Here is a 43,839-nt window from a genome sequence, read left to right as displayed (position 1 = left end):
GCGTTGATCGCTTGGCCGCCGTACACCTTGACGCCGAGGCGCTTCGACTCGGAGTCGCGGCCGTTGCGGGAAGACCCGCCTGCTTTTTTGTGTGCCATCTGATTGCTCCTTAACCGGTGCGCTTACGCGTTGATCGCGTCGATGCGCAGTTCGGTATAGTTCTGGCGGTGACCTTGATGCTTCTGGTAGTGCTTCCGGCGACGCATCTTGAAGATCGTCACTTTGGCGTGCCGCCCATGCGATACGACGGTAGCCTTGACGGAAGCCCCACCCACCAGCGGCGTACCGAACTTAATCGATTCGCCTTCGCCTACCGCGAGAACCTGGTCGAGCGTGATTTCAGCGTCAATGTCTGCCGGTATCTGTTCTACTTTCAATTTTTCGCCGACAGCAACCTTATACTGCTTGCCGCCGGTTTTTATGACCGCGTACATTGAGAACCTCACTCTGTGTGCGCCGCACGCACCTTGCGTGGACGCTTTTTCAAACGCTTTTGTTCAGCCTGCCTGCTGCTGTCCTGCTACTTCTTCTTCCACACAACGCATGCAGCGTGCGTGAAAACGCGTGATTATACATGGAGTTAGCGGAGCGGTCAAAGTCGACCGACGCCCGCCGTGCGGCCCATGCGCTCGCGGGGCCGTGGCTCCGGACGCGGCGGCCGCCCTCGGGAAGCCGCATACCCTTTATAATCCGCGGCACCACACCATTTTTTGATCATGTCGTCGACCGCCACCTCCTCCCCCAGCGCCGCCAACTTGCTCGCCCCGATTTCGGGGGACATGGAGCAAGTCAATCGTGTCATTCGGCAACGTTTGGCTTCCGAGGTGATGCTCATCAACCAGATCTCGGAATACATCATCGGTGCCGGCGGCAAGCGGCTGCGCCCGGCGCTGCTGCTGCTCGTCGCCGGTGCGCTCGGCGACACGACGGGCCACCGGCACGAACTCGCCGCGATCGTCGAATTTATCCATACGGCCACGCTGCTTCATGACGACGTTGTCGACGAATCCGACTTGCGGCGCGGACGCCAAACGGCGAATGCGCTGTTCGGCAACGCCGCGAGCGTGCTGGTGGGCGATTTCCTCTACTCGCGCTCGTTTCAGATGATGGTCGGCATCGGCAAGATGCGCGTCATGGAAATTCTTGCCGAGGCGACGAACATCATCTCCGAAGGCGAAGTGTTGCAGTTGCTGAACATGCACGACGCGGACGTGGACGAGGCGCGCTACATGCAGGTGATCCGCTACAAGACGGCGAAGCTGTTCGAGGCCGCTGCGCAGCTCGGCGCCGTCATTTCGGGCGCCGACGCACGGATCGAAGCCGCCGCGGCGGAATTCGGCCGGCGCATCGGCACGGCGTTCCAGATCATGGACGATTGGCTCGACTACACGGGCACGGCCGAATCGATGGGCAAGAACGCCGGCGACGATCTGCGCGAAGGCAAGCCCACGTTGCCGCTCATCTATCTGATCGAGCGCGGTACGCCCGAACAATCGGCGCTCGCGCGCGAGGCGATCGAGCAAGGCGGCACGGATCGCTTCGACACGATCTTCGAGGCCATCACCCGCTCGGGCGCGCTCGATCACACGCTCGAGTGCGCGAAGCGCGAGGCCCAGGCCGCGGCCGAAGCAATTTCTTCGTTCCCGGATTCCATTTACAAAGAAAGCCTGCTAGAATTATGTTTTTACTCGACGGCGCGCCAGTCTTGAACGAGACTGATTAGCCGAAAGAGTCCAAGCAGGATCAAATTCGGGGTGTAGCTTAGCCTGGTAGAGCGCTACGTTCGGGACGTAGAGGCCGGAGGTTCGAATCCTCTCACCCCGACCAGAATTTTCTTGAGTACCTCAAGGCAAAAGCCGTTCAGTCCACGCTGAACGGCTTTTTTGTCTTTCAGCGGCTCGCTCCCCCGGGGGGACCGCCTTGGCTGAAAACCACTCGACGTGAAACACGTGCCCGTGGACTCCGTTGAGGATCGCGTTGCAGGCCTGCGTAGCACGGCGGACAGCTGCACGGCCAAACCATCCGCCGCCGGTGCGCCGCCCCGAAAAGAACAGAGCACCAGCCCCGCTATTCGGCCAACACCGGGTGTTGCGGGTCCGCGGCAAGGCTCATGTGCTCCAACCTCCAACGCTTCAGTTGCTTGAACTCAAGATAGGTCAGCACCGATTCAGACATAGGCTCGCAGGAGCGAAGCTCGATTTGCCGCCACTGCTTCGAAGGCTCAAACAGCTTTGCTTTGAATGCCTCGCGGATCGCATCGGCGACCGCAGTTGCAGCTTTTTCTGCGGCTAAGAAATCGGGCTCCGCAGTGTGGAGGATCGTGATATCGAGCGTGTAGGTGTCGTCCGAGCCTTCGCGGGCAACCTCTACGCCACCATCGACGTCGAAGAAAACGCCGGCGATCAGTTCGCCGTGTGGCTTGACCGCCTTCGCGATCTTCTCGGCCAACTTCGTTTCCTTTGTCAATCGGCGCTCGAACTCGTCTGCGAACGCGGAACGCCGATAGCGACTGGCCAACCAAATCTGGAAAACGGCATGGTCATCGGGGTTAAGTCGAACGTCGGACCGAGGCGAGTATCGATTTAACTTGGACTTAGCGACTGCAACCTTTGCAGTAGCCTCGAACTCTGCCCAGAAAGACAGATCGCCCACGAATTCAATGTGCAGCTTACGTGCGTTTTTGGCGTGAGTGCAATTGCCATCCTTGACCGCAAAACATCCCACGACAACCTCGACGATCGACTCGAATTGCGGGTCCTGCGCGAGGTCGCAGTCATGGGTCGCAACGACCACTATGGTCTGGTCTGAGCCAGCCGCATGACAGAGCCCCAATGCATCGACAGCATCCTTGTCAAGCAGAAGACCTTGCCGCCATGGTGTATCACGATTCCATTCCGCCACTTCGCACCTTTACGCCGGGTCGTCAGCCGAAGGGAGGTCGAAGTCGGCTGTAGCTGGCGTCTTCGCGCGGTTGCCGAATCGAACGTTCATACGCTCGCGTTGAGCGGACTCGCGCCTGTAAATTTGGACCAGGACAAGTGCTGCGTCGCGCGCCGACTCGCCAGCCTGCGCGACTTGCATGAGCGTTCGCCCATTGGCGAACTTTCGCTTGAGCAATGCGGCGTTCACTGCGATGCCTTCGTGGGCCAGTACGTCGGCCGCTTGAGCGAGGTCCTGCAACCTGGCGGCATTTTCATCTGCGACCTGCTCGCCGTTGAGCCAGTTGTAGACGGACTGACGCGACACACCGAGAGTTGTTGCAAGGTCCGACACGGCAGGACGCAGAACTTCACGAATCCGTGCCAAGTCTTCAGCCGGCGCACGGACATCGTCGACAACCGCCATTTCGGCGGCCGGAGTCGTATAGAGAGCCTGCTGACCGCCTCGCTGGATGTGTTCGATCGACAAACGACCACCGGTCCCAATGGTCGACAGCGCTGCCCCAGCAGCCACGATCCACCCCACCAGTCGAACAACGTTCGAGGTATCGCCAGTTGCGGCCGGGCGTTCCGTCACCCATCCGCCGTACGACGTTGCGCTGCCCATGTTTCCTCCCTCAGGCCCAAGCGGCCAACGCGTGCTCTGTCACAATGGCCCTGAAGCACTTGTCAATTTCGTCGTGAAGCGCCGTCAACTGCGTCTCCACGCTCGTCAAATCGAACGCTTCTCGCTGAGTCGTAGAGGCATCCGTGTCGATTATCGCGTGCAAGCCGTCACGTTGCGTAAATCGCGGGGCAATTTTCGGTGCAAGCGCCATCAATTCAAGCGGCAGACCGACTTGCCCATGACGAATGAGCACGCGCGAGACAAGCTGGCCAGCCGGTGTCGCCACGACCGTTTCGCTTACTGAGTGCTGGAGCTGAACGTCGCCTCGCAGCGACAGACCAAGAACCTCCTGCACCAAGAAATCGCGAAGCGACTCCTTTTCTCCTGACGGCTGAACGGCATCCAGATAGCGGAGTCCGATTCGCTCGATAAAGTCGAGGTGAAGCGCATCGTGCGCGACGCCCAGACCCGTCAGCAGCATTTCGGAGAAAGTCTCGAACGTCTCGTAATCTGTTGTCTGAAACGACAACGCGTTCGTCTCCAACACGAACCGGCTGGTACCCGAAATGTCGCCGAACTGGTACCGCGACTGAGGTGTGACGGTCGGCGCCACGAGCTGTCCAGGCTCGGCCGTGCCAAATATCAGCCGCTGTACGACGTCCTGCTTGAAGTCCGGAAAGTGCCGCTCCCGCATCTTGGCTTGAATGGCGGGGATGTATGCGTCCAGATTCAGGATGGGGTTGAACTGGACTTGGGCCACTGTGTAGTAGGCCGGCGCGTTGTTCAGCTTCTTCCCCATGGTTTCCTCGAATTTTGACTTGACAGGCGGGTTGACACTTTACACTCTAGTTGACAGATTAACCATCGGAAAGTGCGCCACTCCACCTCTTTGGACGCGTCCAGCTTCATTGGCGAGCTTCGCGCAGTAACCGTCTCAATAACTGGTGTCTTGACCCGCCGCATCACGTTTGTGATGTAGGCGCCAGAGGTTCGAATCCTCTCACCCGACCTGAAATTCTGAAAAACCTGGGCGCTGACACGCTCCGAGGCTTTTTTGCGTCGCGCCCGCAAGCCCTTCGCCTTTGCGCCACCTCCAAGCCCGCCGCATGCGATCGATTGACGCGACCCGCGCCAGACGGAAGGGACGGCCCATTCCAGAGCCGGCGGACCGCCGCCCGGGCCGCCCCACCCGCTCTGCTATATTCTTGCCATCCCTTTCATCGGCACTTCGGCACGACGCGTGGACCAAATTCCCTTGTGGGCGCAAATCGGCGCCGTTTTCATCCTCCTCTTATGCTCGGGCTTTTTCTCGATTTCCGAGACGGCGATGATGGCGCTCAACCGCCACCGGCTGAAATACCTTGTCGGCAAGGGCGCATTCGGCGCGAAGAGGACCCAAGGCTTGCTGGCCCGCACCGATCAGTTACTCGGTGTCGTGCTCATCGGCAACAACTTGCTGAACACGATCATCCCGGTGCTGACGACATCCATCGCGCTGCGTACGTTCGGACGGGACAACCTCGTGCTGTCGGTCGCCACCGGCATCGTGGCGTTTCTCATCATCGTCTTTGCGGAAATCACGCCGAAGATCGTCGGCGCAACGTACCCCGAAAAAATCGCGCTGCCCGCGAGCCTCGTCATCGCGCCCCTCATGCGCGTGCTCAAGCCCGTGGTGTGGTTCGTCAATCTGTTTTCGAACGCCATTTTGCTCGTTCTGCACATCAACACCAAAGGCGGGCGGGAGCAGCGGCTCACCACCGAAGAGTTGCGCGCGATCGTGCTCGAATCGGGCAGCTTCATGCCGACCAAGCACCGCAGCATCTTGCTCAATTTATTCGACCTCGAGAACATCTCGGTCGAAGACGTCATGATTCCGCGCCGCCGGATCGAAGCGCTCGATCTCGACGCGCCGTTCGAAGACATCCTGCATCAGCTCGAAACCTGCTATCACAACAAGCTGATCGTCTATCAAGGCGACATCGACCGCGTAGTAGGCGTGCTGCACGTGCGCAAGACGCTCGCCGCGTTGCATAAGCAAGAACTCACGCTGGAGACGCTGCGCGAACTGCTGACCGATCCGTACTTTGTGCCCTCGGGCACGCCGGTGTCTCAGCAATTGCAGTACTTCCAGGAAACGCGCCACCGCGCCGCGCTCGTCGTCAACGAATATGGCGAACTCGAAGGCCTCGTCACGCCCGAGGACATCATCGAGGAATTGATCGGCGAGTTCACCACGTCGATCCCGCGTAGCGCCGGCACTCGCACGGGCTGGACGGAGAACGGCGAATGCATCGTCGCCGGCAGCATGCCCCTGCGCGAACTGAACCGCTGGCTGCAACTGACGCTACCGACCGACGGCCCGAAAACGCTGAACGGGCTCATCCTCGAGACACTGGAAGAAATCCCCGAAGGCGACGTTTGCTTGAAGATCGGCGAAGTGCAACTCGAAGTGTTGCAAAGCGACGATCAAGCGGTGCGCACGGTCAAAGTGTTCAAGCCGCGCGCACGCACGGCGTCGCAACCTTCGCGGGCGTAGCGTTCGTAGCGGTCTCAGCCGCCGAAGGCCGATCGCCGCAGGGTCGTTGGCCGACCGGCCGAATGGCATCAAGAGCGAGCGCGGGCGATGATCGTCCGATCGCATTTCACGGCGGCGCACCGCCGCAGCTCCGATGCCAGCTCCTTCCTTACTTTCTTCACGGGCCGCGGCCGGTCTGCCCGACGACGGCCCGGCGGCGCGGCTTTTCGCCGACACGCTCGATCAAGCAGCACGGCGCGGCGCGTCCGACATCCATATCGAGCCTAGCGAACACGGCTGGCGCATCCGCCTGCGCGTGGACGGCGTCCTGCACGAGCTGCCCCACCCGCCTTCGCATTTGCGCGACGCTTTCGTCACGCGGATCAAAGTGCTCGCGCGTCTGGATATCGCCGAGCGGCGCGTCCCGCAGGACGGGCGGCTTCGGCTCGCGGTGGCACCGGGCGAAGTCGAAGACTATCGCGTCAGCGCGTTGCCGACGGTGCACGGCGAGAAGCTCGCACTGCGCCGTCTCGCCGCGCTACCCGCCGATTTGTCGCTCGCCTCGCTGGGCTTCGACGAATGGCAAAGGCCGCAAATCGAAGCCGCCATCGGCGCGCCGCACGGGCTCATTCTCGTCACGGGACCGACGGGCAGCGGCAAGACGCTTTCGCTGTATGCCTTCTTGCACCTGCTCAACGCTGCGTCGCGCAACATCTGCACGGTCGAGGATCCGGCGGAAATCCAGCTTGCCGGAGTCAATCAAGTCAGCGTCCGCGAGAAAACCGGGCTGACGTTCGCCACCGCATTGCGCGCGCTGCTTCGGCAAGACCCAGACGTCATCATGATCGGCGAGATTCGCGATGCGGAAACGGCCGATGTCGCGCTGAAGGCCGCCCAAACCGGGCATCTCGTGCTGGCGACGCTGCATACCAACGACGCGCCCAGCGCAATCGGGCGCTTGCGCGATATCGGCGCGGCTTCGTACAACCTCTCGGCCGCGCTCCGGCTCGTCACCGCTCAGCGGCTCGTGCGGCGCTTGTGCCCGCATTGCAAGGTGCCGGCGCCGATATCAACGTCCGCCCTGCTCGCCGCGGGATTCGCCAACGCAACGGCATCCGGTTGGACGCCCTTTGCCGCAGGCGGATGTCCCGCGTGCCACGGTGCCGGCTATCGCGGCCGTGTAGGCGTTCATCAAGTGATGACGCTATCGCCGGCCATGCGCGAACTCGTGAACACCGGCGCAAGCGGGCAGGCCATCGCCGAACAAGCGAGGACAGAGGGCACCGGCGCGTTGCGCGCAGCGGCGCTCGCACTTGTGCGCGATGGAACGACGAGTTTGGCCGAAGCCATCGCCGCCACGGATGCGGCATGAGCGACGGCGGCGAGGTAAAGCCCCCTAAAACGACCGCGCGCGAGGTGACGGCATTCACGCGGCAATTGACGAGCCTCCTGAACGCGGGGCTCGCGCTCGTCCAAGCGCTCGATCTCATCGCCCACACGGCACCGCGCGACGCGATGGCGCACGTGGCGCGCGCTTTGGCGCGGCGTATCGCAAGCGGCGAGCGGTTCGCGCAAGCGCTCGCCGCCTATCCCGCGCAATTCGATCGGCTCTATCGCGAGTTGTGCGCGATCGGCGAGGCCACCGGCACGCTCGCGCTCGTGCTGGCTCGCATCGTCGAGCACCGCGAAAGCGCGGCCGCTCAGCGCGGCAAGCTGCGCACGGCGCTCGCCTATCCGTGCGCCGTCGCGCTGCTCGCGGCCGCCGTCACGGCAGCGCTGCTCGCGTTCGTCGTACCGACCTTCCAGCACGTCTTCGATAGCTTCGGCGCTGCACTGCCCGGGCCCACGCGCGCGGTGATCGCGGCATCGAGCCTGACGCTGCGCTATGGCCCGCCCTCGTTAGCTGCAGCGGGCGTAGCGATACTGCTCGCCCCGCGCCTAGTACGGCGCTCGCCGTCGGCGCGCGCCGTACTCGACCGATCGTTGCTTGCGCTGCCTGCCCTCGGTCCGCTCGTGCGTGCCACCGCTGCCGCGCGTTGGTCGCGCGCCCTGGGCACGCTGCTCGCGGCCGGGATACCGCTCGCGGACGCCTTGCGTTCGCTCTCGCACATCACGGGCAACGCGGCGTTCGATGCGGCGAACACGCAAATCGAAATGCGCTTGCGTCGCGGCGAACGGCTCGCTCATGCCATGCGCGCCGTCGGCTGCTTTCCTTCGACGCTCGTCGAACCGATCGCCGTCGCCGAGGAATCGGGCGCGCTCGATACCATGTTGCTCGATTGCGCCACCCTCGCCGAACGAGAAGTCGACGAAAAGCTCGCGCTAGCCTGCGCCTGTGCCGAACCGCTCATTGTCATCGTGCTCGGGCTCGCCGTCGGCGCACTCGTCGTCGCGCTGTACTTGCCCGTCATCGAACTGGGCAACGTGGTGTAGCATGCCCCCCATTCGCCACTGCGCCATCATCGCGACCTAGCCCGTGTACGCCTCCGTCATCAGCGATCCATTCGCGCACTTCTCGTTCGGCATCGGCGCCGCGTACGGCGCGCTGCCGCCCCTCTGGCAGTTCGCGTTCGCGATCGCGTTCGGGCTCGCGATCGGCAGCTTCGTGGCCATGGTGGCGCACCGGCTGCCCATCATGCTGGAACGGGCATGGCATCTGGAAATCAGCGAGGCGACGGGTCAACCCGCGAAGACCGACGCGCTCCCGGCGCGCTATAACCTTTGCGTGCCACGCAGCGCATGCCCGCACTGCGGCCACGTACTGCGCGCCTACGAGAACATCCCCGTCCTCAGCTACGTCTTGCTGCGCGGCCGGTGCTCGGCCTGCCATGCACCCATCGGCGCGCGCTATCCGCTCATCGAACTCGCGAGCGGCGCGCTGGCAGCGCTCGCGCTCGCTTTTTACGGCCCGACGGGCGCCGGTCTTGCCGCCTTCGGCTTCACCGTCACGCTGCTCGCGATGAGCGCCATCGACGCGCAAACGCGCCTGTTGCCGGATTCGCTCACGCTACCGCTCTTGTGGGCCGGTCTCATCGTCAACTTCGGCGATACGTTCGCCACGTTGCGTGCGGCCGTCGCAGGCGCGATCGCCGGGTACCTTTTCTTGTGGTGCATCTACTGGCTGTTTCGTTTCGCCCGCGGCGTCGAAGGCATGGGCTACGGCGATTTCAAGCTACTCGCGGCGCTGGGGGCATGGCTCGGATGGGCCGCGTTGCCGCAAATCGTGCTGATCGCCGCCGTCACCGGCGCCGCCGTCGGTCTAATTGCAATGGGCTCGGGCCGCCTTCGGTTCGAAGAGCCCTTGCCGTTCGGACCTTTTCTCGCATTGGGCGGCGCGATCACATTGTTTGGCGGCACGCCGTTCTTTCATCTGCTTGGGGCATGAGCGCCATGTTTGCAGTCGGGCTCACAGGCGGTATCGGCAGCGGTAAATCGACGATCGCCGATCTATTCGCCACGCACGGGGTGGTCGTCGTCGACACCGATGCGATCGCGCACCGTATCACCGCCCCCAATGGTTCAGCGATGCCCTCGATCGCGCAGACCTTCGGGGCCGAGTTCGTCGCGCCGGACGGCTCGCTCGATCGCGCGAAAATGCGCGCGCTCGTCTTTTCCGACGATACGGCCAAAGCGCGGCTCGAAGCCATCACGCATCCGCTCATTCGATCCGAAACCGAGCGGGAGCGTGGCGCCGCACGAGGGCCGTACGTCATCGTCGTCGTGCCGCTGCTCGTCGAATCGGGCACCTGGAAAACGCGGGTCGATCGGGTGCTCGCGGTCGATTGCCCCGTCGAAACCCAAATTGCGCGCGTCATGCGCCGCAACGGGTTTTCGCGCGAGCAGGTGCAGGCCATCATCGAGCGTCAAGCCACGCGCGAGGCACGGCTAGCCGCGGCCGACGACGTCATCGTCAACGACGACACCCCGCTCGATCGACTGGCACGGGATGTGCGGCGCCTTCATCGGCAGTATCTGGCGCTGGCGGGCGCGGCGCGGCAATGAACGTTCGCCTCGGTCCCAGCATAGCGAACCTGGCTGCACGCATGCCCGTACACGTTCGCAAAATGTTCAATCCGAGGAAAAGGCAGTAAAAAGTGCCCGATTCCGCGATTGCGGGGGTCCATCCCGCGCATTAGAATGTGCTGCAATCCCACCACCCACGACGTCAGGGGCGAGCGCGCTTGATTCTTTACGAGTATCCGTTCAACGAGCGAATTCGCACGCTGTTGCGCCTCGAAGATTTGTTCGAGCGCTTCACGTTTTTTTTGAGCCAAGACGACGCGCGGGAGCACCACGTTGCGCTAACGACGCTGTTCGAAATCGCGGAAGTCACCGGCCGGGCAGACCTCAAGTCCGATTTGATGAAGGAACTGGAGCGGCAACGCCAAACGCTTGCGCCATTCCGAGGCAATCCGGGCATCGAGCAAAACGCGCTGGAAGCCGTGCTCGGCGAAATCGAACAAACCCTGGCTGGCCTCGCGCAAATGCAGGGCAAGACCGGCCAGCATCTGTCGGACAACGAATGGCTCGCGAGTATCCGCAGCCGCGCGATTATTCCAGGCGGGACCTGCGAGTTCGACTTGCCCTCGTACTATGCGTGGCAGCAATTGCATCCCGACCAGCGCCGGCAAGACATCGCCAAGTGGATCGCCCCCTTGCTGCCTTTGCGCGACGCCGCATCGATCGTGCTGCGGCTCGCTCGCGAATCGGGGCAAGCGTCGAAGGTCATGGCGATGCAGGGAAGCTACCAGCAGATGCTGTCGGGCCGCACCTATCAGTTGATGCAAGTGCGTGTGTCGCCCGAATTGCGCGTGATCCCCGAAGCGAGTGCGAACAAGTACATGCTCTGGGTGCGCTTTACCGTGCAGGATGGGGATTTGCGTCCGCGGTCCGTCGACGTCGACGTGCCGTTCCAGTTGACGCTGTGCAGCCTTTGACGCTGCATGTAGCGGCCTAGCCGCTGGGCGTACCCCACTAGGCGTACCCCACTAGGCGCGCCCCACTGAATTCGCCCTCGTCGTCGGCTTTAGCGGATGGCGACGGTTCAATGACGATTGCCTAACAGTCCGTATGGTTACCGTAGTCAAATGTCCCAGTTGCGGCAAAGACGTCCGCTGGACACCCGAAAACCGTTTTCGCCCGTTCTGCTCGGAGCGATGCAAGCAAATCGATCTCGGCGCCTGGGCCAATGAAAAGTACCGGATCGGCGGCACCGATGAGGATCCGCCGTCGGACGACGACAAGCACGGCGATTTGAACTGACCGGACATCGTTCGTCCGGGGCCTCGCCGCTTGCGGTTTGCCGCTTGCAGCTTACCGCCGCGTCAATCGGCGGCAAGCAATTCCAACACAGGAATAGCCGCGGGCAGCAACGGCGCGACGTCGACGGGCAAGCGCTGCCAGCTGAACGCCTGGCCTTCGCGGCCGTGCGGCTCGCCTGTCCACGCCGTCACCTTGCAGAAGTACAGCCGCACGTAGGCGTGCGGATAGTCGTGTTCGAGCGTATGCCAACGATGGCACGCCGTCGGCGTAATGCCGAGTTCCTCGTGCAGCTCGCGCGTCAACGCCGCTTCCACGGTCTCGCCCGGTTCGAGCTTGCCGCCCGGAAACTCCCAATACCCTTCGTACGGCTTCCCGGCGGGCCGCTGTGCGAGCAAGTAGCGTCCGTCGGCATGGACAAGCACCCCGACCGCCACCTCGGTGACCGGGCGCCCCGTCGGCGAGCGGTCGGCGGCGCCCCGGCCGCTCGGTATCGTCGTCATGCCGGCGTCCTACGGCCCGACCAGTCGCGGGCGAACTGCCACGCGACCCGCCCCGAACGGGAGCCGCGCTCCAGTGCCCAGACGAGCGCGTCCCCGCGAGCGTTCGCGATGTCGTCATCGCCGCAGCCGAAATGACGCAGCCAGTGACCGACGATCGTCAGATAGTCGTCTTGCTTGAACGGATAGAAGCTCACCCACAAGCCGAAACGCTCGGACAACGAAATCTTCTCCTCGACGACTTCGCCGGGATGGATCTCGCCATCGGACGTATGTTTGTACGACTCGTTGTCGCTCATGTACTCGGGCAACAGATGGCGGCGGTTCGACGTCGCATAGATCAGCACGTTATCGGATTGCGCCGAAACGGAGCCGTCGAGCGCGACCTTCAGCGCCTTGTAGCCCGACTCGCCTTCCTCGAACGAAAGGTCGTCGCAGAACACGACGAACCGCTCGGGTCGCGAGGCGATGAGATCGGTGATGTCGCCCAAATCGTGAAGATCGTCCTTGTCGACTTCGATCAGACGAAGGCCATCTTTCGCGTAGGCGTTCAGACAGGCCTTGATCAACGACGATTTGCCCGTACCGCGCGCCCCCGTGAGCAGCACGTTGTTTGCCGGCTGCTTGTTGACGAATTGGCGCGTGTTCTGCTCGATCAAGCCTTTTTGGCGATCGATGTTCTGCAAATCGGCCAGCGTGATCGACGAGATGGCCGGCACCGGTTGCAAGTAGCCGCGGCCTTGGCGCTTGCGCCAACGAAAGGCGACGGCCGCCGACCAATCGACGTCGGGCGCGGCGGGCGGCAGCATGGCTTCGAGACGACCGAGCAAGGTCTCGGCACGGGTCAGAAACTGTTCGAGTTTGTCCATGAGCGATGAGCGATTCGATGCTTAAGGCGCCGGGGCGCACGGCACAGCACCGCGCACCGCGGACGTGGATGGCAACGGCCGCGGGGCGCGCGGCCGAACCTCAGGAACGGTAGTCGGCGTTGATCGAGACGTAATCGTGCGATAGATCGCAGGTCCAAATCGTAGCCTGTGCCGTGCCACGGCCTAGCAGCACGCGAATGGCGATCTCGCTTTCCTTCATGACGCGTTGGCCGTCCTCTTCCCGGTACGCAGGGTGTCGGCCGCCCGCCGTCGCGACGTGGACGTCTCCGAGATACAGGTCGATTTTCGCGACATCGAGATCGGCGATACCCGCGTAGCCGATCGCCGCCAAGATGCGGCCGAGATTCGGGTCGGATGCGTAAAAGGCCGTTTTCACGAGCGGCGAGTGACCGATCGCATAAGCGATTTGGCGGCATTCGCCCTCGTTTGCACCGCCCTCGACTTGCACGGTCATGAACTTGGTCGCGCCTTCGCCATCGCGCACGATCAGTTGAGCCAGCGTCTGAGCGAGATGCACGACGGCATCGCGCAACGCCGCGTAAGCCTTCGTCGTCGTCGATGTCATCGCCGGCAGGCTCGATTTGCCGGTGGCGATCAGGATGAAGGAGTCGTTCGTCGACGTATCGCCGTCGATCGTGATGCAGTTGAACGAACGATCGGCGACGTCTTTCACGAGCGTATCCAGCACGTCTTGCGAGACGGCCGCGTCGAAGGCCAGAAAGCCGAGCATGGTCGCCATGTTCGGCTTGATCATGCCCGCACCCTTGCTGATGCCCGTGAGCGTGACCGTGTGGCCGTCGATCGACACTTGCGCCGATGCGGCCTTCGGCAACGTGTCCGTCGTCATGATGGCTTGCGCCGCTTCGTACCAGTGTGCGGCGGCACGACGCTCGAGCGCCGCGGGCAAGCCCGCCTTGAGCCGATCGACCGGCAGCGGCTCGAGGATCACGCCCGTCGAAAACGGCAGCACTTGTTCGGGCGCGATGCCGGCCAGACGTGCCAGCTCGGCGCAGGTTTCGCGCGCGTGCGCGAGACCCGATTCGCCCGTGCCCGCGTTCGCGTTGCCCGTGTTGACGACGAGCGCGCGAATACCGTTGCCGCTCGGCGCCGTGCGCGCAAGCGCAAGATGCTCGCGGCAAACCGTGACGGGCGCCGCGCAAAAGCGGTTCGCCGTGAAAACGCCCGCCACCGTCGCGCCTTCATCGACGGAGATGACGAGAACATCCTTGCGGTTGGGCTTGCGGATATTCGCTTCCGCGAAGCCGAGCGTCACGCCGGCCACCGGATGAAGTTGCGCGGGATCGATCGAAGGAAAATTGACGGCCATAGTCGTGAATTCGCGTTAAGCCAGCTTACCGTGACATTGCTTGTATTTCTTGCCGCTACCGCACGGGCAAGGATCGTTGCGGCCCACCTTGGGAATGCCGCCCGCACCGACGGCCGTAGCCGCGGCGGCTGTCGCGGCCGCCGCGTGCGCGCCATGGCCCATGGCCTGGCCGACCATTTCCTCGGCGGCATCCGCCGAGGCGGCGCCGGCTGCGGCTTCGGCGAACTCGGCATGGTTAAAATGGACGTTCTCGAGCGGGTCGCCCTGCTCTTCGTATTGCTCGACGGCTTCCTCGAGCTGCTCGGGCGATTGAATTTGAACGTTCATGACAACGCGCGTCACTTCCGTCTTCACGATGTTCAGCAATGCCTCGAACAGTTCGAACGCCTCGCGCTTGTACTCTTGCTTCGGGTTTTGCTGCGCATAGCCGCGCAGATGGATGCCCTGACGCAAGTGATCGAGCGCGGCGAGGTGTTCGCGCCAGCAACGGTCGAGCGTCTGCAGCATGACCGAGCGCTCGAACGCGCTGAAGGCCTCGCGCCCGACCAGGGCGACCTTCGCCTCGTAAGCCTCGTCGGCCGCGCCGATCACCGCTTCGACGATATCGTCGGAACCGAGCGACTGCGATTCGTTGATCATTTCCTGAACGGCGAGGTCGAGCTGCCAATCCTTACGCAGCGCTTCTTCGAGTTCGGGCGCGTTCCATTGCTCTTCGATGCTGCCGGCCGGAATGTGCTCGTGTACGACATCCGTGATGACCGCGTGACGCATCGCCGCGATGGTTTCGGTGATGTCGTGCGCTTCCAGCAACTCGTTGCGTTGCTGATAGATCACCTTGCGCTGATCGTTCGACACGTCGTCGTATTCGAGCAGCTGCTTGCGGATGTCGAAGTTGCGCGCTTCGACCTTGCGCTGCGCCGATTCGATCGAGCGCGTGACGATGCCCGCTTCGATCGCTTCGCCCTCGGGCATGCGCAGCCGATCCATGATCGAGCGCACGCGATCGCCGGCGAAAATGCGCAGCAGCGGATCTTCCAGCGAGAGGAAAAAGCGCGAGGAGCCCGGGTCGCCTTGACGACCCGCGCGGCCGCGCAGCTGATTATCGATACGGCGCGATTCGTGCCGCTCGGTCCCGATGATGTGCAAGCCGCCCGCGGCCTTCACACGATCGTGCAAGGCCTGCCACTCGTCGTGCAGCGCTTGGATGCGCTTGGCCTTTTCGTCGGCGGGAATCGATTCGTCGGCCTCGAGCAGCGAGGCTTGCTTTTCCGCGTTGCCGCCGAGCACGATATCGGTCCCGCGACCGGCCATGTTCGTTGCGATCGTGATGCGCTTGGGCCGGCCCGCCTCGGCGACGATGGCCGCTTCGCGCGCGTGCTGCTTCGCGTTGAGCACTTCGTGCGGCAAGCCAGCCTTCGTCAGCAAATCCGCGAGCAGTTCGGAGTTCTCGATCGACGTCGTGCCGACGAGCACCGGCTGATCTCGCTCATAGCATTCGCGGATATCGCGGATGACGGCGTCGTAGCGCTCCTTGGCCGTCTTATAGATCTGATCCTGGCGGTCGATCCGTTTCGGCGGACGGTTCGTCGGGATGACGACCGTTTCCAGACCGTAAATTTCGTTGAATTCGTACGCTTCCGTATCGGCCGTTCCGGTCATGCCCGAGAGCTTGCCGTACATGCGGAAGTAGTTCTGGAAGGTGATCGATGCGAGCGTTTGGTTTTCGCTCTGGATCTTCACGTGCTCCTTCGCTTCGACGGCTTGATGCAGCCCGTCCGACCAGCGGCGGCCCTGCATCAAGCGGCCCGTGAATTCGTCGACGATGATGACTTCGCCGTTTTGCACGACGTAATGCTGATCGCGGAAGAACAGCGTATGCGCGCGCAACGCGGCATAGACGTGGTGCATCAACGTGATGTTCTGCGCCGCGTACAGGCTTTCGCCCTCGCCGATCAAACCCCATTCGGCAAGCAAACGCTCGGCCTTCTCATGGCCCGATTCCGTCAGGAATACTTGGCGTCCCTTTTCGTCGAGCGTGTAGTCGCCCGGCTTTTCGACGCCCGTGCCGTCGGCTTTTTCCTCGCCGATCTGCTGTTCGAGCAGCGGCGGCAGCGCGTTCATCCGCACGTACAGGTCGGTGTGGTCTTCGGCTTGACCGGAGATGATGAGCGGCGTACGCGCCTCGTCGATCAGGATCGAATCCACTTCGTCGACGATCGCGAAATTGAGCGAGCGCTGCACGCGCGCGGTGGTCTCGTAGACCATGTTGTCGCGCAGGTAATCGAAACCGAATTCGTTGTTCGTGCCGTAGGTGATGTCGGCCGCGTACGCCTGCTGCTTCGACTCGTGGTCCATCTGCGACAAGTTGATGCCGGTGGACAAGCCGAGGAAGTTGTAGAGCCGGCCCATCCACTCGGCGTCGCGCTGCGCGAGGTAATCGTTGACCGTCACCACGTGCACGCCGCGCCCCGACAACGCGTTCAAGTAGGCAGCCAGTGTCGCGACGAGCGTTTTGCCCTCGCCCGTGCGCATTTCGGCGATCTTGCCGTAGTGCAGCACCATGCCCCCGATCAACTGGACGTCGAAGTGGCGCATCTTCAGCACGCGGCGGCTCGCCTCGCGGCAGACGGCGAACGCTTCGGGCAACAATTTGTCGAGCGATTCGCCGCTCGCCACGCGCTGGCGGACTTCATCCGTTTTCGCGCGCAGTTGGTCGTCCGTCAATTGCTCGATTTGCGGCTCGAGCGCATTGATCACCACGACCGTCTTTTGATACTGCTTGACGAGACGCTGATTGCGGCTGCCAAAGATCTTTTGGAGAAAACCGGTGGTCATCGGGTCGAGTATGCGTCGCGGCTTCGCTCGGGCACCCGCGCGGCTCGTTCGGAGCCGGTTGCGGATGCTCGGGTTCGGATAGCCTCGGCGGCTTATTCCATGAGTGAATTCGAATCGCGCATTTTAGCACGCGAGCCTTAACGTACCGTGTCGGCGGGAGGCGCGCACGACGCCCTGTTTCGGCGCTGCGGCGGGGCACGACACGGGTACGACACAGGTATGACGCAGGTACAATCGCGCCATGAGCCGCTTTTCGTCTTTTTCGAAGTTTTCCGGGTCGCGCCGGCCTCAAGCCGTCGCCGAAGTGCTCGGCCGCACCGACGCGTTCGCCGCGCTGCGCGCGGGCGTCGAGCAAATCGCCTCGCTCGAGCGCGAACTCGCCCAGATATTGCCCGAATACTTGGCGGCCAACGTCGAACCGGGTTTCATCAAGGACGGTACGCTGACGTTGTTCGCCGCGCACAGCGCGCTGGCCGCGCGTTTGCGCCAGGTCGAGCCGCGCTTGCTGGCGCAACTGCAGCAACGCGGCTGGCCCGTGCGCACGCTTGCCGTAAAGGTGCGGCCGCGCGCGGCGGCGCAGCCGCCGGAACCGAAGCAGGCGCGGATGACGCCGGCCGGTGCCGCGGCGCTGCAGGCGCTCAGCCGTACGCTCGCGCCGTCCCCGCTGCAGGCGGCGCTCGCCAAAATGGCGGCCCGCCATGGAAAACCGACCGACGAACCCGCTCGAGGCGAGACAGGGCGAGACAGCGAGTAGCCGGGCGCTCTGCATGGGTCCGCCGCGAGCGCCGAAGCACAAGCACAAAAACTCGCGCTAGCCGTCGGCTAAAGCGATCGTGCCTGCAATAACTCCGGCACCCAAAAAACAATGAGCGGCCCGCGGGCCGCTCATTTTGCATCTTGCCGACTGCCGGAACCCACGCCTTAAGCGAATGCCGTCTGCGCCTCGTAGCCGAAGCCGCGCGGTGCGTGCTGGGCATCGTCGAACGTCAGCACTTCGTAGGCATCCTCATGGGCGAGCAATTCGCGCAGGAGGGCGTTGTTCAGTCCGTGCCCCGATTTATACGCCGTATACGACGCGAGCAGCGGATGGCCGACGACATACAGATCGCCGATCGCATCGAGCATCTTGTGCTTGACGAACTCGTCGTCGTAACGAAGCCCGTCGTTGTTCAAGATGCGGTATTCGTCGAGCACGATCGCATTGTCCATGCTGCCGCCGCGCGCCAATCCGAGTTCGCGCATCATCTCGACTTCGTGGGCGAAGCCGAATGTACGCGCGCGCGCGATTTCCCGTACGTACGACGTGGTCGCGAAATCGACTTCGAGCGCCTGCCCCGTCTTGTCGACGGCCGGATGGCTGAAATCGATCGTGAACTTGAGCTTGAAGCCAAAATACGGGTCGAGACGCGCCACTTTGTCGCCCTCGCGCACTTCCACCGGCTTCAAGACCTTGATGAACTTCTTCGGCGCGTTCTGCTCTTCGATCCCAGCCGATTGCATGAGAAAGACGAACGAGGCGGCGCTGCCGTCCATGATCGGGATTTCCTCGGCCGTGACGTCGACATACAGATTGTCGATGCCCAAGCCGGCGCAGGCCGACATCAAATGCTCGACCGTCGACACGCGCACCCCGTCCTTCTGCAGCACCGACGCCAAGCGCGTATCGCCGACGGCAAGCGCACTCGCCGGGATATCCACGGGCGTGGCCAAATCGATGCGCGAAAACACGATGCCGGTATTCGCGGCAGCCGGGCGCAGCGTCAGTTCGACCTTGCGCCCAGAGTGCAAGCCGATCCCGACGGTTTTGACGATCGATTTGAGTGTGCGTTGCTTCAACATGATTCCGTTTGTTCGATTGCTATTTTCAATCGGTATTTTTCAGCTCATAGGGCCGAGTATACTCCATCCGGCGAAACCCTTCATTTCTCCGGACGTATCAATCTGTTTCCAGCGATTACCGTAATCGATGAAACAAGGCCGGTGGCCGGAACGGAGGCGTTCCCGGCCACCGGCCCGTAACGGACCGTCACAAAACTCATGGCGTTCACGTTGCCCGTGCGCAACGTCCAGCGGGCGCGACACGTGCGGCCAGACCTAAGCGGCCCGACCAAACGCGCGCGAGAGGCTACCGGCAAGCGATGCGAATCGCGTGCCGCCCATCGAGCCGTCGCCCGACGCACCTTGCCCGAGGTACGCCGAACATGCGCCCGCACCGTCCGCGCGCCGGAGACCAATGCCGCATCGGCATCGTCCCGGTCCTACGCGGCGTTGCGCTCAGCGGCTCGCCCGTTGCCAAATCCGCCTATCGCACACCGGTGCGCCTGCGTGCGCGCGGCCCAATGCAGCCGCACGCGCCGCCCCGCCCGGTCTCGGACGCGCCGACAACCGATCCACCCGCGTCGCTTGCGCGCTGCGGGCGATTGGCGCGCCCGGTCGTCCGACGCAGCGAAGTCGTCTGACGCCGTTGCCATTCATGATGACCGTCCAACGTCCGCGCGGTGCACGAGGCGCCCGCGCCGACGAACGCGCCGCTCGCTTAGTCGGCCTGCTTGCGCAGGAACGCGGGGATGTCGTACGTATCGACGCCCTTCTCCTGCAGCGCCTGCACGTGCGAGGCCGCCGTTTCGCGCGAATTGCGCCACACGGCCGGCGTATCGAATGCACCGTAGTCGGCCGTGTTCGCGTGCGACGATTGCGGCGTATATCCGTGCTGCATGACCGGCTGATTATCCGTGCCCGTGCGCAGCAGCGTCATCGGTGCCGCTTGCGGCTTCTTCGCCACGCCCGCCGCGGTCCGGCCGAGCCCCGTCGCCACGACGGTGACGCGCAGGGCGTCGCCCATCGCGTCGTCGTAGACGGCGCCGAAAATCACCGTCGCGTCTTCCGCCGCGTAGCTCTTGATCGTGTTCATCACTTCGCGCGTTTCCGACAGACGCAGCGAACGGCTCGACGTGATGTTCACGAGCACGCCGCGCGCGCCCGACAAATCGACGCCTTCGAGCAGCGGGCTCGCGACGGCTTGCTCGGCCGCCAAGCGGGCGCGATCGACGCCGGCCACGGTGGCCGTGCCCATCATCGCCTTGCCTTGTTCGCCCATCACCGTCTTCACGTCTTCGAAGTCGACGTTCACGAGACCGTCGACATTGATGATTTCGGCGATGCCGGCAACCGCGTTGTTCAGAACGTCGTCCGCGCACTGGAAGCACTTATCCATCTCGGCGTCATCGCCCATCACCTCGAACAGCTTGTCGTTCAGAACGACGATCAGCGAGTCGACGTGATCCTCCAGTTGCTGCGAACCAGCTTCTGCCACGCGCATGCGCTTGCCGCCTTCGAATTCGAACGGCTTGCTCACGACGCCAACGGTCAGAATGCCCATCTCCTTGGCGATCTGCGCGACCACGGGCGCTGCACCCGTGCCCGTGCCGCCGCCCATGCCCGCGGTGATGAACACCATGTGCGCGCCACGCAACGCATCGGCGATCCGCTCGCGCGCTTCTTCGGCCGCCGCACGTCCCATCTCGGGCTTCGCCCCAGCGCCGAGCCCGGTGTTGCCGAGCTGAATCACGTTGGGCGCGCGCGAACGCGACAACGCTTGCGCATCGGTGTTCATGACGACGAAATCGACGCCCTGCACCCCTTTGCTGATCATGTGCGCGACGGCATTGCCGCCCGCACCGCCAACGCCCACCACCTTGATGATGGTGCCGTTGGTTTCCGTTTCCAACATCTGGAATTCCATATTGCCTCCGAAAGAGAAAATCGTGCTCATCGGCCGTTATTCGGCGGGGAATCGGGCAACCCCCTCGCCGCACGCGAGCCGCCGGCACCCGCGCTTTCACTGCCCGCCCGAAGCGCATCGCTACGACGCGCGTTGGGCTGTTTTCAGCCTAAAAATTGCCCAAGAACCAGTCCTTCATACGCGAGAACACTTGCCCCATCGAGCCGGACTGCACGGCCACCTTGCGGCCGCGCATCCGTTGCGACGAACCTTCCACGAGCAAACCCATGGCCGTCGAGTAGCGCGGATTGCGCACGACGTCGGCGAGGCCGCCCGCGTATTCCGGCACGCCGATGCGCACCGGTTTCAGAAAAATGTCTTCGCCGAGTTCGACCATGCCCGGCATCATCGATGCACCGCCCGTCAGAACGATGCCCGAGCTCAAGAGTTCCTCGTAACCCGATTCGCGCACCACTTGGTGAACCAGCGAGAACAATTCTTCGACGCGCGGCTCGACCACGGCGGCCAGCGCCTGGCGCGACAGCGTGCGCGGCCCGCGTTCGCCCAGGCCCGGCACTTCGATCATTTCGTCCGGATCGGCGAGCGCTTGCTTGGCGATGCCGTAGCTCACCTTGATGTCCTCGGCGTCGGGCGTCGGCGTGCGTAGCGCCATCGCGATATCGCTCGTAATCTGGTCGCCCGCGATCGGAATCACGGCCGTATGGCGAATCGCGCCTTCGCTGAAGATCGCGATGTCCGTCGTGCCGCCGCCGATGTCCACGAGCACCACGCCGAGTTCTTTCTCGTCTTCCGTCAACACGGCCAGGGACGATGCGAGCGGCTGCAAGATCAGGTCGTTCACCTCGAGCCCGCAGCGGCGCACGCACTTCACGATGTTTTGCGCGGCCGACACAGCGCCCGTCACGATGTGCACCTTCACTTCGAGGCGGATGCCGCTCATGCCGATCGGCTCGCGCACGTCCTCCTGGCCGTCGATGATGAATTCCTGCGTGAGGATGTGCAGCACTTGCTGATCGGTCGGGATGTTGATCGCCTTGGCCGTCTCGATCACGCGCGCGACGTCGGCTTGCGTCACTTCCTTGTCCTTGATCGCCACCATCCCGCTCGAATTGAAGCTGCGGATGTGGCTGCCGGCGATCCCCGTGAATACATTGGTGATCTTGCAGTCGGCCATCAGCTCGGCTTCCTCGAGCGCGCGCTGAATCGACTGCACCGTGGCTTCGATGTTCACCACGACGCCTTTTTTCAGACCCTTCGATTCGCTTTGCCCCAGCCCGATCACCTCGTAGTGACCCTCGCCGCGCAATTCGGCGACGATCGCCACGACCTTGGCCGTACCGATGTCGAGGGCAACCAGCAGATCCTTGTAGTCTTTACTCATAGCGTGCTCATTGCGTGTGATGTCGTGTTACTTCTTCGCCGCGGGTTTGCCCGCGGTCGCATTGTCGATGAAGCGCATCCCTTCGGCCCGAATCGCAAAGCCGTTCGGATAGCGCAGGTCCGCATATTCGATGTCCTTACCCCAGCGCGCCGTCACCGCCTGCCATGCCGCCGTCAGCCGATGGCTGCGCTCGGCCAGCGTGTCCGGATTGCGCTCGCGGCCGTACTCGATCTGCGTGCCGTTCGACAGCTTCACCGTCCACGCGTAGCGCGGCGACAGCGTCACTTCGTCGGGGGTCGCGCCGAGCGGCGCCAGCCACTTCTTGAAATCGAAGTAGCGGGCCACGACTTCCTTCTCCGTCCCGTTCGGGCCGTCGAACGCAGGCAAATCTTGATCGAGTTCCCCCTGGTTGGCCGTGAACAATTCGCCGTCGACGCTGACGAGCTGATCGCTGCCCCAGGTGCCGAGCGGCTTGTATTCCTCGAGCGTCACGGCGAGCGCATTGGGCCAGACCCGCCGCACGCTTGCGCGGCGCACCCAGGGCATCTGTTCGAACGCTTGCCGGGCGCTGTCGAGATCGACTGTGAAGAAGTTGCCCTTCAAGCGGCCGACGACACTCGCGCGCACCGTCGGCGCGTTGATGTGCTCCGTGTCGCCGCCGATCGCGATCGCGTGCAGCGCGAACGCCGGACGCTGCGTGAGCCAATACCCGCCGGCCGCCAACAGCGCAAGCGCCCACAGCGCATAGAGCGCGTTGGCTGCGAGGTTCAGTTGGCGTACGTTGTTCCACATGGCTTGCGCGATCAATCCTTCAGCGTCAGCGCGAGTACGCCGACGACGAGTTCCTGGTAGCCGATGCCCACCGCCCGCGCGGCCTTGGGCGGCAGCGAGTGATCGGTCATGCCCGGCGCCGTGTTCACTTCGAGGAAGTACGCATTGCCGTTCGCGTCGAGCATGAAATCGGCGCGGCCCCAATCGGTGCAGCCGAGCACGTCGAACGCACGGCGCGAGAGCGCCTTCAGGCGCGCTTCCTCTTCGGCGGCGAGGCCGCACGGGATCAGATACTGCGTGTCGTCGGCGATGTACTTCGCGTGGTAGTCGTAGAACTCGCCGGCCGGCACGATGCGAATGATCGGCAAATCGAGATCGCCGGCGATGCAGGCGGTGTATTCGCCGCCGCCCTCGATGCTCTTTTCGACGACGACGATCTTGTCGAACTTCGCCGCTTGCTCGAGCGCACCCGGCAACGCATCGGCGCTCTTCACCTTCGTCACAGCCACGCTCGAGCCCTCGCTCGCGGGCTTCACGAACAGCGGCAAACCGAGCTTCGCGACGATTTCACCGGCCCGCGCCGCATAGTCGTCGCCGCGCAGCACCGTTTCGAACGGCGGGGTCGGGATACCCAGTTGCTGCCAGACCAGTTTCGTGCGGAACTTGTCGAGGCCCAACGCCGAGCCGAGCACGCCCGTGCCCGTGTAGCGGATGCCATAGAAGTCGAGCGCGCCCTGAATCTGCCCGTTTTCGCCGTAGCCGCCGTGCAGCGCGTTGAACGCGCGCGCGAAGCCCTCGTCCTTCAGGGCAGACAGGGGGCGCTCCGAAGGATCGAACGGATGCGCGTCGATACCCGCATCGCGCAAGGCCTTCACGACGAGCGAGCCCGACTTGAGCGATACCTCGCGCTCGGCGGATTCGCCACCGAGCAATACGGCCACTTTGCCGAAACGTTTCGGATCGATGTTCGTCATCTCAAACCTTCAATTCCTGAGCCAGGCGACCCGGCACCGCGCCGATCGAGCCTGCACCCATCGTGATCACCACATCGCCGTCGCGCACGAGCGCCGACAGCGCCTGAGGCACTTCATCGACCGTGTCGACGAACGCCGGATCCACCTTGCCCGCCGCGCGAATGGCGCGCGCAAGCGCTTGGCCGTCGGCCGCCACGATCGGCGTTTCGCCGGCCGCGTAAATTTCCGTCAGCACGAGCGCGTCGACGCTCGAGAGCACGCCGACGAAATCCTCGAAACAATCGCGCGTACGCGTGTACCGATGCGGCTGGAAGGCCAGCACGAGCCGCTTGCCCGGGAACGCGCCGCGCGCCGCCGCGATCGTCGCCGCCATCTCGACCGGGTGATGCCCGTAATCGTCGATCAGCGTGTAGGTGCCGCCACCGGTCACGCGCATCTCGCCGTAGCGCTGGAACCGTCTGCCCACACCGGTGAACTCGGCCAGCGCGCGTTGGATATCGGCATCGGCGATGTCGAGTTCGGTGGCGATCGCGATCGCAGCCAATGCGTTCTGCACGTTGTGCGTGCCGGGCATGTTCAGAACGACGTCGAGCGGCGCCGCCCCTTCGCGGATCGCCGTGAAATGCATCTTGCCCTCGCGCGCGAACACGTTGACGGCGCGCACCTGCGCGTCGGGCGCGAAACCATAGCTGATCACGGGCTTCGAGACGAACGGCAGAATCTGGCGCACGTTGGCGCAATCGACGCAGAGCACGGCGATGCCGTAAAACGGCAACCGATGCGTAAATTCGATGAACGCCTGCTTGAGCCGCGCGAAATCGTGGCCGTAGGTGTCCATGTGATCTTCGTCGATGTTCGTGACGACTTCGATCACGGGCAGCAAATTCAGGAACGAGGCATCCGATTCGTCCGCTTCGGCGACGATGAAATCGCCCGTGCCGAGGCGCGCGTTGACGCCGGCGCTCGTCAGGCGTCCGCCGATGACGAAGGTCGGATCGAGCCCGCCCGCCGCCAGCACGCTTGCGACGAGGCTGGTCGTTGTCGTTTTGCCGTGCGTGCCGGCGATCGCAATGCCCTGCTTCAGCCGCATGAGTTCGGCGAGCATGACAGCGCGCGGAACGATCGGCACGTGCTTGCGGCGCGCGGCGAGCACTTCGGGGTTATCGCTGCGCACGGCCGTCGAGACGACGACCGCGTCCGCGCCTTCGATGTTCTGTGCGTCGTGTCCGATCGCAATGCGGGCGCCGAGCGACGCGAGCCGGTCGGTGGATGCGCTGCGGGCCAGATCGGACCCGCTCACGCGATAGCCGAGCGTCACGAGCACTTCCGCGATGCCGCACATGCCGGCGCCGCCGATGCCGACGAAGTGAATATGTTTGACGATGTGTTTCATGACTTTCCTTCTTGGCGCGCAAGCGCCACGGCCGCGCAAACCTGCGCGACGCGATCGGTGGCTTCTGGCTTGGCCAGCAAGCGCGCGCGCTCGGCCATCTCGGCCAGCGTTTCGCGCGTCTGGCTGCGCAGCCAATCCGCTAAATTCTCCGGCGACAAGTCGCGCTGCTGCACGAGCACGGCCGCGTTCTGCGAAGCCAAAAACTCGGCGTTCGTGCTCTGGTGGTCGTCCACCGCGTACGGGAACGGCACGAACAGCGCGGCCACGCCCACAGCCGCCACTTCCGCCACCGTCATGGCGCCCGAGCGGCAAATGACCAGGTCGGCGTCGCCGTAGGCCGCGGCCATGTCGTCGATGAACGGCACGAGGCGCAGCGCCTCGCCGGGCTGAAAACCGGCTTGCGCGTAGTTGGCCTGTAAGGCTTCGATGTGCTTCGCCCCCGCTTGATGCGTCACGTGCGGACGTTCGTTCGCCTCCAGTTGCGCCAGCGCGCGCGGCACGCATTCGTTCAGCGCCGCGGCGCCCAGACTTCCGCCGACGACCAGCACGCGCAATGGCCCCGTGCGGCTCGCATAGCGGGCCTTCGGTTCGGCGGCGTGGCACAGTTCGTCGCGCAGCGGGTTGCCGGTCCACTCGGCGCCGGGCAAGGTGTCCGGGAACGCGACGAGCACGCGCCGAGCGAGCTTGGCGAGCACCTTGTTCGCCAGCCCCGCAACGGAATTTTGTTCGTGCAGCACGAGCGGGCGCCCCGTCAGCGCCGTCATGATCCCGGCCGGAAACGTAATGTAGCCGCCCATGCCGAGCACGACGTCGGGCTTTACGCGCTTAAGCACGCGCACGCTTTCGATGCACGCGCGCAGCAAGTTCAGCGGCAGCATGAGCTTGGTTTTGAGCCCCTTGCCGCGCAGCCCGCCGAAGCGCACGAATTCGATCGGCACGCCGTGCTTCGGAACGAGCGACGCCTCCATGCCCGACGGATTGCCGAGCCAGACCACGCGCCAGCCCCACGCGCGCATGCGATGCGCGACGGCGAGCCCCGGGAAGACGTGTCCGCCGGTGCCGCCGGCCATGACCAAGAGCGTGTGCTGAGGGGTGGTGCTCATACCTTCCCTCCACGCATCAATACTCTGTTCTCGTAGTCCACCCGCATCAGCACGGCCAGCGCAACACAGTTCAGTACGATCCCCGAGCCGCCGTAGCTCACGAGCGGCAGCGTCAGCCCCTTCGTGGGCAGCAAGCCGAGATTCACGCCCATGTTGATGAAGGTCTGCGCGCCGAACCACAAGCCGATGCCCTTGGCCATCAGCCCGGCGAACGTGCGGTCGAGCGCGAGCGCCTGGCGGCCGATCTCGAACGAGCGGCGTACGATCCAGTAAAAGAGCAGGATGACGATGAGCACGCCGACGAACCCGAACTCCTCGCCGATAACGGCGAGAATGAAGTCGGTGTGCGCCTCGGGCAGATAGTTGAGCTTTTCGACGCTGCCGCCGAGGCCAACGCCGAACCATTCTCCGCGGCCGAACGCGATCAGCGAGTGCGTCAATTGATAGGCCTTGCCTTGCGCGTAGCGATCGTCCCACGGATCGAGATAGGCGAAGATCCGCTCCCGCCGCCAGGGCGACGCCCACACCAGAATCGAAAACGTCCCGATGGCGGTCGCCACGAGACCGCCGAACAGCTTGCCGTTCACGCCGCCGAGGAAAAGCACGCCCATCGCGATGGCCGCGACGACCATGAACGCCCCCATGTCGGGCTCGAGCAGCAACAGCGCACCGACAACGCCCACGGCGAAGCCCATCGGCAAGAAACCCTTGGCGAAGCTGTGCATGTGCTCTTGCTTGCGCACGGTGTAGTTCGCCGCGTAGATCGTCACGGCGAGCTTCATGATTTCCGACGGCTGCATGTTCATGAGGCCGAGCGGAATCCAGCGGCGCGCGCCGTTCACCCCCTTGCCGATGTGGGGAATCAGCACGATCACGAGCGCCGCGAGCGCCAGCAGGAAAAGCTTGGGCGCGTATTTGTCCCAAACCGAGATCGGGATCTTGAACACGACGATGGCGACGGCCGAGGCGAGCGTCAGCGAAATCACGTGACGCAGCAGGAACGCATACGTGTGATAAGCCGCGTATTTGGGCGAGTCCGGCATCGCGATCGACGCCGAATAGACCATCACGACGCCGAGCGCGAGCAGCGCGATAACGACCCACAGCAGCGCGTGATCGTAATCGAGCATGCGCGAGCGCACCGGACGCATGCCGCTCACGGCACTGGCGAGCCCACCCATGCCCGTGCTACCGGCGCGGCCGGCCTGGGCGGGTTTGCCGCCCGCCGCATCGCGTTGCATGAGGCGCGAGCCGAAGCGATCGGTCCAGCTCATAGCATCGTCCCCCGCTCCGCCGCGATGTCCTCGACCGTGCTACGGAAGACGGCCGCGCGATGGGCATAATTGTCGAACATGTCGAAGCTCGCGCAGGCCGGCGAGAGCAATACCGCATCGCCGGTTTGCGCGAGCGCGCTAGCCGCTCGCGTCGCCGCTTCCAGGGTAGGGTGATCGACGAGCGTCACGCCCGTCTCGGCGAGCGCTTCGCGGATACGCGGCGCATCGCGGCCAATCAGCATGACGGCGCGGCACCAGCGCTCGGCAGGACGCGCAAGCGGCTCGAAGTCTTGCCCCTTGCCGTCGCCGCCGGCAATCAGCACGACGCGCTGAGCCAGCCCGTCGAGGGCCGCCACCGTCGCGCCCACGTTCGTCCCCTTGCTGTCGTCGACGTAATCGACGCCGTCGATCGATGCGATCAATTCGACGCGGTGCGGCTCGCCGCGATATTCGCGCAGCCCGTGCAACAGCGGCGCGGCCGGCAGACCGATCGCGCGGGCGAGCGCGAAAGCCGCCAACGCATTGGCCGCGTTGTGCAGGCCGCGGATACGGAGCGCGTCGGAGGGCATCAAGCGCGTGAGCGCGATCTCGGTCGCGGCGGCTGCTTCTTGGCGACGGCGGCGCGGACTCGTCGTTTCGTCCGACGGGTCTCGTTCGCGCGCTTGTGCGAGCCAGTTGATGCCGTTTTCGCGGGCGAGCCCGTAATCGCCCAAGCGCGTCGGCTCGTTCAAGCCGAATGTGACATAGGACGCGCCGGCCTCGCCCGGCGCCTGCGCACGCGGCGCCAGCGCCATCGTGCGGGCATCGTCGCGGTTGAGCACGCGCACAGTGCCCGCCCCGAAGATGCGCCCTTTCGCACGCGCATAGGCGTCGAGCCCGCCGTGCCAATCGAGGTGATCCTGCGTGATGTTGAGCACGGCCGCCGCGTCGGGCGCGAACGTATGCGAGGTTTCGAGCTGGAAGCTCGACAGTTCGAGCACCCAGATGTCCGGCAGCGTGGCACCATCGATCGCATCCATCAGACGATCGAGCATCGACGGGCTGATGTTGCCGGCGACGGCCACTTTTTTGCCGGCGCGCTCGCACAGTTGCCCCGTCATGCTGGTGGTCGTCGTCTTGCCGTTCGTCCCGGTGATCGCCACGACTTTCGGCGCATAGCCGCTTTCGCGCAGATGGCCCAGCGCCTGCGCGAAAAATTCCACCTCGCCCCATATCGGAATGCCACGCTCGCGCGCACTCGCGATGAGCGGCACGAGATCTTGCGCCAGCGGCGACAGGCCCGGGCTCAGCGCGACGAGTTCGATCCCGCCGTCGAGCAGCGCAGGCGCAAACGCGCCGCCGACGAACTCGGCGTCGATTCCATGCGTGCCGAGCGCCGCTAGGTTCGGCGGCGCCTCGCGCGTATCGGCGACACGCAAACGGCACCCCTGGCGCGAACACCAGCGCGCCATCGCGAGGCCCGATTCACCGAGCCCCAGCACGAGCACCATCGGCCTTTGCCGATCTCGAAACATCTCGCCGAACATCGCTTGCTTTCCCTTTTCCTTTGCGTTTCGTTTCGCTTGTTTCCGCTTTACGCCGCGCGAATCAGCGCAGCTTCAGCGTGGACAACCCGATGAGACAGAGCATCAATGTAATGATCCAAAAGCGCACGACGACTTGCGTCTCCTTCCACCCCGACAACTCGAAGTGATGGTGCAGCGGCGCCATCTTGAAGATGCGTCGCCCTTCGCCGTAGCGCTTCTTCGTGTACTTGAACCACAGCACTTGCAGCATGACCGAGAGGGTTTCGGCCACGAAAATGCCGCCCATGATGAACAGGACGATCTCTTGCCGGACGATGACGGCGATCGTGCCCAGCGCGCCGCCCAGCGCGAGCGCGCCGACATCGCCCATGAAGACCTGCGCCGGGTGCGTGTTGTACCAGAGGAACGCGAGCCCGGCCCCGCCCATCGCCGAACAGAAGATCAAGAGTTCGCCCGCGCCCGGAATGTGCGGGAACAGCAAGTACTTCGAATACACCGAGCTGCCCATCACATAGGCGAAGACGCCGAGCGACGCCCCGACGAGCACGACGGGCATGATGACGAGTCCGTCCAGGCCGTCTGTCAGATTGACGGCGTTGCTCGCACCGACGATGACGAGGTAGGTCAGCGCGATGAAACCCCACACACCGAGCGGATAGCTGATCGACTTCAGGAACGGCAGCATCAGGTCGGCACGCGCCGGCAGCCCCATCGACAAGCCGCTGCGCACCCACGCCATGAACAGATCGAAGACGCGGACATTGCTCGCCTCGGACACGCTGAACGCGAGATAGACGGCCGCGAACAACCCGATCACCGACTGCCAGAAGTACTTCTCGCGCGACGACATGCCGCGCGGATCCTTGTAGACGACCTTGCGATAATCGTCCACCCAGCCGATCACGCCGAAGCCGAACGTCACGAGGATCACGATCCAAATGAAGCGGTTCGTCAAATCGGCCCACAACAGCGTCGAGACGGCGATCGCGATCAAAATCAATACGCCGCCCATCGTCGGCGTACCCGATTTGACGAGGTGCGTTTGCGGCCCGTTGGTGCGCACCGCTTGCCCGACCTTCATTTCCGTCAGCTTGCGGATCACCCACGGCCCGCACACGAGCCCGATAACGAGCGCGGTGATGGTGGCCATCACCGCGCGAAACGTCAGATAGCTGAATACGCGCAAAAAGCTTGCGTCGTTCTGCAGCCATTGCGCCAGCACCAGCAGCATGCTCTTCCTTCTCTTTCAATGCGTATCGGGCGCGGCGCCCGGTACGACGGGTGGTTGTTGAGCGGTCAGCGCATCCACGACGCGCTCCATCCGCATGAAACGCGAACCTTTCACGAGCAGCGTCGCGCTCGCTCCGATGCCCACCTGCAGCAAGTAGTCGGTGAGCGCCGCGGCGTCCTCGAAATGGCGCGCTGGGTGCTGGCCGAAAGCCGAGCCCAAGGCGGATCCCGAGCCTGCACCCGTGTCGGCCGGCTGCGCCGCGTCGAATGCCGCGCACGACTCGGGCGTCGCGTCGCCGAGCGCCAGCAGCAGGTCGATACCGCGCTCGCGCGCGTACGCGCCCACTTCCCGGTGAAACGCCGGGCCGTTGTCGCCCACTTCGCCCATATCGCCCATGACGAGCACGCGCGGTGCCGCGCGCGCCGCCAGCACGTCGATCGCCGCGCGCATCGAGTCGGGATTCGCGTTGTACGTGTCGTCGATGACGGTCGCGCCAGCCAACGCGCCCGCCACCGCGCGCTTCGTCTGCAGACGGCCCTTCACGGGCGAAAACGCTTCGAGTCCGCGTGCGATCGCATCGAGCGAGACGTTTGCGGCGATCGCGGCAGCCGTTGCCGCCAACGCATTGCGGGCGTTGTGTTCGCCGAGCACCGGCAGCGTGACGGCGAACTCGCCCATCGGCGTATGCACACGCAAACGGTTGCCCTGCAGCACACCCTTGACCGCCGCGGCGCCTGCAGCGCCACCTTGCGAAGCGTCTTCGAGCGCGAAATCGACGATCCGGTTCCCCGTCGCCGCCACGCGCCAGATGCCGGCATAGGCGTCGTCGGCCGGAAACACGGCCGTGCCATCGGCCGGCAGTGCGTGAATGACGCTCGCGTGTTCGAGCGCGACCGCCTCGACGGTCGCCATGAATTCTTGGTGTTCGCGCTGCGCGTTGTTCACGAGCGCGATGGTGGGCAATGCGATCTTGGCGAGCACATCCGTTTCGCCGGGATGATTCATCCCCACCTCGATCACGGCGAGCCGATGCGTCGAATTCAAGCGCAGCAACGTGAGCGGCAATCCCACGTCGTTGTTGAAGTTGCCGGCCGTGGCCAGGCGCGCCGATTCGCCGACCGCTTGCGCGAAAATCGACGCGATCATCTCTTTGACGGTCGTCTTGCCGTTGCTGCCCGTCACCGCGACGAGCGGCAGCGAGAACCGGCCGCGCCAGCCGCGTGCGAGCGCGCCGAGCGCGGCCCGCGTGTCGGGCACGATCAGAGCGGGCACGTGCCAGCCGTCCGGCACATGCGTCGCGACCACCGCACTTGCGCCGCGCGCGGCGACGTCCGGCAAGAAGGCGTGCGCATCGAATCGATCGCCCTTCAGGGCGACAAACAGCTCGCCGGGCCCCGTCGTTCGGCTGTCGGTCCCGATACGGTCGAACACGGCGGAATCGTCGCCGATGACAACAGCGCCCGGAACGAGTTGCGCGGCTTGCGCCAGCGAAAGCATCGTCATTGTTCGCCTCCCCGCGAATGCGTCGCACGCGCGGCAAGCGCGAGGCGGGCGTGGTCCTGATCGGAGAAGACGCGCTTTTTACCCATGATTTCCTGTGTCGCCTCGTGCCCCTTGCCGGCCAGCAGCACGACGTCCTCGCGCGCGGCGCCACGTACCGCGTGCAAGATGGCGTTCGCGCGATCCTCGATGCGGCGCGCCTTGTCCGGATGCGTCATGCCGGCGACGATCTGATCGATGATCGCGGCCGGGGCTTCGCTGCGCGGGTTGTCGCTGGTGACGACGACGGCGTCGGCCCGCTTTTCCGCGATCGCGCCCATGAGCGGGCGCTTGGTCGCGTCGCGATCTCCACCGCAGCCGAACATGCACACGAGCTGCCCGCCGCGCGCTTGGGCCATCGGCCGCAATGCGTCCAGCGTCTTCTCGAGCGCATCGGGCGTGTGCGCGTAGTCGACGACGACAAGCGGCTCATCGCTGGCGATTCGGCCGCCGAGCCGCTGCATGCGCCCGTTGACAGGCTCGAGCTTCGAGAGTTGAGCGAGCGCATCGGCGAGCGGGACGTCGGCGGCCAGCAGCGCGCCGAGCACACCGAGCAGATTGCTGACGTTGAATTCGCCGAGCGTGCCGACTTCGACATCGGCCGCCCCCCAGTCCGACGCCAAATGAAACGCCGTGCCGGTTGCCGTGGCGCGCACATTCGTCGCTACCAGGGCGGCGTGCGCGCTCGGCGCTTCGCTCGTCGCGCCGATCCCGTATACGATGGTCGGCATCCGCGGCTGCGTGTGCGCGATCAGGCGACGCCCGGCCGCGTCGTCGCGGTTGATGACCGCGGTCTTGAGGGTCGGCCAATCGAACAGCTTCGCCTTGGCCGCCTCGTAGGCCTCGAACGTATGGTGATAGTCGAGGTGATCTTGCGTGAGATTGGTGAACACCGCGATATCGAATGCCGTGCCGTTCACGCGACCTTGATGCAACGCGTGCGACGACACCTCCATCGACACCGCGCGCGCACCGGCCGCGGCCAGTTGAGCGAGCGAGCGCTGCATCTGCGGGGCGTCCGGTGTCGTGAAACCGGTATGAACGAGATGCCCCGACATCCCCGTGCCGAGCGTACCGATCACGGCGCACGGTTCGCCGAGCGCCGTCAAGGCCGCGGCGATCCACTGCGAGCACGAGGTTTTGCCGTTGGTCCCCGTCACGCCGATCATGCGCATCGATTCGCTCGGCGCACCGTACCAGCGGCTTGCGATTTCACCGGCTAGCCGGTCGAGGTGCGGCACGGCGTGCGCGCGAGCGGGATCGACTTGGCCCGAAAAACCCTCGGGTTGATAAAGCACGGCGGCGGCGCCGCGCTCGAATGCGCTGGCGATGTGCCCACGGCTATCGGCGCCGTCGACTGCATACGCGAAAAAAACATCGCCGGCCGCGAGCGTGCGCGTATCGGCGTGCAACTGTGCGGTGGCTGCCGCATGCGCGCGCAGCCAATCGAGCGCATCGGAGCATTCCCGGTGCATGGCATCCTCGTCGTGGGGAGCGTTCATCGGACGACCCCCGGGTGAGCGTGTGCGTCGGCCGACACCGTCATCGCACGAGCGGGCGCGAACGGCGCACCCTTGCCCGCGGCCTTGACGGAATCGTCGGACACGACGAGCTGCTTGACCGGCATATCGGGCGGCACGTTCAACGCGCGCAGCGTATCGCCGACGATCCCCGAAAACACGGGGCCGGACACATAGCCGCCGAAGTGGCTGCCGGCGGTGGGCTGATCGATCGAAACGGCGACAACGATGCGCGGATTCGGCATCGGGGCCATCCCGACGAACGAAGCGCGATACTTCGAACGATCGTAGCCGTGCGCCGTGTGCACGTAGGCGGTACCGCTCTTGCCGCCCACGCGGTAGCCGGGCACGGCCGCCTCGGGCGACGTGCCCTCCTTCGTCACGACCGATTCGAGCATCGTGCGCACTTCGCGCGCCGTCGTCGGCGAGAAGATCTGCGGCCCGACCGCCGGCTGGTTCTGATCCGTCCTGAAGATCGAGACGGGCATGATCTGGCCGTCGTGTGCGATCGAGGTATAGGCGCGCGCGAGTTGGAACAAGGAGACCGATAAACCATAGCCATACGACATGGTCGCCTGCTCGATACGGCGCCAGCTCTTCCAAGGCCGCAAACGGCCTGCCGCGGCCCCCGGGAAGCCCACCTTCGGCGCCTGGCCAAGCCCGATGCTCGTATACATATTCCACATCTCTTCGGGCTTGAGCGTCATCGCGATTTTCGTCGCGCCGATGTTGCTCGACTTTTGCAGCACCCCGCCGATGTCGAGCACGCCGTTGGCGCTGTCGTCGGTAATCGTGGCCCCGTCGAGCGTGAATTTTCCGTTACCGGTATCGACGAGCGTATGGGGCGTGACGCGATGCAGATCGAGCGCGAGCGACACCGTGAACGGCTTCATGATCGAGCCCGGTTCGAACACGTCCGTGAGCGCGCGATTACGTAGCTGTTCGCCGGTCAGATGCGATCGATCATTGGGGTTGTACGTCGGATAATTGACGAGTGCGAGGACGTTGCCCGTGCGCACGTCCACGACGATCGCGGCGCCGGCCTTGGCCTTCGATTTCTCGACCGCCGCCTTCAGATTCGAATAGGCGATGTACTGAATCTTGCTGTCGATCGACAGTTCAACGTCTTGACCGTTATGCGGCACGACCTGCTCGTCGACGTCTTCGATGACGTGCCCCATCCGGTCTTTGATGACGCGACGAATGCCGGGCGTGCCCGAGAGCAGCTTCTGATCGCTGAGTTCGACGCCTTCCTGGCCTTCGTCTTCGATATTGGTGAAGCCGACCAAGTGCGCCGTGATTTCGCCTTCCGGATAAAAGCGCTTGTACTCGGTACGCTGGTAGATGCCGGGAATCTTGAGCGCTTCGATTTGCTCGGCGATATCGACCGGCACCTGGCGCTTCACATAAACGAACGTTTTGTCCTCGGAGAGCTTCGCGTGCAGCTCCTTTTGCGTCATGCCGAGCAATTTGCCGAGCGCGGCGAGCTTGGCCGGATCGAGGTCTTCCGGCACCGACTCCGGAATGGCCCAGATGGCCCGTACCGGCAAGCTCGTGGCGAGCACGAGCCCGTTGCGGTCGAGGATTTTGCCGCGCGTGGCGGGCAGCCCGATCGTCCGCTCGTAGCGGCTTTCGCCCTGCTTCTGATAGAAGGCGTTGCCCGGGCCCTGAATCCAAAACGCCCGCGCAGCGAGCGCCAGGAAAGCCGTGAACAGCAAGAAGACGACGAGCTTCGAGCGCCACATCGGCAACCGCACGGACAGGACCGGGCTCGACGAGAACGTGACGCTTTTCGTTTTGGAGGCGTGCTTCATCGCGCCCCTCCGCGGTTTGCGGTGCGGTTCGCGGGGCGGTTTGCTCCACGGTTAGCGGGTTCATTCGCCCGCTTGGCCGCGCGCGGCGCGGGTGCGCTTGCCGCCAGTACCGGAATCGGCGCGTTCTGGGCCTCGCTCGCACCAGGCGCGAGCGTCAGAAACTGCGTTTCGCCCGTGGAGGCGGGTTGCATCTTCAGCGTAGCGGTGGCGAGCTGTTCGATGCGCGACGTTTTCGAGAGCGCGCTTTGCTGATATTGAAGCTGCGCATAATCCTGCTGAAGTTGATGCTCCTCGGATTGGGCGCGCTCGAGCTGCACGAACAGCTGTCGTTGCTGGTTCGTGGCATTGACGACGGAAAGCGCGCAACCGAGGACGACGATCAGCAGGAATATATTGAGGCGGCTCATGGCGCGACGCGCTCCGCGACGCGCATGACCGCCGAACGGGCACGCGGGTTGGCCTCGAGTTCAAGCGCGCCAGCAAACACCCGGCCGACGATTTTCAACGGCGCGGCGGGCAGATCGACGGCGCGAATCGGCAAGCGACGATCGACAGCAGGCGCACTGGCGTGCGCCTGCATGAATCGCTTCACGATTCGATCCTCGAGCGAATGAAAGCTGATGACCACCAGCCGCCCTCCTTGCTCCAACGACGATAGCGCCGCCTCTAAAACGACTTGCAACTCCGCAAGCTCTTGATTGACGTGAATCCGTATAGCCTGAAAGGTGCGGGTGGCCGGATCCTTGCCCTTCTCACGGGTCTTGACGGCGCGAGCCACGATTTCGGCAAGCTCGCCCGTGCTTGAGAGAGGCCCAAGACGGTCGGACTCTGCCCGGCGAGCAACAAGCGCCTTTGCAATCTGAACAGCAAACCGTTCTTCCCCATAATCTCGAATGACCTCCGTCAGTTCCTGCTGGCTCGCCCGGGCCAACCATTGCGCCGCGGATTCGCCCCGCGTGGGATCCATCCGCATGTCGAGCGGACCGTCCGCGCGAAAGCTGAAACCGCGCGTGGGGTCGTCCAACTGCGGCGACGACACGCCAAGGTCCAGCAGCACGCCGGCGACACGCTCGATACCGCGCGTCGCCAGCGCCGGCGCCAACGACGCAAAACTCTCGTGCACGATCTCGAAGCGCGGATCGCCGATCGCTCGCGCTGTCGCGATCGCCTGCGGATCTTTATCGAAGGCGATGAGCCGCCCGGCCTCGCCGAGCTTCGCGAGTACCGCCCGGCTATGACCGCCGCGTCCGAAGGTACCGTCGACATAGATGCCGTCCGGACGCGTCACTAACGCGTTCACCGCTTCGTTAAGCAGCACCGTGCGATGCTGCAATTCGTTTTCCATCGCAGCGCCTTATCTCAACCCGCGATCAAAACGTGAAATTCTTCAGCGCGTCGGGCATGCCCTGCGCCATCGCCGCCTGCTCCTTGGCTGCGTAAGTCTGTGCATCCCACAGTTCGAAGTGGCTTCCCATGCCCAGCAACATGATTTCCTTTTCCAGCCCCGCGGCCATGCGCAATTCCGGCGAGACGAGAATGCGTCCCGCGCTATCGAGATCGACGTCGGAGGCGTTACCGAGAAAGATCCGCCGCCACCAATGAGCATCCATCGGCAATGCGGCGATCTTGGTGCGGAAGACTTCCCATTCGGGGCGAGGGAACAGCAATAGGCAACCGTCCGGGTGCTTCGTGAGCGTCACCCGTCCTTGTGCCTCGCCTTGCAGCGCCTCGCGATACCGAGAGGGCACGGACATCCGCCCTTTCGCATCGAGCGTCAGCGCCGACGCCCCCTGAAACACCTTTCTCTCCCCTTCGGAGCACTACGCTCCATCCCTCGAAAACCAGCCGGAATGATCCGAACAATCCACAAAAATACACTTTCTCACACTGTCTCCCACTTTAGAGTAAGCCCCCAGGCGGGTCAAGGGAGAAACCCGTTTTTTCGCCGAAATTTGTTTGTTAGAACAAGGACTTACGTGCGAGCGTTCATGCAGGGTGAGAAACTGAAAAACGTTATAAAAGAATGAACTAGTGCATTTTGTGAATGTGATACATGAAAAGCTCGCGGCGCGCACCGGCGCGGCAAGCGCGGCAAGCCTGTAAAAAGGGATGAAGACGCGGGTCGAATCGGATAAATCGACGAGCGACGCGAGTGCGCCGCTCCCACTGCGGGGTTAAACGTAATAGGCCGTTTGCGTCATGACTTTCGACGCCGCGCGCATCAGTGCCTTGACCGGCGCGGGCAGCTCGGCACCGCCGGCCTCGGTGGCCGACTGGCCGTGCGAACGCTCGTCGTCGCGCATTTGCGCGACGATCGCACGCGATTGCAGGTCGGCGTCCGGCAGCGTCGTCAAGTGGCCTTCCAGGTGCCGCTCGACTTGACGCTCCGTTTCGGCCATGAAACCGAGGCTCGCCTTGTCGCCGAGGCAGCCTGCGGCGAAACCGATCGCGAGCGCGCCGGTGTACCAGAGCGGATTGAGTAGGCTGGGACGGGAATCGAGTTCGCGCAACCGTGCCGCAGTCCACGCGAGGTGATCCTCCTCTTCGCTCGCGGCATGCTCGAAGGCTTCCTTGAGCGCGGGGGAACGCGTTGCCAGCTTTTGCGCCTGATAGAGCGCTTGTGCGCAAATCTCGCCGACGTGGTTCACGCGCATGAGGGCTGCCGAATGCGCGCGCTCGGGCAGCGTGAGTTCGGCCGCCGCGGGTGCCGCGGTGTCGAGCGGTTCTGGGGTGGGGATCGGTCGGTTCATGCGGCTCACGCCGACGATCGATCGCAGTCCACGGTCAAATTCGGTAATCAACTCGTCCAGCGTCATTGCACTCTCCATGCAGCGCAGCAAAACGGCCGCCCGCGAAGGCATGCCGTGCTGCGCCGGACCGCGGGTTTCGCCGGCGCAGCATGACGCACACGCTTAGTTCAGAGCAAAACCGCGACTAATCGTGCATTTTAGACGATGTTGCGCAATGCATATAGCATTGGCGGCTTTGCCGCACCGCCGCACTAAGCGCTACGCTCTTGGGGCTCCTGCGCAACCGGCGCGGCCGGGCGCGCAGCGGGCGCATCGCGCAATTCCCGGCGCAAGATCTTGCCGACATTCGTCTTCGGCAATTCAGTACGGAACTCGACGATCTTCGGCCGCTTGTAGCCCGTCAGTTGCTCCTTGCAGAAGGCGATGACATCGGCTTGGGTGAGCGCTTGATCCCGTTTGACAATGACGAGTTTCACCGCCTCTCCCGAGTGCTCGTCGGGTATACCGACGGCCGCCACTTCGAGCACGCCCGGGTGTTTCGCGACGACGTCCTCGATCTCGTTCGGATAGACGTTGAACCCCGAAACCAAGATCATGTCCTTCTTGCGATCGATGATTTTGAAGTAGCCGCGCTCGTCCATGATGCCGATGTCGCCGGTTTTGAAGAAGCCGTCGGCCGTCATGACCTTCGCCGTCTCGTCGGGGCGATTCCAGTAGCCAACCATGACCTGCGGGCCGCGGATGCAGATCTCGCCGGGTTGGCCGACCGGCATTTCGTTGCCGTCGTCGTCGCGAATCGATAGCTCCGTCGACGGGATCGGCAATCCGATCGTCCCGCTGAACTCGGTCGCCGTAACGGGATTGCAGCAGGCGCTCGGCGACGTTTCCGACAAGCCGTAGCCTTCGATCACGGGGACACGAGTACGCTCGTACCAACGCTTGGCCACGGCCTCTTGCAGCGCCATCCCCCCGGCATTGGCCACCATGAGCTTCGAGAAATCGAGCTTACCGAAGTCCGGGTGATTGAGCATGGCGTTATACAAGGTATTCACCGCCGGGAAGCAGTTGATCTTGTAGCCCTGCAACTGTTTGATCATGCCGGCGATGTCGCGCGGATTCGGGATGAGCACGCCGAGGCCGCCGGTTCGGATGGTCAGCATCGCGCACACCGTCAACGCATAGATGTGATAGAGCGGCAAGGCGATGACGTTGACGATTTGGTCGACCTCGGGATGCAGCGCATGCGCCGGCTCGTGCCACGCCGCCGATTGCAGCACGTTCGCGACGATGTTCCCGTGGGTCAGCGTGGCGCCCTTGGCCACACCCGTCGTGCCCCCCGTGTATTGGAGGAAGGCGACGTCGTCGCGCGTGAGCGCCGCCGGGGCGAACGGCAACCGGGCGCCCTGCGCGAGCACATCGTTGAATTTGACGTGACCGGGCAGGCTCCACGCCGGCACCATCTTCTTCACGCGCCGCACGACGAAATTTACGATGAGGCCCTTCAAGCCCATGAGATCGCCCATCGAGGCGACCACGACATGCTTGATGGCCGTATTGCGGATGACCGCCTGCAGCGTCACCGCGAAATTTTCGAGCAAGACAATGGCTTCGGCGCCGCTGTCCTTGAGCTGATGCTCCAGTTCGCGCGGCGTATAGAGCGGATTGACGTTGACGACAACGTAGCCCGCGCGCAGCACGGCCGCCAAGACCACCGGGTATTGCAGCACGTTCGGCATCATGATCGCGATGCGTGCCCCGCGGGCGAGGCCCTTCGACTCGAACCAGCCGGCTAGCTGTCGAGACATCTCGTCGAGTTCGCCGTAGGTGATCGATTTACCCATGCAGGCGAAGGCCGGCGACGTGCGGTATTGCCGGAAGCTGTCTTCGAGCAAGTCGCCCACCGAGGCGTAGGCCGACGCGTCGATCTCGGCGGGGACGCCGGGCGGATACGACTTCAACCAGATTTTTTCCATGCGGCGTCTCCCAAAATTTTCGAATGATCGTGCTAAAAAAATGCATCCTAGCCGGTCACCTCGCTCGAAACAACCGGATTAGATATCGAATTCGAACCGAGAGAAACCGCTTGCGTAACGATCAGACATCGAGTCGTTCTACCTCGACGAGGCAATCGTAGAAGGTGGCCGAGCCGCCGAGGTCGGTCAGTGCCTGGCTCGTGACCTCGTTCGCGTTGCACCCGTCCGGTGCGAGCTTCTTCCACCAGATCGACAAACCCACGACGACGCCCTCGCGAGCACGGTCCGTCACACGGGCGCGCGCGACGAATGCGCCGCGATCGTTACGGATACGAACGTTATCGCCTTCGCGGATGCCGCGCGGTGCGGCATCGGACGGATGAATGTCGAGATGCGGTTCCCGCTCGACCTCGCGCAAGCTCTCGACGTTCACGAAGGTGCTGTTCAGGAAATGCCGCGCGGGCGGCGAAATCATCGCCAGCGGATAGCGAGCCGCGAGTTCGGGCGAGCCATCGCGCGATTCGTAAGGCGGTAGATAATCGGGCAGTGGATCCTTGCCTTCATCCGCGAGCAATGAGCTGACGAATTCGCACTTGCCGGACGGCGTACGAAAACCGCCTTCGGCAAACGGTGCGTCGGGCAGCTTCAGCTTCGCCCAGCCCGCTTCGTTCAACGTATCCCAATTCACCCCTTCGAGCGTGGGATCGTTCCAGCGCAGTGCGGCTCGCCCGACGGCTTCGTCGCTTTCGAACAGCGCCGGTTCTTCGAGCCCCATGTGCCGGGCAAGACCGCGGAAGATCTCGGTATTGGGCCGCGCTTGGCCGACTGGCGCAATAGCCGGCTGATTCACCATCACGTAGGTATGCCCGTACGAGCGGTGAACGTCTAAATGTTCGAGCTGCGTCGTGGCCGGCAGGACGAGATCGGCATAATCGGCGGTATCCGTTTGAAAATGCTCGAGCACGATCGTGAATAGGTCTTCCCGCGCGAAGCCGGCCGCCACGCGTGCCGAATCGGGGGCCACCGCGACTGGATTCGAGTTGTAGACGACCACCGCTTCGATCTTCGGGCCGAACGAGGCATCGCCCTCATGCAGCAACGCATCGCCGATCACATTCATATTGACGATACGCGGGAGCTTGTCCGGCCAACCGGGGATCAAATCCGGCCGTTGCAGCGCGGCCGTGTCGAACGGCACCCATCCCGACGACGACAACAGCAGGCCGCCCGCTCGATCGCGCCAAGCGCCCGTCAGCGACGGCAGACAGGCAATCGCGCGGGTGGCGTTTCCGCCGCCGCGTACGCGCTGCATGCCGTAATTCAGACGAATCGCCGCTTTGCGCGTCTTGCCGTAAAGCCGCGCAAGGTCCACGAGTTCGTGCTCATCGATGCCGCAAATGCGCGCGACGCGCGCCGGAGGATAGGCCGATGCCCGTTCCTTGAGTGCCTCGAAGCCGACCGTGTGCGCAGCCACATAGGCGTGGTCGATCAAATCCTCGGCGATCAAGACGTGCATCATGCCGAGGGCGAACGCGCCGTCGGTGCCCGGACGCAAGGCAATGTGCTGGTGGCATTTTTCGGCCGTCAGCGAACGATAGGGATCGATGGCGACGAGCCGCGCGCCGCGACGCTTCGCTTCTTGCGCGCGCGTCCAGAAATGCAGGCTCGATGCGATGGGGTTGGCGCCCCAGATCAAAATCAGTTCGCTCTCCTCGAAGAATTCGAGATGCATGCCGAGCGAAGCGCCGTAGGTATATTTGAGCCCCGCCATGCCCGCGGCGGAGCAGATCGCGCGATCGAGCCGCGATGCGCCGAGCTTGTGGAAAAAGCGCTGTGCGATGCTCTCGCCTTGAACGAGGCCCATCGTCCCTGCATAGCTGTAAGGCAATAGCGCCTGCGGCTCGCGCCGCACGATTTCGGAAAGGCGCCCAGCCGCGAGCGAGAGCGCTTCGTCCCAGCCGATCGCTTCGAACCGCCCTTCTCCCTTACGTCCGACACGCTTCAAGGGCGTGGTCAACCGCTGCGCGTGATGGACGCGTTCGGGGTAGCGGGCGACTTTCGTGCAGAGCACGCCTTGCGTCGGCGGGTGATCCGGATCGCCGGTGACCTTGATCGCTTTTCCGTCGGCGACGGTAACCCGCATCGCACATGTGTCGGGGCAATCGTGAGGACAGACGGCGCGGGCAAATTCGAGGGGCGCATTCATGGGCTGCCTTCCGTTAGACGCTCAGCGTCGGTCATCCGACGGGCGGGGCACTAATTCTATTACGTTCGCGCCGCCGGGCCGTGCCAAATTGTCGAGCCGGCGTTGAGGGTAGAATGGTTCGTTCGATAGCGAGACTCATTCGAGAGTCTGTTTACATATGGGACGCGCACGCGGATGCCCCAAACGGAACGTGCGGGACGGGTTGCCGCGGGAATGGCCGCTCCATATGTAAGCAGACCCCAAACCTCACCTTAAGTCGAACGCATCATGAAACTCATTCCTGAAGTCTTGGCCGCGCGAGACGAAATCCAGTCGCTCCGACGAAGCATCCACGCCCATCCCGAACTGCGGTACGAGGAGACGCGCACGGCGGATCTCGTTGCGCAATCTCTCGAGAAATGGGGGCTGCGCGTACACCGAGGGTTGGGCAAGACAGGGGTTGTCGGCGTCCTGAGCAAAGGGAGCGGAGGACGGTCGATCGGCCTGCGGGCCGATATGGACGCGTTGCCGATTCAAGAACTGAACACATTCGAGCATCGCTCGCAAGCACCCGGGAAGATGCACGCTTGCGGGCACGACGGGCACACGGCCATGCTGCTCGGCGCCGCGCGGCACCTCGCGGCGCATGGAACATTCGACGGCACGATCGTCTTCATATTTCAGCCCGCGGAAGAAGGCGGCGCGGGGGCACGGGCGATGATCGAGGACGGCTTGTTCGAGAAGTTTCCAGTGGACGCGGTATTCGGCATCCATAATTGGCCGGGGATGCCGGCTGGCACCTTCGGCGTAACCGACGGCCCGATCATGGCGTCGAGTAACGAATTCCGAATCGACGTCAAAGGCGTGGGCGCGCACGCAGCCATGCCGCACAACGGCCGCGATCCCGTTTTCGCCGCAATTCAAATCGCCAACGCCCTGCAAAGCATCATCACGCGCAACAAGAAGCCGATCGATACTGCGGTGCTCTCGATCACGCAAATTCATGCCGGCGACGCCGTCAACGTCATCCCGAACGATGCGTGGCTTGCCGGGACGGTGCGCACGTTTACGACCGAAACGTTGGATCTGATCGAATCGAGAATGAGCAAGCTCGCCGAGGCGACGGCATCCGCATTCGATTGCTCTGCGGCGGTCACGTTCCACCGGAACTACCCGCCCACGATCAACAGCAGCGCCGAAACGCGTTTTGCGGTCGAGGTGATGCGGGAAATTGTGGGCACGCAAAACGTCGACGACCACACCGAACCGACGATGGGCGCCGAGGATTTTGCCTTCATGCTGCAGGCCAGGCCCGGTTGCTACGCGTTCCTCGGAAACGGCGACGGCGGTCATCGCGAGGCCGGCCACGGCGCCGGGCCGTGCATGCTGCATAACGCCAGCTACGATTTCAACGATGAACTGTTGCCCGTCGGCACCACGTTTTGGGTGCGGCTTGCCGAGCGGTATTTGGCGGAAGGGATTAAGCGGTAAGGCACCGAAGGGCGCTTATGGGCGGTAATGGGTGTAGTTGTTCCGGGACGTGCTTATTGGCGGTAATGGGTGTAGCTATGTCCCCGGGGACTGCTAATTGGCGGTAGTGGTCATAGCCGCTGGGGTGTCGGGGCTTGCTTCCGTCGAACGGCCTTTTACTCCTCCAGCAAGCCCCGACCCCATCGGCGAAACGCGCGGTGGCCCCGAATAAAAGCGTGGCGGGGAACGATCGCTGGTTTTATTTGGCGTGTGAGGGATTTTCGGGCGGTGGGGTGGGCGGGCCCTTGCCGGAGTAAAAGG

At 63.8% G+C, this 43,839-nt stretch carries 38 protein-coding genes and 1 tRNA gene; 11 read left to right on the top strand and 28 right to left on the bottom strand.

The annotated features are described in order from the left end of the window. Positions 1–98: 50S ribosomal protein L27 (locus ACTHN9_RS12645; RefSeq protein ID WP_440537108.1), on the bottom strand; the 98-nt coding region annotated here is incomplete at its 3' end. Positions 99–122: 24 nt separating this feature from the next. Beyond that, on the bottom strand, positions 123–434 hold the full coding sequence (gene rplU, locus ACTHN9_RS12640; protein ID WP_115537596.1) for a 50S ribosomal protein L21: 312 nt from the start codon (positions 432–434) through the stop codon (positions 123–125). Between the two features lie 282 nt (positions 435–716). Between rplU and ACTHN9_RS12635 the strand changes: the two genes are divergently transcribed. Both ACTHN9_RS12635 and ACTHN9_RS12630 read left to right on the top strand, forming a co-directional pair. Continuing rightward, on the top strand, positions 717–1,709 hold the full coding sequence (locus tag ACTHN9_RS12635; protein ID WP_440537106.1) for a polyprenyl synthetase family protein: 993 nt from the start codon (positions 717–719) through the stop codon (positions 1,707–1,709). Positions 1,710–1,750: 41 nt separating this feature from the next. After that, positions 1,751–1,827, top strand: a tRNA-Pro gene (locus tag ACTHN9_RS12630). Positions 1,828–2,067: 240 nt separating this feature from the next. Here ACTHN9_RS12630 and ACTHN9_RS12625 read toward each other — a convergent pair. The 3 genes from ACTHN9_RS12625 to ACTHN9_RS12615 are packed head-to-tail and all read right to left on the bottom strand — an operon-like array spanning position 2,068 to position 4,345. Next, the gene (locus tag ACTHN9_RS12625; RefSeq protein WP_440537105.1) at positions 2,068–2,901 is read right to left on the bottom strand and encodes a hypothetical protein; all 834 of its coding nucleotides are present in this window, start codon (positions 2,899–2,901) and stop codon (positions 2,068–2,070) included. Between the two features lie 9 nt (positions 2,902–2,910). Then, entirely contained in the window at positions 2,911–3,546 is a 636-nt protein-coding gene (locus ACTHN9_RS12620; protein WP_440537104.1) for a hypothetical protein, read from the bottom strand. Positions 3,547–3,556: 10 nt separating this feature from the next. Further along, positions 3,557–4,345, bottom strand: coding sequence for a TIGR04255 family protein (locus ACTHN9_RS12615; protein WP_440537103.1), 789 nt, complete (start codon positions 4,343–4,345; stop codon positions 3,557–3,559). Between the two features lie 441 nt (positions 4,346–4,786). Here ACTHN9_RS12615 and ACTHN9_RS12610 point away from each other — a divergent pair, with 441 nt between their 5' ends. From ACTHN9_RS12610 to yacG, 7 genes are all read left to right on the top strand, one after another. Beyond that, positions 4,787–6,082 (top strand): HlyC/CorC family transporter, encoded by a 1,296-nt coding sequence (locus ACTHN9_RS12610; RefSeq protein ID WP_440537102.1) that lies wholly within the window; start codon positions 4,787–4,789, stop codon positions 6,080–6,082. A gap of 133 nt (positions 6,083–6,215) precedes the next feature. Further along, positions 6,216–7,433: a GspE/PulE family protein gene (locus tag ACTHN9_RS12605; protein WP_440537101.1), complete on the top strand. Its 1,218-nt coding sequence runs from the start codon at positions 6,216–6,218 to the stop codon at positions 7,431–7,433. Further along, positions 7,430–8,494, top strand: a complete 1,065-nt coding sequence (locus tag ACTHN9_RS12600; RefSeq protein WP_440537100.1) for a type II secretion system F family protein — start codon at positions 7,430–7,432, stop codon at positions 8,492–8,494. Before ACTHN9_RS12605 ends, ACTHN9_RS12600 begins: the two co-directional genes overlap by 4 nt. 43 nt (positions 8,495–8,537) lie before the next feature. Further along, positions 8,538–9,446, top strand: a complete 909-nt coding sequence (locus ACTHN9_RS12595; protein ID WP_440537099.1) for a prepilin peptidase — start codon at positions 8,538–8,540, stop codon at positions 9,444–9,446. 5 nt (positions 9,447–9,451) lie between these two features. Continuing rightward, entirely contained in the window at positions 9,452–10,063 is a 612-nt protein-coding gene (gene coaE, locus ACTHN9_RS12590; protein ID WP_440537107.1) for a dephospho-CoA kinase, read from the top strand. 179 nt (positions 10,064–10,242) lie between these two features. Then, positions 10,243–10,998 (top strand): cell division protein ZapD, encoded by a 756-nt coding sequence (gene zapD, locus ACTHN9_RS12585; protein ID WP_440537098.1) that lies wholly within the window; start codon positions 10,243–10,245, stop codon positions 10,996–10,998. A 133-nt stretch (positions 10,999–11,131) separates the two neighbouring features. Beyond that, positions 11,132–11,323, top strand: a complete 192-nt coding sequence (gene yacG, locus ACTHN9_RS12580; RefSeq protein WP_440537097.1) for a DNA gyrase inhibitor YacG — start codon at positions 11,132–11,134, stop codon at positions 11,321–11,323. Positions 11,324–11,385: 62 nt separating this feature from the next. Here yacG and ACTHN9_RS12575 read toward each other — a convergent pair whose 3' ends face one another. The 4 genes from ACTHN9_RS12575 to secA all read right to left on the bottom strand — a co-directional run bounded on the left by ACTHN9_RS12575 (position 11,386) and on the right by secA (position 16,872). Continuing rightward, positions 11,386–11,823 carry an NUDIX domain-containing protein gene (locus ACTHN9_RS12575; RefSeq protein WP_440537096.1) on the bottom strand — a complete coding sequence of 146 codons (438 nt, stop codon included), beginning with the start codon at positions 11,821–11,823 and terminating at the stop codon, positions 11,386–11,388. Then, positions 11,820–12,689: an ATP-binding protein gene (locus tag ACTHN9_RS12570; RefSeq protein WP_440537095.1), complete on the bottom strand. Its 870-nt coding sequence runs from the start codon at positions 12,687–12,689 to the stop codon at positions 11,820–11,822. The genes ACTHN9_RS12575 and ACTHN9_RS12570 overlap by 4 nt, the downstream gene beginning before the upstream one ends. 100 nt (positions 12,690–12,789) lie before the next feature. Beyond that, entirely contained in the window at positions 12,790–14,037 is a 1,248-nt protein-coding gene (argJ, locus tag ACTHN9_RS12565) for a bifunctional glutamate N-acetyltransferase/amino-acid acetyltransferase ArgJ (RefSeq protein WP_440537094.1), read from the bottom strand. 15 nt (positions 14,038–14,052) lie between these two features. Beyond that, complete coding sequence (secA, locus tag ACTHN9_RS12560) at positions 14,053–16,872, bottom strand: preprotein translocase subunit SecA (protein WP_440537093.1); 2,820 nt, start codon at positions 16,870–16,872, stop codon at positions 14,053–14,055. A 241-nt stretch (positions 16,873–17,113) separates the two neighbouring features. On the opposite strand from secA, the gene ACTHN9_RS12555 reads away from it, so the two are divergent. Further along, positions 17,114–17,626: a DciA family protein gene (locus ACTHN9_RS12555; RefSeq protein WP_440537092.1), complete on the top strand. Its 513-nt coding sequence runs from the start codon at positions 17,114–17,116 to the stop codon at positions 17,624–17,626. Between the two features lie 167 nt (positions 17,627–17,793). Here ACTHN9_RS12555 and lpxC read toward each other — a convergent pair whose 3' ends face one another. The 19 genes from lpxC to ACTHN9_RS12460 form a co-directional block, all read right to left on the bottom strand. Continuing rightward, positions 17,794–18,711 (bottom strand): UDP-3-O-acyl-N-acetylglucosamine deacetylase, encoded by a 918-nt coding sequence (lpxC, locus tag ACTHN9_RS12550; RefSeq protein ID WP_440537091.1) that lies wholly within the window; start codon positions 18,709–18,711, stop codon positions 17,794–17,796. A 697-nt stretch (positions 18,712–19,408) separates the two neighbouring features. Further along, complete coding sequence (gene ftsZ / locus ACTHN9_RS12545) at positions 19,409–20,614, bottom strand: cell division protein FtsZ (RefSeq protein WP_440537090.1); 1,206 nt, start codon at positions 20,612–20,614, stop codon at positions 19,409–19,411. Between the two features lie 148 nt (positions 20,615–20,762). Next, positions 20,763–21,995 carry a cell division protein FtsA gene (gene ftsA / locus ACTHN9_RS12540; protein WP_440537089.1) on the bottom strand — a complete coding sequence of 411 codons (1,233 nt, stop codon included), beginning with the start codon at positions 21,993–21,995 and terminating at the stop codon, positions 20,763–20,765. Positions 21,996–22,022: 27 nt separating this feature from the next. After that, entirely contained in the window at positions 22,023–22,787 is a 765-nt protein-coding gene (locus ACTHN9_RS12535; protein WP_440537088.1) for a cell division protein FtsQ/DivIB, read from the bottom strand. Between the two features lie 11 nt (positions 22,788–22,798). Further along, positions 22,799–23,740 carry a D-alanine--D-alanine ligase gene (locus ACTHN9_RS12530; RefSeq protein ID WP_440537087.1) on the bottom strand — a complete coding sequence of 314 codons (942 nt, stop codon included), beginning with the start codon at positions 23,738–23,740 and terminating at the stop codon, positions 22,799–22,801. A gap of 1 nt (position 23,741) precedes the next feature. Then, the gene (murC, locus tag ACTHN9_RS12525) at positions 23,742–25,133 is read right to left on the bottom strand and encodes a UDP-N-acetylmuramate--L-alanine ligase (RefSeq protein ID WP_440537086.1); all 1,392 of its coding nucleotides are present in this window, start codon (positions 25,131–25,133) and stop codon (positions 23,742–23,744) included. Continuing rightward, a complete protein-coding gene (murG, locus tag ACTHN9_RS12520; protein WP_440537085.1) occupies positions 25,130–26,236 on the bottom strand; it encodes an undecaprenyldiphospho-muramoylpentapeptide beta-N-acetylglucosaminyltransferase in 1,107 nt (368 codons plus the stop codon). The genes murC and murG overlap by 4 nt, the downstream gene beginning before the upstream one ends. Further along, on the bottom strand, positions 26,233–27,510 hold the full coding sequence (ftsW, locus tag ACTHN9_RS12515) for a putative lipid II flippase FtsW (RefSeq protein WP_440537084.1): 1,278 nt from the start codon (positions 27,508–27,510) through the stop codon (positions 26,233–26,235). The genes murG and ftsW overlap by 4 nt, the downstream gene beginning before the upstream one ends. Further along, positions 27,507–29,036: a UDP-N-acetylmuramoyl-L-alanine--D-glutamate ligase gene (murD, locus tag ACTHN9_RS12510; protein WP_440537083.1), complete on the bottom strand. Its 1,530-nt coding sequence runs from the start codon at positions 29,034–29,036 to the stop codon at positions 27,507–27,509. Before murD ends, ftsW begins: the two co-directional genes overlap by 4 nt. A 61-nt stretch (positions 29,037–29,097) precedes the next feature. After that, positions 29,098–30,267: a phospho-N-acetylmuramoyl-pentapeptide-transferase gene (gene mraY / locus ACTHN9_RS12505; RefSeq protein ID WP_440537082.1), complete on the bottom strand. Its 1,170-nt coding sequence runs from the start codon at positions 30,265–30,267 to the stop codon at positions 29,098–29,100. Positions 30,268–30,282: 15 nt separating this feature from the next. Next, entirely contained in the window at positions 30,283–31,770 is a 1,488-nt protein-coding gene (locus ACTHN9_RS12500) for a UDP-N-acetylmuramoyl-tripeptide--D-alanyl-D-alanine ligase (protein ID WP_440537081.1), read from the bottom strand. Continuing rightward, the gene (locus ACTHN9_RS12495; protein WP_440537080.1) at positions 31,767–33,308 is read right to left on the bottom strand and encodes a UDP-N-acetylmuramoyl-L-alanyl-D-glutamate--2,6-diaminopimelate ligase; all 1,542 of its coding nucleotides are present in this window, start codon (positions 33,306–33,308) and stop codon (positions 31,767–31,769) included. Before ACTHN9_RS12495 ends, ACTHN9_RS12500 begins: the two co-directional genes overlap by 4 nt. Continuing rightward, positions 33,305–35,140 carry a peptidoglycan D,D-transpeptidase FtsI family protein gene (locus ACTHN9_RS12490; RefSeq protein WP_440537079.1) on the bottom strand — a complete coding sequence of 612 codons (1,836 nt, stop codon included), beginning with the start codon at positions 35,138–35,140 and terminating at the stop codon, positions 33,305–33,307. The genes ACTHN9_RS12495 and ACTHN9_RS12490 overlap by 4 nt, the downstream gene beginning before the upstream one ends. After that, positions 35,137–35,547: a cell division protein FtsL gene (gene ftsL, locus ACTHN9_RS12485; protein WP_440537078.1), complete on the bottom strand. Its 411-nt coding sequence runs from the start codon at positions 35,545–35,547 to the stop codon at positions 35,137–35,139. The genes ACTHN9_RS12490 and ftsL overlap by 4 nt, the downstream gene beginning before the upstream one ends. Beyond that, the gene (gene rsmH, locus ACTHN9_RS12480) at positions 35,544–36,485 is read right to left on the bottom strand and encodes a 16S rRNA (cytosine(1402)-N(4))-methyltransferase RsmH (protein ID WP_440537077.1); all 942 of its coding nucleotides are present in this window, start codon (positions 36,483–36,485) and stop codon (positions 35,544–35,546) included. The genes ftsL and rsmH overlap by 4 nt, the downstream gene beginning before the upstream one ends. Before the next feature lie 25 nt (positions 36,486–36,510). Then, complete coding sequence (mraZ, locus tag ACTHN9_RS12475; RefSeq protein ID WP_102643981.1) at positions 36,511–36,939, bottom strand: division/cell wall cluster transcriptional repressor MraZ; 429 nt, start codon at positions 36,937–36,939, stop codon at positions 36,511–36,513. Positions 36,940–37,314: 375 nt separating this feature from the next. Then, the gene (gene coq7, locus ACTHN9_RS12470) at positions 37,315–37,956 is read right to left on the bottom strand and encodes a 2-polyprenyl-3-methyl-6-methoxy-1,4-benzoquinone monooxygenase (protein WP_440537076.1); all 642 of its coding nucleotides are present in this window, start codon (positions 37,954–37,956) and stop codon (positions 37,315–37,317) included. 185 nt (positions 37,957–38,141) lie between these two features. Next, the gene (locus ACTHN9_RS12465) at positions 38,142–39,863 is read right to left on the bottom strand and encodes a long-chain fatty acid--CoA ligase (RefSeq protein ID WP_440537075.1); all 1,722 of its coding nucleotides are present in this window, start codon (positions 39,861–39,863) and stop codon (positions 38,142–38,144) included. A gap of 121 nt (positions 39,864–39,984) precedes the next feature. Next, entirely contained in the window at positions 39,985–42,069 is a 2,085-nt protein-coding gene (locus tag ACTHN9_RS12460; protein ID WP_440537074.1) for a molybdopterin-containing oxidoreductase family protein, read from the bottom strand. A 267-nt stretch (positions 42,070–42,336) separates the two neighbouring features. On the opposite strand from ACTHN9_RS12460, the gene ACTHN9_RS12455 reads away from it, so the two are divergent. Continuing rightward, positions 42,337–43,539, top strand: a complete 1,203-nt coding sequence (locus ACTHN9_RS12455; RefSeq protein WP_440537073.1) for a M20 aminoacylase family protein — start codon at positions 42,337–42,339, stop codon at positions 43,537–43,539. Positions 43,540–43,839: the final 300 nt, after the last annotated feature.

The organism is Trinickia sp., from assembly GCF_051953405.1.
GTDB lineage: Bacteria > Pseudomonadota > Gammaproteobacteria > Burkholderiales > Burkholderiaceae > Trinickia.
This window is presented reverse-complemented; position numbering and strand designations above follow the sequence as displayed.

Bases quoted from the DNA above. Each gene is read 5' to 3' on its own strand.
- ACTHN9_RS12490 (WP_440537079.1), bottom strand. From the start codon at position 35,140: ATGAAGCACGCCTCCAAAACGAAAAGCGTCACGTTCTCGTCGAGCCCG.
- ftsL (WP_440537078.1), bottom strand. From the start codon at position 35,547: ATGAGCCGCCTCAATATATTCCTGCTGATCGTCGTCCTCGGTTGCGCG.
- ftsZ (WP_440537090.1), bottom strand. From the start codon at position 20,614: ATGGAATTCCAGATGTTGGAAACGGAAACCAACGGCACCATCATCAAG.
- mraY (WP_440537082.1), bottom strand. From the start codon at position 30,267: ATGCTGCTGGTGCTGGCGCAATGGCTGCAGAACGACGCAAGCTTTTTG.
- murC (WP_440537086.1), bottom strand. From the start codon at position 25,133: ATGAAACACATCGTCAAACATATTCACTTCGTCGGCATCGGCGGCGCC.
- ACTHN9_RS12495 (WP_440537080.1), bottom strand. From the start codon at position 33,308: ATGAACGCTCCCCACGACGAGGATGCCATGCACCGGGAATGCTCCGAT.
- murD (WP_440537083.1), bottom strand. From the start codon at position 29,036: ATGTTCGGCGAGATGTTTCGAGATCGGCAAAGGCCGATGGTGCTCGTG.
- ACTHN9_RS12620 (WP_440537104.1), bottom strand. From the start codon at position 3,546: ATGGGCAGCGCAACGTCGTACGGCGGATGGGTGACGGAACGCCCGGCC.
- ftsA (WP_440537089.1), bottom strand. From the start codon at position 21,995: ATGAGTAAAGACTACAAGGATCTGCTGGTTGCCCTCGACATCGGTACG.
- ACTHN9_RS12615 (WP_440537103.1), bottom strand. From the start codon at position 4,345: ATGGGGAAGAAGCTGAACAACGCGCCGGCCTACTACACAGTGGCCCAA.
- secA (WP_440537093.1), bottom strand. From the start codon at position 16,872: ATGACCACCGGTTTTCTCCAAAAGATCTTTGGCAGCCGCAATCAGCGT.
- ACTHN9_RS12575 (WP_440537096.1), bottom strand. From the start codon at position 11,823: ATGACGACGATACCGAGCGGCCGGGGCGCCGCCGACCGCTCGCCGACG.
- ACTHN9_RS12555 (WP_440537092.1), top strand. From the start codon at position 17,114: ATGAGCCGCTTTTCGTCTTTTTCGAAGTTTTCCGGGTCGCGCCGGCCT.
- ACTHN9_RS12635 (WP_440537106.1), top strand. From the start codon at position 717: ATGTCGTCGACCGCCACCTCCTCCCCCAGCGCCGCCAACTTGCTCGCC.
- ftsW (WP_440537084.1), bottom strand. From the start codon at position 27,510: ATGAGCTGGACCGATCGCTTCGGCTCGCGCCTCATGCAACGCGATGCG.
- ACTHN9_RS12465 (WP_440537075.1), bottom strand. From the start codon at position 39,863: ATGGAAAAAATCTGGTTGAAGTCGTATCCGCCCGGCGTCCCCGCCGAG.
- lpxC (WP_440537091.1), bottom strand. From the start codon at position 18,711: ATGTTGAAGCAACGCACACTCAAATCGATCGTCAAAACCGTCGGGATC.
- ACTHN9_RS12570 (WP_440537095.1), bottom strand. From the start codon at position 12,689: ATGGACAAACTCGAACAGTTTCTGACCCGTGCCGAGACCTTGCTCGGT.
- ACTHN9_RS12530 (WP_440537087.1), bottom strand. From the start codon at position 23,740: ATGACGAACATCGATCCGAAACGTTTCGGCAAAGTGGCCGTATTGCTC.
- argJ (WP_440537094.1), bottom strand. From the start codon at position 14,037: ATGGCCGTCAATTTTCCTTCGATCGATCCCGCGCAACTTCATCCGGTG.
- ACTHN9_RS12500 (WP_440537081.1), bottom strand. From the start codon at position 31,770: ATGACGATGCTTTCGCTGGCGCAAGCCGCGCAACTCGTTCCGGGCGCT.
- murG (WP_440537085.1), bottom strand. From the start codon at position 26,236: ATGAGCACCACCCCTCAGCACACGCTCTTGGTCATGGCCGGCGGCACC.
- coq7 (WP_440537076.1), bottom strand. From the start codon at position 37,956: ATGACGCTGGACGAGTTGATTACCGAATTTGACCGTGGACTGCGATCG.
- coaE (WP_440537107.1), top strand. From the start codon at position 9,452: ATGTTTGCAGTCGGGCTCACAGGCGGTATCGGCAGCGGTAAATCGACG.
- ACTHN9_RS12460 (WP_440537074.1), bottom strand. From the start codon at position 42,069: ATGAATGCGCCCCTCGAATTTGCCCGCGCCGTCTGTCCTCACGATTGC.
- rsmH (WP_440537077.1), bottom strand. From the start codon at position 36,485: ATGGAAAACGAATTGCAGCATCGCACGGTGCTGCTTAACGAAGCGGTG.
- rplU (WP_115537596.1), bottom strand. From the start codon at position 434: ATGTACGCGGTCATAAAAACCGGCGGCAAGCAGTATAAGGTTGCTGTC.
- ACTHN9_RS12600 (WP_440537100.1), top strand. From the start codon at position 7,430: ATGAGCGACGGCGGCGAGGTAAAGCCCCCTAAAACGACCGCGCGCGAG.
- yacG (WP_440537097.1), top strand. From the start codon at position 11,132: ATGGTTACCGTAGTCAAATGTCCCAGTTGCGGCAAAGACGTCCGCTGG.
- ACTHN9_RS12535 (WP_440537088.1), bottom strand. From the start codon at position 22,787: ATGTGGAACAACGTACGCCAACTGAACCTCGCAGCCAACGCGCTCTAT.
- ACTHN9_RS12605 (WP_440537101.1), top strand. From the start codon at position 6,216: ATGCCAGCTCCTTCCTTACTTTCTTCACGGGCCGCGGCCGGTCTGCCC.
- ACTHN9_RS12455 (WP_440537073.1), top strand. From the start codon at position 42,337: ATGAAACTCATTCCTGAAGTCTTGGCCGCGCGAGACGAAATCCAGTCG.